Genomic DNA, 57,671 nt, shown 5'->3' on the forward strand with positions numbered 1-57,671 from the left:
CAGCAGCGGCCGGTAGACGGCCACGACGCTGCGCGCCGCCACCGAGAGGGCGAAGCAGACCTGCTGTTCCAGCGCCAGCGGGTCGACGCCGTCCGGTCGTTCGCTCATCGGTTGCCCTCCCCATGCATGATCGCTATCGTACAGATAGTTGGTACGCCAACCATTGGTATACCAACCGTCCGTCCGCGGTGACGGGTGAATGAAGGCGCAGGAGAGGGCGGCAGATGAGCGAGGACGGCGCGGCCACCAGGTCCCCCGGCGAGGGCGGCCGCTTCATGCGCTGGGCGTTCCGGCACCTGGCCGGCCCGCCCGAGGTCGAGGGCGCGGTGCAGGGCGGCTCGGCCGAGGCCCGCGAGCTGTGGAAACGCGACCTGGAAGAGCGCAAGCGCTACACCCGGGAACAGCGCGAACGGAAGCGCGCCGCCCGGGAGGCCGGCCGGCGCAGCTGAGACGCCCGCTCAACCGTAGGTGTCCCGCGGCCCTCGGCCACGAACCCGGCGCGGCCCCTTCTGCCAGGACGGCGCGGCCGGGCCGTGAATGTGCAGCTTGCGCACCACGTTGTGGCCGACCTCGCGAGCGATCTGCTTGAGCAGCGAGCCGGCCAGCAGCCGCAGCTGGGTCGCCCAGGCGGTCGAGCGGGCCTCCACGGTCAGCTCGCCGTTCTCCAGCTTGACCGGCCGGCTGTGCTGGGCGACCTCCGCACCGACCACCCGCTCCCAGGCGCCGAACACCGTGGCCTCGGCCGCCGGCTGCTGCCAGCCACGCGCCTTCACGAGCCGGTTCAACACCGCGCTGAGAGGCTGCGGGTCGCGCGGGTCGGGGCCCGGGCCGGAGTAGCCGCGCAGCCGCCGCCCCGAGTCGCCGTCGCCGCTCCCGCCACCGCCAGGGGTACGCCGCGCGCGGGCCGCCGCCTGCCGTCGGGACAGCGCCGCGTCGAGCACCGCCCGGGCCAGCTCCGGCCCGCTGGCGGCGTCCGCCTGCCCACCGTCCGTGCCGCCCCCGGCCGCCTTCGATCCAGGGGTACGCGCGGCAGCCGCGTCGCCCGGGCTGGCCCGCCGGTCACCCCGGCCGGCGTCGCCTCGGTTGGTGCCCGGCTCATCCGACACGGCGTACCGTCCCCTCGCTGACCTGGTAGCGGGTGCCGCGCAGGGCGGCCGGCACATCATCGTCCACGGCGCAGGTGACCAGCAGCTGGCTCGCCCCGCCGACCAGCTCCGCCAGCCGCTCCCGGCGGCCGGTGTCCAGCTCGGCGAAGACGTCGTCGAGCACCAGCACCGGCTCGATACCGTCGGCGCGCAGCAGGTCGTACCCGGCCAGTCGCAGCGCGAGCGCGAACGACCAGGACTCGCCGTGGCTGGCGTACCCCTTGGCGGGCAGCGGGCCGAGGGTCAGCGCCAACTCGTCGCGGTGCGGGCCGACCAGGGTGGTGCCCCGTTCGATCTCGGCCGAGCGGGACCCGGCGAGGGCCGCGGTCAACGCCTCGGCCAGCGCGGCCCGATCGGTGGTCGGCTCGGCCAGCTCGATCGAGGGCCGGTAGGCGATGGCGGCCGCGCCCCGACCGGCGGCCACCGCGTCGTACGCCTTGGCAACGTGCGGGGTCAGCGCGGCGACCAGTTCCAGCCGACCGGCCAACAGCTCCGCGCCGTGCTGGGCCAGGTGGGTGTCCCAGACCGCGAGGGTGCCGAGGTCACCACCCCGGGACCCGCCGGTCTTACGAGCCAGGTACGCGGTACGCAGCAGGGCGTTGCGCTGCTTGACCACCCGCTCGTAGTCGGCCCGCACGCCGGCGTACCGGGGCTGCCGGTTGACCAGCAGGTCGTCCAGGTAGCGGCGACGCTCAGCCGGGTCGCCCCGGACCAGCTCCAGGTCCTCCGGAGCGAAGAGCACCAGTCGCAGGGCGCCGAGCACGTCGCGGGCCCGCCGAGCCGGCGAGCGGCCCAGCCGGGCCCGGTTGGCCTTGCCGGGCACGATCTCCAGCTCGACCAGGAGCTCCCGGCCGTCGTGCACCACCGCGCAGCGGATCACCGCCGAGCTGGCACCCATCCGGACCAGTGGCGCGTCCGTGGCGACCCGGTGCGAGTCCAGGGTCGCCACGTATCCCAGCGCCTCGACGAGGTTGGTCTTGCCGACGCCGTTGGCGCCGATCAGGACGTTCGCCCCCGGCTGGAGGTCGACGGCGACCCGCTCGTACGAGCGGAAGTCGACCAGTTCCAGCCGGTGGACGTACACAGGGTGTGGATACCGCTCAGCGCTTGTGGACGGCGTGGCCGCCGAACTGCTGGCGCAGCGCGGCGACGGCCTTCATGGCGGGCGAGTCGTCCTGCCGCGAGGCGAAGCGGGCGAACAGCGAGGCGGTGATGACGTTCAGCGGCACAGCCAGCCGGACCGCCTCGTCGACCGTCCACCGGCCCTCGCCGGTGTCCTCGGTGTAGCCGCTCAGCTCGGCCAGCTCCGGGTCCTCGTCGAGCGCCCGGTCCAGCAGGTCGAGCAGCCAGGAGCGCACCACGGTGCCCTCCCGCCAGGACTTGAACACGCCCGGCACGTTGGTCACCAGCTCGGAGGCGGCCATCAGCTCGTAGCCCTCGGCATAGGCGTGCATCAGGCCGTACTCGATGCCGTTGTGCACCATCTTGGAGTAGTGCCCGGCACCGACCGGCCCGGCGTGCACGAAGCCAAACTCGCCCTCCGGCTTGAGGGAGTTGAAGATCGGCATCAGCCGCTCGACGTGCTCCTCGGCCCCGCCGACCATCAGCGCGTAGCCGTTCTGCCGGCCCCAGACGCCGCCGGAGACGCCCACGTCCAGGTAGCCGATGCCGCGCTCGGCGAGCCGCTCGGCCCGCGGGGCGTCGTCGCTGAACCGCGAGTTGCCGCCGTCGATGATGATGTCGCCCTCGCCGAGCACCCCGGCGAGCTCATCGATGGTGGCGTCGGTGACGCCGGCGGGAACCATGACCCACACCGCACGCGGCGACTCGAGCTTCTCCGCCAGGTCCGCGAGGGTCGGCGCGTCGCTCAGCTGCGCGTTGTGGTCGAAGCCGACCACCTCGTGGCCGGCCGCCCGCAACCGCTCGCGCATGTTGCCGCCCATCCGGCCGAGTCCTACCAGGCCGAGCTGCATGTGTTCCTACCTCCGTGGATCTGGGTATCGCTGGGCGCGATCAGCGGGACACGCGGATCGGCATGATGAGGTACCGGTACCCGGGGATGACCTCGCCATCCTCACCGGCGGGCGAAATCACCGCGGGCTTGAAGGCGTCGACGAACGACAGCACGGCCGTCTGCGAGCCCAGGTTCGCCAGGCCGTCGATGAGGTACTGCGGGTTGAACCCGATGGTCAGCGCGTCACCGGTGAAGGTGGCCTCCATCGCCTCGCTGGCCCGCGCCTCCTCGGAACCGCCGGCCTCCACCACCAGGCCGTCGGCGCTGAAGCTGAGCAGCACCGGGGTGGTCCGCTCGGCGACCAGCGCGACCCGCTTGACCACCTCGATGAGGGTGCTGACCGACACCCGGGCGTCGGCGTTGTGGGTGGCTGGGAAGAGCGAGCGCACCGGCGGGTAGTTGGCACCGTCGAGCAGCCGGCTGGTGGTGCGCCGGGTGCCGCCAGCGAGGCCGACCATGCCCTCGCCCGCGGCGCCCTGGGCGAGGGCGAGGGTGACCTCGCCGCCCAGCGGGCCGAGCGCCTTGGCGGTGTCGTTCAGGGTGCGGGCCGGCACCAGGGCGTTGATGCTCACCTCGGGGTCGTCCGGCCGCCACTGGATCTCACGCAGTGCCAGTCGATAGCGGTCGGTGGCGAGCATCGACAGGGTGCTGCCGGCGAGCTCGACGCGGACGCCGGTCATCATCGGCAGCGTCTCGTCGCGGCCGGCGGCGATGGCCACCTGGGCGACCGCGGTGGCGAACGCCGCGGCGTCGACCGTGCCGGCGCTCTGCGGCATCTCGGGCAGCGCGGGATAGTCCTCCACCGGCATGGTGGGCAGGGTGAACCGGGCGCTGCCGCAGACCAGCTCGAGGTGGGCGCCGACCGCGGCGATGTCCACCGGCTTGGCCGGCAGCGCCTTGGTGATCTCGGCGAGCAGGCGGCCGGAGACGAGCGCGGCGCCGTCGGCGTCACCCTGCACCTCGACGGTGACCTGGCTGGAGACCTCGTAGTCGAACCCGGAGACCCGCAGGTTGCCGTCGGTGACGCGGAGCATCACCCCTGCGAGCACCGGTACGGATGGCCGGTTGGGCAGGCTCTTCGCGGTCCAGGCCACGGCCTCAGCGAGCGCGTCGCGCTCTACTCGGAACTTCATCAATGCCTCCGCGTCGACGTCAGCGACAACTCTCTCATGCCGACCGCTGCTTACCGTCCCGCCCAACCGTGCGGGTACCCATCGCACCTTAGGGCGCGGGGGCATCGGCTGTGCGCCCGACCCCGTGGTTGGTGTCGGTGCTGACCGGCTGATCCGGCAGCGCTCGGCCCGATCCACAGAAAGCCCAACGGTGATGATTGGTTTTTGTTCTCTTAGAAGAGATAACTCATCGTCTTCATCGCACCTGTGCAAACTGTGGAGAACTCGGGTCTGCGCAGCTCAGGTGGGTTATCCACCGGTGATTTAGCTGTGGAGAACCGGGGGTACAACCGCCCTCTGCGTCCACAGGCCGGCTGCGGCGCCTGGTTGTCCACCGTTGTCCACCGGTTGTCCACCGGTAATCCACCGACTTTCTCCCCATGCCTGTGGACCACCAAGAAGATCACCATTGCCGTCATCCCCAGAACCTTCAACAGGTCGTGCACAGGGCGACGGCTGCCGGTGGATAACGTCGGCGTTGTCCCCAGCCATCCACAACGTCGTACACAGGGTTTCTCCACAGCCTGTGGGTAACCGGCGGAGGACGGACCGTAGTTATCCACCGACGGTGGACAACGAGCTGTGGACAACGAGTGAGTATCAAGGCGGACACGGCGTCGATCCTGTGGTCTAGACCATGTCGAGGGTCAAGCCAGAGCACCGCCGGAGACAAAAAAGAACGCCCGGCCGGAGATCCGGCCGGGCGTGTCCCGGGGCGCGCGCCGTCGTGTCGGCTGGCGTACCCCTCAGGTGTTCTGTTTGATCCGGTTGGTCAGCTCGGCGATCTGGTTGTAGAGCGAGCGCCGTTCGGCCATCTGCTGGCGGATCTTGCGGTCGGCGTGCATCACCGTGGTGTGGTCCCGGCCCCCGAACGCCTGCCCGATCCGGGGCAGCGACAGCTCGGTCAGCTCGCGACACAGGTACATGGCCACCTGGCGGGCGTTGACCAGTACCCGGGAGCGGGACTGACCGCGCAGGTCCTCCAGGCTCACCCCGAAGTAGTCGGCCGTGGAGACCATGATCTGGTCCGCTGTGATCTCCGGGCCGGCGCCGTCCGGGATGAAGTCCCGCAGCACCTCCTCGGCCAGGGACAGCTCGACGGTCGACCGGGTCAGGCTGGCGAACGCGGTCACCCGGATCAGCGCGCCCTCCAGTTCCCGGATCGAGTTCGACACCCGGGAGGCGATGAACTCCAGCACGTCCGGTGGGGCGTAGAGCCGCTCCTGCGCCGCCTTCTTCTGCAGGATCGCGATCCGGGTCTCCAGATCCGGAGGCTGGATGTCGGCGAGCAGACCCCACTCGAACCTCGTCCGCAGCCGGTCCTCCAGCGTCGCCAACTGCTTGGGCGACCGGTCCGAGGTGATCACGATCTGCTTGTTGGCGTTGTGCAGGGTGTTGAAGGTGTGGAAGAACTCCTCCTGCGTGCGCTCGCGGTTCTCCAGGAACTGGATGTCGTCGATCAGCAGGATGTCGACGTCGCGGTAGCGCCGCTGGAACGCGCTGGTCTTGTCGTCCCGGAGCGAGTTGATGAAGTCGTTGGTGAACTCCTCGGTCGAGACGTACCGCACCGACCGCGCGTTGCCGAGCGTCGTGGCGTAGTGCCCGATGGCGTGCAGCAAGTGCGTCTTACCCAGCCCGGAGCTGCCGTAGATGAACAGCGGGTTGTACGCCTTCGCCGGCGACTCGGCCACCGCCACGCTCGCCGCGTGGGCGAACCGGTTGGACGAACCGATGACGAACGTCTCGAACATGTACTTCGGATTGAGCCGGTTGCCGCCGGTGTCGGTGCCGGGCAGCCGGCGATCGTCGCGGCCACCCGCTCGGTGATCCACCCCACTGCGGCCCGGGCCACTGTCCGTTCCGCTGTCCCGGGGCAGCGAACGGATCACGTGCTGGTCTCGCAGCGACGCCGCGTCTTCCCGGTAGCGGGGCTCGTAGGGCCGCGTGTCCGGGCCGGGCGAGTCCAGGCGGGCGGCCTGCTCGTCGTAGCCGCGCCGGTCCGGGCCCGACCTGGGCGACCGCTGCGGCTCCACGAACGCGGCGCTGAACAGCGCCTCCTGCCCGTCCCGGCTGGCCGGGATCAGCCCCGACCGGTGCCCGTCGAGGCTCGACGCGGGGGGCGGACCGGCCGGCGCCGATGGCGGACCCGGCTCGGACGTACGCGCCGGGCGCTGCTGCTCGGGGATGAGCCCCTCGGGATGCGGCCGTCCGGCAGGATCGTCGTCGAACGGCCCGGCAGGCGGACCCTCGATGTCGACCGGCCCCGGCTCAGGGGCGCTGCGATAGACGGTCCCGGCCGGGCGGCCCGCGGCGTCCTCGGGCACCCGCACGGTGACCGCCACCTGGATCGGCCGGCCGAGCCGGCGGGTGAGCGCCTCGGTGATCGCCGGGCGCAGCCGTGACTCGATCACGTCCCGGGTGAACGCGTCCGGGACGGAGAGCAACGCGGTGTCCTCGACGATCGCCCGCAGCCGGGTCAGTCGGAGGTAGGCACGCTGCTGCGCGGAGATGATCTCGTCGGCGAGCTCGTCGGTCGCCGCTAACCACACCGCGGCAAGGTCGGTCGTACCGGCCACCGTCGTGCCACCCCCTCGCCTCTGCTCCCGGCCGCCGCTGTCTGCCAGCCGGCCGTCCCGGGCCCGCCGCGTGCGCGGGTGGAACATCACCCACCCGGACGGTTGACCAGTGGTCGTCCACAGGTTATCCACAACCTGTGTACCGACCGATAGTGGCCGCCCGCCGGACGCGGGTGGGACCTGCCCCTGCCTGAATGGGCGCTGAAGCGGGTTCACCGTGCCGAACGATTCACTAGCTTGTCCGGTCTTGCCTGCGCGCGACGACCGGAGCATCCGACGCTCACCGCAATCGGGCACGGTAACAGCGTTGTCCCTGCGCCATCAACCGGCGACGCGGCCGGGTCCTTCTCGGCATCAGCGAAAACCGCCCCTTCGGTCCCGGGCGCGTCCCAATGACCACCGGTGCGGGGTGTTTGACGGTCATTGCACCCCTGCGTAGGCTGGAGCGGCCGCAATTTCGCCCTCTGCTAGGGTGATGAGTGCTTGCTGTCCGCGGTCGCATTCCCGCATCGCCGAGGTCCCGCTCCGCCGGGCAGCACCGATCGGGGGCCACCGTCGAGGTGGCCTGGACCACCCCACGACCCCGGCGATTCCGTCGCGCGGGGCGCGTACGAAAACGGAGAGCCTGACGTGAGCAAGCGCACCTACCAGCCGAACAACCGCCGGCGCGCGAAGACCCACGGCTTCCGGCTGCGCATGCGCACCCGTGCCGGCCGTGCCATCCTTTCGAGCCGCCGCGCCAAGGGTCGCACCACCCTGTCGGCCTGAGCCGATCGGGCCGGTCCAGGGGACGTGGGCAGTCGTGCTGGCCGCCGCACAGCGACTGCGGCGCAGTACTGACTTCGCCGCAGCGGTCCGTGGTGGCCGACGCGCCGGACGAGGCGCCGTCGTGGTCCACCTGACCGTGCCGTCGCCCGCTGACCTGACCACACCGACCTCGCCGGAGCCGGCGCGGCATATCGGTACGGAGCAGCCCTCCGTGCCGGCCCGCGCCGGCTTCGTCGTGTCCAAGGCCGTTGGCAACGCGGTGGTCCGCAACCGGGTCCGGCGCCGACTGCGAGCGCTGGTGCGGGAGCGGCTGGCCGCCCTGCCCGCCGGCAGCACCCTGGTCGTCCGAGCGCTACCCGCCGCGGCCGAGGCGTCGTACCCCCGACTCACCGCCGACCTGGACGCCGCCATCGCGGTTGCCCGGTCGCCCCGAGAGCGGCGGTCCCGATGAGCGCCGATCCGACCGCCCCGCGCCCGACGTCAACCGGTGCCAGGGTGCTGATTGCGCCCATCATCGCGTACCGTCGGTGGATAAGTCCGGCACTGCCGGCCCGCTGTCGGTTCTACCCGTCGTGCAGTGCGTACGCCCAGGAGGCGGTAGCCCGGCACGGCGCGCTCCGGGGAGCCATGCTGGCGGTGCGGCGTCTGCTGCGCTGCCACCCCTTTCACCCTGGTGGACATGACCCGGTACCGGAGCCGGGCGGCCGCCGCCGTGCTGATGTGACTGGAGCCCCGAATTGAGTCTCGACTGGATCTACTACGCGATTTCGTGGATCCTGCTGACCTGGCACTCTGCCTGGGACGCCATTGGGGTACCGGTCGGCGCAGTGATCGGCACCAACTTCGCCTGGATCCTGTCCATCGTCTTCCTGGTGGTCACCGTCCGGGTGATCCTGTTCCCCGTCTTCGTCAAGCAGATCAAGTCGCAGCGGGCGATGCAGGCGTTGCAGCCCAAGGTCAAGGAGCTGCAGGAGAAGCACAAGGGTGATCGAGAGACGCTCCAGAAAGAAATGATGGAGCTCTACAAGAAGGAGAAGGCCAACCCGTTGATGGGCTGCCTTCCGATGTTCCTTCAGATCCCGGTCTTCCTCGGCCTCTTCCACGTGCTGCGTCGGCTCGACCCGGCCAAGCAGAGCAAGGACCTCTACGGCTGGACCGTCAACCAGTTCGAGAGCGCCTCGCAGGCGAAGCTCTTCACCGCCCCGATCGCCGGCAAGTTCGGCTCCACCGCCGACGAGCTGGCCCGTCTCGGCGCCAACGGCACCACCGTCAAGGTCATTGCCGGCATCCTGGTCCTGATCATGATCGGCACCACCTACCTGACCAGCCGTCAGATGATCCTCAAGACCGGCTGGGCCGAAGACCCGCAGCAGCGGATGATCCAGCGGCTGATGCTCTACGGCATCCCCCTGTCGCTGCTGATCTCCGGCGCGATCTTCCCCATCGGCGTGATCATCTACTGGGTCACCAACAACCTCTTCACTCTTGGTCAGCAGCAGTGGGTACTGCGCAAGTTCCCGCCGCCGGTGACCGCCAAGAAGACCACCAGCCCCGCTGGCGTCCGCAACCCCGTGCAGCCCGCCAAGTCCGGTGGCCTGTTCGGGCGCGGCAAGTCGGCCCCGCAGGCGCCGGTCAAGGCGACCGCGCCCAAGGTGGCCGCGCCGAAGCCGGGCGCCAAGCCGGTGAACCCGAAGAAGAGCCGCCCCGCCAAGCGGCAGGGCTGACTCGTCCGGGCCGTCGTCGGGCAACCGGCGGCGGCCCGTTCCGCACCGCGCAGCCGCCGTATGGCCGGCGCCGGACGGAACCGACCGCGCGTGACGCGGCCACGGGCGACACTGCCCGTACAGACGTGCCCGTGGGCACCGGCGACCTCCCGCCGGCCCCGGGAAACCAGCGGACCCGACGGTCCGGCCGAGCGAGTACGGAGATGAGACCGTGACCGAGACCAGCATCCCCCACGCCGAGCAGTCCCTGGACGAGGAGGAGACCGCGCCGCTCGCGGTGGACGACGACGCCGAGACCGACGAGCCGGAGGCCGACGACGACACCGAGGCCCCCGCCGGCGGCGGTACGAAGAAGGCGGCAGGCGAGGGCGACCTGTTCCGGCAGAGCGAGATCGCGGCCGACTACGTGGAGGGGCTGCTCGACATCCTCGACTACGACGGCGACATCGACGAGCTGGTCGCCGGCGGCCGCCCCGTGGTCGAGGTGGTCGGCTCCGGGCTGCAGAACCTGGTTGGTCAGCGCGGGGCCACCCTGGAGGCGCTCCAGGAGCTGACCCGGCTTGCTGTCTTCCGGCAGACCGGGACGCCGAGCCGCCTGCTGCTCGACGTCGGCGGCTACCGGGCGAGTCGCCGCAAGGAGCTCGCCGCGGTCGCCAAGAACGCTGTCGAGAAGGTCAAGGAGTACGGCGAGCCGGTCCGGCTGGAGCCGATGTCCGCTTTCGAGCGCAAGTGCGTGCACGACGTGGTCAACGCCATGTCCGGCGTGGAGAGCGAGTCCGAGGGCGTCGAGCCGAGCCGGCGCATCGTCGTACGGCCGGCGGACTGACCGGGTGACCCACGACGACAACACGGCTGACGCCGTGACCGGCCCGGGCGGCACGCCGCCCGGGTCGTCCGCTGTCCGGCCCGAAACCCCGGACACCGACACCGACCCGGCGCGGGACGGCTCGGGCGGCGGCACCCCGTCGCCGGCCGACGCGGCGCTGCCGCCCGACCTGGCTTCGGCCGCCGTGACCCTCTTCGGCGATCGACTCGACGTGGCCGCCGCGTACGCCGAGCTGCTGGCCACCGACGGGGTGCTCCGGGGGCTGATCGGCCCCCGGGAGGCGCCCCGGATCTGGGACCGGCATCTGCTCAACTGCGCCGCGGTCGCCGAGCGGATCCCGACCGATGCGACCGTGCTCGACGTCGGCTCCGGTGCGGGTCTACCCGGTCTGGTCCTGGCCATCGCGCGCCCCGACCTGACGGTCACCCTGATCGAGCCGCTCGCCCGGCGGACGTCGTTCCTGATCGAGGTTGTCGAGCGACTCGGCCTGACCCGGACGGTGCGGGTGTTCCGGGGTCGGGCCGACGAGGCGGCCACCGGATCGAGCGGCCGGGAGCCGATCAGCGGGGACGTGGTGACCTCCCGCGCCGTCGCGCCACTGGACCGGCTGGCGGCGTGGAGCCTGCCACTGGCGGTGCGCGGCGGACGGCTGCTGGCGCTCAAGGGGTCATCCGCCGCAACGGAGATCGAGGAGCACGCCGACGTCGTGGCACGGCTCGGCGGTGGGGAACCGGCCCTGCATCTCTGCGGCGTCGGGGTGATCGACCCACCCACCACCGTGGTGGAGATCGTCCGTGAACGGATGATCGGTCCCCGTCCGGCCACCAACAAGCGATCCCGGGCCGGACGCCCCCGCCGCCGCTGACGCTTCGCGCCATCGGGCGTCCGGCCGGTGGGTTTCCTCGTTGTACCGGTACGGATGGACGAGGGGATGAGAACCCGACGTGGACCGGCCGCGCCCGTCCGCCGTAGGCTGACCGCGCGTCGATAGTGTGGAGCGGGCGGCGGCGTCGAAGGTCTCCGACCGCTCCCGAGGGGTCGTACGCTCCGGAGTGCGAGCGCGGGTGCGGCCAAGTTGACCGGGGCGCGGACCGACCATCCGAAGCGGGCAGGGATGACAGGTGCATGACGACGGCAGGTACGACGATCCACGCGTGACCGGGTCAACCAGCGACCCTGTTTCACGTGAAACCGACTACCCGAGCTGGTCGCCCGGCGCGCCCGGGTCGTCGCCTCGGCCGGCGGACGGCGATCCGCTGGTGTTGCGCGACGACCCCGCTGGGCAGGCGGCCGGACCGGAAACCCCGGATCCGACCGCTGTTCGTCGGGCACCGGACGGGTCGGCCCGTCCGGCCAACGCCGCAGAGGTGCGGTCGACCTCGGGTCGGCGGAACACGGCCGCGGCGGTCCGCTTCGAACCGGCCGTTCCGCAACAACCCACTGCGGCGGGAGCCCGGGACGCCACGCCAGTGGTCGACGACGTGCCGATCGCGTCGGCCGACTCGCTGGCCGCAGTGGCGGCCGACCCCACGTACGTTTCACGTGAAACCCCGACGCGCGAAGAGGATGACCCACCGTTGGCTATGGAGGCGATGCGCGCCGTGCAGATCCTGAATCCCAGTGGCGAGGTGACCATGCCTCGGCCGGACCGGACCCGGGTCATGTGCGTCGCTAACCAGAAGGGCGGCGTGGGCAAGACCACGACCACCGTCAACCTTGCGGTGGCGCTCGCCCTGCACGGCAACCGGGTGCTCGTGGTGGACCTCGACCCACAGGGGAACGCGTCGACTGGGCTCAACGTCCCGCACCACACCGGCATCCCGGACGTCTACGACTGCCTGATCAACAGCATGCCGCTGTCCGAGGTGGCGCAGGCGGTCGAGGGCATCCCCAACCTCTGGTGCGTACCCGCGACGATCGACCTGGCCGGCGCGGAGATCGAACTGGTGTCGGTGGTGGCGCGGGAGTCGCGCCTCGACCGGGCCATCGCCGCCTACCCGGGGCAGTTCGACTACGTCTTCATCGACTGCCCGCCCTCACTCGGCCTGCTCACGGTCAACGCCCTGGTCGCCGCGCAGGAGGTGCTGATCCCGATCCAGTGCGAGTACTACGCGCTGGAGGGGCTCAACCAGCTGATCAACAACATCAACCTGGTGCGGCAACACCTCAACCCCAAGCTCGATGTCTCCACCATCCTGCTGACCATGTACGACCGCCGTACCCGCCTCGCGGACGCGGTCGAGCAGGACGTCCGGAACCACTTCGGCGACAAGGTTCTCCAGGCGGTCATCCCCCGTAACGTCCGGGTGTCCGAGGCACCCAGCTACGGCCAGTCGGTGATGACCTACGATCCCGGTTCGCGGGGCGCCACGAGTTACTTCGAGGCCGCCCAGGAGATCGCCGAGCGGGGCGTCAAGGAGCCGGTGGGCCGGAATGCGTAGTGCGGACGAATCGCTGGGAGGCGTGGCATGAAGAACCGTCCTCGGGGCGGTCTGGGTCGAGGCCTTGGGGCGCTCATCCCGACCGGGCCGCCGCCGGGTGCTGCCGGCACCGTGACGGCCGATCCAGAGAACGGGCATGTGGACGATGTAACGGTCGCTGACGTACCGGTGGCGACGCCCACCGGCACCGTGGCGCAGCCGGAGTCGACGCTCAGCCCGGTGCCGGGAGCCCGGTTCGCCGAGATCCCGGTCGACGCGATCGTGCCGAACCCGAAGCAGCCCCGCCAGGTCTTCGACGAGGACGCGCTGGAGGAGCTGAAGATCTCGATCCAGGAGGTCGGCTTCCTCCAGCCCATCGTCGTCCGGCAGCTCGACGACGAGAAGTACGAGCTGGTGATGGGCGAGCGGCGGTGGCGAGCCGCTCAGGCCGTGGGGCGGGAGAACATCCCGGCGATCGTCCGGGACACCCGGGATGACGCCATGCTCCGCGACGCCCTGCTGGAGAACATCCACCGGGCCAACCTGAACCCGTTGGAAGAGGCCGCCGCGTACCAGCAGCTGCTGGAGGAGTTCGGCGCCACCCACGAGGAGTTGGCCCGCCGGATCGGTCGGAGCCGACCGCAGATCTCCAACACCATTCGGCTGCTGAACCTGCCGGCGCAGGTGCAGCGCCGGGTGGCCGCCGGGATCCTGTCCGCGGGCCACGCCCGCGCCCTGCTGAGCCTCGACGAGGCGGAGGCACAGGAGCAGTTGGCGCTGCGGATCGTGGCCGAGGGCCTTTCGGTCCGGGCGACCGAGGAAATCGTGGCCCTGGCGCTGAACGACGGACCGGCGAAGGGCCAGGCCGCGAAGCGGCGCCAGAAGCCGCACGCGCCCGCCCTGACCGACCTCGCCGATCGGCTGTCGGACCGGTTCGACACCCGGGTGAAGGTGGACATCGGCCGGAGCAAGGGCAAGATCACGATCGAGTTCGCGACGGTGGACGACCTGGAGCGGATCGTCGGGATCATCGGAGTGGAACAGGAAGAGGCCGGGGACTGATCGCCCCTCCTTCTGCGGCCGCGCTTTCCCTCGGGATGCGCGGCCGTTCTGCATCCGGGCCCGTTGGTTTCACGTGAAACGGGTGCGGTCTCGTCGGGCGACTTCGACGTGCTGCCAACCTCCGCCGCTACGCCGTCGCGGCCGTCGGCGGCCCGCCGTCTCCGTGGTCGGCATCGGGGCGTCCCGAGCCTCCGTTTCACGTGAAACCGTCGACTGCGTCTGGGGTCGTCGTGGAAGGCGGCGGAAGGTGCCTTGCGCGCCGCTCAGTGGGCCGCTGCCGCCTTGGACGCCGAGCCTGGTGGTCTTGGTGGGCCGAACCGCCCAGCGAGCCTGATCGTCGCTGTGGCTGTCGACCTGTCATCTGCTGTAGTCGCCGCGGTTCTGTCACCTCCTTCGCGGTCGGCCCCGACGTGCCCCAGCGCCGGGCCAGCTTGCCTCACCCGCTTGCCTCACCCGCGTGCTTCGCGCGCCGGCCCTTCGCGCGCCGGCCCTGCGCGCCTCGTGCCCACGTGCGGCCATTCAGTGGGCCGTGCTGGAACCGGCGGGCCCGTCGGCCGCCTTGCCGCCCATGCGTCGCTTGTCTCCGCGACTCGCCCACGCGCCGCTCGGTCTCTAGGACTCCATCTCTGCGACCAGTTCCGCGCCTCTGACTCGGCGCGTCGGTACCCCGCCGGCTGAGCTCCGCTGCGCCTGTGGGTCACACCGACACGTCCCGCCAGCGCGCGTCGATACGGACCTCGCAGCAGGCTGCTGCCCGATCTCCACGCGTCACGCCGAGCGCTCAGCGCCCGCCCATTCTCCGTTGGGTCGCGCCGATGGCTTGCCGGTTCGCGCCGCCCGCCCGCTCGCGCCTCTTCGAACCTTCCGCCCCGCCCGGTACCTCCGCGTCGTCCGCATGGGCGCCGCCTGAGCCCAAGCCCGCGTGTCCGTCCGAGGCCGTGGCGTTCGGGAAGGGCAGCGCCCATCGATCAGGCAAGTCGAGGTGCGAGACGACCAGAGGCCCGTGACAGGTCCGAGGCTCGTGACGGCCCGAGGCCTGTGACGGTCCGAGGCCCGTGACAGGTCCGAGGCCCGCGACGCCCGAGGCCCGCGACAGCCCGAGGCCCGTGACAGGTCCGATGCCCGCGACGGCCCGAGGACCGCGACCGAGGACCGCGACCGTTCGAGGTCGCAAGACTCGCCCGGCAACGGCACCCCCGTTGTCCTTTCGCGCCCGCTCGTTCGCCCCACGTCCGCCGCGCCAGGCCAAGATCCGCGCAACTTCGGGGATGTTGTGGCCTCCACCTCTCGCGATGCCACAACATCCCCGAAATTGTGGCATGTGCCGACCGGGGAACGGGAGCAGGGCGGTGCAGACCCGAACAAGCGCGAGCGTCACCGGCGAACCCGTTCCCTGTTGGCGAGCGGACACCGGAGCAAGCTCATCACGACCTGGGCCAGAGCCGCCCCGGCGCTGAGCGCGTCCCCACAGCCGGGCGCCAGCGGCCCCGGCACATCCCAGGTCGCCGTAGGCCAATCCTTCTCCGGCACCCCGCCAACGTCGTCGGCCAGGTCTGCTGCCGCGCGGTTCCAACTCGCCATCGACTCTCGGGCATGCGACCCGACGCCGACGTCGGCGAAGTCACTCGCCAGCACCTCCGAGCGGTTTTCGGGCAACGACTGACGGGCCGAAAAGTTATCCACACCGGTTGTCCACAGGCACACCCCGTTTCACGTGAAACACCGCGTGAAAGCGGGTGCCAGCCTGTGGATGACGGCCTGTGTTGAGGATCTCGGCAGCCTGTGGATATCGCCGGATCGTGGCGGCCGTGCCCCGTACGTCGATCGACGATGAACACTGATCCGGGTGGCCCAGACCGATCAAACAGGTGGGGACAGCGGTGCCAGACTCGGTTAGGGTCAGCGTCGTGCACGACACCCCTCCCTCAGTCCCGGACTTCACCCAGTGGCCCTCGTTCCCCTTCGAGGGTGACCTCCGCGTGAAGCAGCTCGACGATCCGGTCCCGGTCGAACCGCCACGCAAGGGCGAGGGCCTCCGGGAATGCACCGCCTGCAACGCGCCCGACGACGCCTACATCTGGGTGGGAGAGCGGTGGCGCGTACGTGCCATGGACCGTCCCACCGGCCTGCCCATGGTGCTCATCCTGGAATCCCGGACCCACCTCGATCTGGGTGACCTGCCGAACCTGCTCGCCGCCGAGCTGGGCGTGATGACCGTACGTCTGGAGCGGGCCATCCGTTCCCTGGACGGCGTGGCGCGGGTGCACGTCAACAGGTGGGGCGATGGCTCAGCCCACCTGCACATGTGGTTCCTCGCCCGGCCGTACGGCCGACTTCAGCTGCGGGGCACGTTCCTGTCTCTGTGGGACTCGATCCTGCCGCCGATCTCCGAGGCGCAGTGGCGGGAAAATCTGGCGCTCGTCGCCGCCTGGCTCGCTGAGTTCGGTGGGCGGCCGCTCGCTGAGCCGCCCCGCATCCAGTGGCAGGCGCCGTCAAGCCTGCTGGCGCAGTCGGCCGCTGCGGACGCCGCCGCAGCCGAGGCGGAGGCCGTTTCGGTCATCGAGGCGGCAGAGGAGATCCCCGAGCCGGTGCCCGAATCCATCCCGCACACTGATCCTGCAGACGGCGGCACGGACGCTGAGACCGGTCCCGCAGCCGCGCCAACCGCCAGCAGCGTCCCGGTACCTGCGGCCACCGCCCCGGCTGCCATGCCGGCCGAGGATTCGGTGCTCGACTCCGGGGAGGGCGCCGCCAAACCGGCCTCGACTGACTCCGGCCCGGCGGACGACACCGCAAACCCGACCGCCCCCGACAGCGGCACCGTTACGGCAGCGGCAGCGGCAGCCGACACCCCGCCCGCCACTCCGGCGGCCAATACCCGTCCCACTGACGGCCGTAGCGCACCAAAGGACGTGCGCACCACCCGCTGATCGTCGGCCTGGCCAGGAGGTTGGCGGCGGTCGCCGGGGGTGTGCTGCCCGCCAACCTCATGACCAGGTCAGTCGGTGTCGCAGCGGGGCAGTTGGGTGCGGCGTCGCCGAGATCAGGTGGTGGTGCGGCGAGTGGCGGCCCGGGTGACGAGGGAGCCGAGAAGTCGACCGAAGTCCAGGCCGGCTGCCTGTACGGCGAGCGGGAGCAGCGACGTCTCCGTCATGCCGGGCGAGACGTTGACCTCCAGCACGTGCGGCTGACCGGCAGCGTCCACGATCACGTCGACCCGGGAGAGGTCCCGCAGGCCGAGCGCGGTGTGCGCGGCGAGGGCCACGTCGGCCACTGTGGCGGCCACCTCCGGGTCCAGCCGGGCCGGGGCGTGCCACGTGGTCCGCCCGGCGGTGTAACGGGCGGCGTAGTCGTACACCCCGTTACGGGGCACGATCTCCACCGGCGGCAGCGCCTGGGGCCCGTCACCGAGGTCGACCACGGAGACCGCCACGTCCATGCCGGGCACGTAGCGCTCCACCAGGGCCGTGGAGTCGTACGCGAAGCACCCGACCATCGCGGCCGGCAGCGACGCGGCGTCCCGGACGACTCCGGCGCCCAACCCTGAGCCGCCCTGCGCCGGCTTGACCATCAGGGGCAGGCCCAGCCGGTCGGCGATCCGGTCCAGGACGGCCACCGCACCCAGCTCGGAGAAGCGGTCGTGCGGCAGGGCCACCCAGTCCGGAGTGGGGATGCCGGCCTCGCGGAGCACGGCCTTGGCCGAGGGCTTGTCCCAGGCGAGCCGGGAGGCTCGGGCGTCGCAGCCGACGTACGGGATGCCGCACAGGTCCAGCACGCCGCGCAGCGAACCGTCCTCGCCGGTGGCGCCGTGCAGTGCGATCACCACCGCGTCCGGCGGGTCGGCGGCCAGCGCCGGCAGCAGCGCCACGTCGGCGTCCCGCAGCTCGGCCTCCACCCCGACGGCGCGCAGCGCGTCGAGCACCCGCCGACCGGAACGCAGCGACACGTCCCGCTCGTAGGAGAGCCCGCCGGCGAGTACCAGCACGTGCAGGTCGGACGCGACGGGGGAATCGGTCACGAGGAAGCGCTCGGCAGCGGTCGTACCCATGCCGGCATCATGCCAAGTCGGGTCCTGGCACGTCGGAACCGGCCCTGCCACGTCGCCCGGCGGCGCCGCCGGGCGACCCGAAGACCCGGCGCATCGCGATCTCCTGCTCCATCACGCCGGCCAGCCGGCGGACGCCCTCACGGATCCGCTCGGGCGGCGGGAAGCTGAAGTTCAGCCGCATGGTGCCGGTGCCGGTGCCATCGGCGTAGAAGCCGGTGCCGGGCACGTAGGCGACCCGGGCGGCGACGGCGCGCGGCATCATGGCCTTCGAGTCGAGACCGTCGGGCAGGGTGGCCCAGACGAAGAGGCCGCCGGCCGGCGTGGTCCAGCTGGTGCCCTCCGGCATCAGGTCGGCCAGCGCGTCGAGCATGGCGTCCCGGCGTTCGCGGTACACCTCGCGGTAGACCTTGAGCTGCTGCCGCCACGGCATGGTGCTCAGGTACGTGGCAACCGCGGCCTGGGCGTAGCCGCTGGGGCAGAGGATCTGCGCCTCGCTGGCGATGACCAGCTTGTCGCGGACCGCGTGCGGCGCCAGGATCCAGCCGACCCGCAGCCCGGGAGCGAAGGTCTTGGAGAAGGTGCTGAGGTAGAAGACCCCGTCCCGGCGGCGGGCGCGCAACGGCGCCGGCGCCTCGCCTTCGAACCCCAGTTGGCCGTACGGGTCGTCCTCGACCACCAGCAGGCCGGCGCGCTCGCAGATGTCGAGGACGCGTTCCCGGCGCTCCTCGCTGAGCGTCACGCCGGTCGGGTTCTGGTAGGTGGGGATGGTGTAGAGGAACTTCACCCGCCGGCCCGCCCGGGCCAGGTCGGCGATGGCCGTCTCCAGCGCCTCCGGGATCAGCCCGTCGGCGTCCATCGGGACGTGTACCACCTGCGCCTGCGCGGCCTGGAAAACCCCGAGCGCGCCGACGTACGTCGGCCCTTCGGCGAGCACCACGTCACCCGGGTCGAGGAAGAGCCGGGCCACCAGGTCCAGCGCCTGCTGCCCGCCCACGGTGACCACCACGTCCTCGGGTGAGGCGCCGCATCCGGCGTCGATCCCGGAGAGCGACATCACCTCGCAGATCCGCTCGCGCAGCTCGAGGGTGCCCTGACCGATGCCGTACTGGAGGGTGGTCACGCCGTGCTCGGAGCCGAGCCGGCCGAGCATCTCGCCGACCGCGTCGAGGGGCAGGGCGGCGATGTACGGCGCCCCACCGGCGAGCGAGACGACCTCCGGCCGGCTGGCCACCGCGAAGAGTGCTCGGATCTCGGAGGCGGTCATCCCGCGTACCCGCCGGGCGTACCGGTCGGTGTAGTCGTCGAGTGTCGTGCCGGTCATGACCTCACCTCGATCGCTGCTCGGGTGGCTCCCGCCCCGGGTACCCCGGACGCTGGCGACCATGGCGGCGGGGACACCGATTGTCGATCCTAGCCCGCCGAAGCCAGGCTGCCGGCCTGCGGAGACGGACCGCCCACATCCCGGACCATCCCCGCTGTCCCCCGGTGCGGTGGGCATCTGCGCGTCCCCTCCCGTACCGTCGATCGGCGGCGTACGATCGCTCGTCGGGGGGCAGGAAGGCGGCGCTGTCGTTCCATGCCGGTCTACCACCGAGCCTATTGTGGGGATGCGCCATATGTCGCGACGTCTGGTCAGCCTGACCCTCGACACGTTGGAAGACCTTCCTCGCCCGTGCCGGCAGTGCGTCTACTGGGAGCTGGATCCGGTCTCCGCCGACCGGGCCTGCGCTGCCGGAGATCCGGGCCTGGAGAAGGAGGCGTGGGTCTCCCAGACGCTGCTGGAGTGGGGCTCCTGCGGCAAGCTCGCGTACGTCGACGGGATGCCGGCGGGCTTCGTGATGTACGCCCCGCCCGCCTACGTGCCCCGCTCGATGGCCTTCCCCACCTCCCCGGTCTCCGCCGACGCGGCGCTGTTGATGACCGCCAACATGGTTGCCGCGTTCGCTGGCGGCGGGTTGGGTCGGATGCTGGTGCAGGGCGTCGCCCGGGACCTGACCAAGCGGGGGATCAAGGCGATCGAAGCGTTCGGCGACGCCAAGTTCGGCGATGCGGACGACCCGGCCGGCGGCTGCGTGGCGCCGGCTGATTTCTTCCTTTCCGTCGGCTTCAAAACCGTACGTCCGCATCCGCGGTTTCCCCGGCTGCGGCTCGAGCTGCGCACCGCGCTGAGCTGGAAGTCCGACGTCGAGTACGCGCTGGAGAAGCTGCTCGGCTCGATGAGCCCGGACACCCTGCTCCGTCCGGTCCGCCCCGCCCCGGCAACCCGCTCCACGGGCGGCTGACCGAGCCCGCCGGCAGCGCCGTGTCGACCGGTCTCAGTCGACCACGGTGCCGGCGGTCACCACCGCGGTCGACCGGTCTCAGTCGACCACGGTGCCGGCGGTCACCACCGCCCGCAGCTCGCTCACGTCGATCGAGCCGGTCGGCACGTCCAGCTCGATCGGGAAGTACATCCGTTGCACCGCAGCCACGATCGCCTCCACCACCCGGTCCCGGAATCGGGGATCGATCAGGCGGGCGCGGTCCGCCGGCGAGGTGAGGTAGCCGACCTCGACCCGTACCGCCGGCATCCGGGTCAGCCGCAGCAGGTCCCACGTCTTGGCGTGGGTACGGCAGTCCCGTAGCCCGGTCCGCGCGACGATCTCCCGTTGCACCAGACCGGCCAGCCGCTCGCCGGTCGCTGAGGTCACGCCGTTGTTGGTGCCGTAGTGGTAGGTCGCCACGCCCTCGGCGTCCGGGTTGGCGTGCCCGTCCAGATGCAGTGAGATGAACACGTCGGCGCCGAGCGAGTTGGCCAGCAGCGCGCGGTCGGTGTCCGGCAGGCAGCTGTCGGGCGCCGGACCCCGGGTGAGCTGCACCCGCACCCCGGACGCGGCGAGCCGCCCCTCCAGCCGGCTGGCCAGGTCGTGCACCAGGTCGGCCTCCGTCCAGCGCAGCGGCCCGTCCGGTACGACCATGCCCGGGTCGGTGCCGCCGTGGCCGGGGTCGATGACGACCGTCTTGCCGACCAGCGCCGGCCCGGACTGCCGGATCGCGTCGGACTCGCGCAGCCACTGCGGGCGGCCACCGACGACTTTGCGGCCGATCCGGCGCAGGGCGTTCATGGTGTGCGGCCCGCACGAGCCGTCCGGGGTGAGCCCGACCTCGCGCTGGAACTGGGCGACCGCCCGTGAGGTCCGGATGCCGTAGATGGCGTCCGCCCGGCCCACGTCGTACCCCATCTCCAGCAGTCGCTCCTGGAGCGACCGGACGTCCTCGCCGGTGAGCGGCTCGGGGACCGCGTGGTAGAGGGTGCGGGCGCCGAGCCGCCAGCGGGCGGCGTCCAGGGCGCACCAGGTCTCCGACCCGACCCGGCCGTCCACGCTGAGCCCGCGGGACTGCTGGAACGCGCGGACCGCACGTTCGGTGTCGAGATCGAACTCGTCGACGGCTGGGTCGGCGGTGGAGGTGAGCAGGTCGAGGCCGGTGAGGATGGTACGGATCTCCGTGACCGCGGGTCCCCGGTCACCGGATCGGATCGGACGCACGCACGACCCCCTCTGCACGATGCTGGCTGGCCGGGCGGCCCAGGCTTGAGGCTATGCGTTCCGGGGCGGCGAGGTGGCTCGGCCTGGAAAAACTCCCGACGGCGTGGGCCCGGAAGACAGCGAACCCCGCACCCGGCGACCGGGTACGGGGTTCGGTGACGTTCCTGCTGGTCAGAGGGCCGATTCGATGAGCCGGACCAGCTCGCCCTTCGGCTTGGCGCCAGCGATCGACTGCACCGGCTGGCCGTTCTTGAACACGGTGAGCGTCGGCACCGACATCACCCGGTAGGCCCGGGCGGTCTCCGGGTTCTCGTCGATGTTGAGCTTGACGATGGTGACCTGGTCACCCATCTCGCCCGCGATCTCCTCGAGCAGCGGCGACACCTTGCGGCACGGCCCACACCACTCGGCCCAGAAGTCCACCAGAACCGGCTTGTCGGCCTGCAGCACGTCAGCGACGAAACTCGCGTCCGTGACCGCCTTGGTATTTCCCACTATGCCCCTCCTCCGGGATGTGTTCGTTGTTTCAGCTGAGCGTCGCGATGAACCGCTCGGCGTCGAGCGCGGCGGCACAACCGGTGCCGGCCGCGGTGATCGCCTGACGGTAGGTGTGGTCGACCACGTCGCCGGCGGCGAAGACACCGGGCACGCTCGTCCGGGTGCTGGGGGCCTGGACCTTGACGTACCCCTCGTCGTCCATCTCGACCTGGTCGCGGAAGAGCTCACTGCGGGGGTCGTGGCCGATGGCCACGAAGACGCCGGTCACGTCCAACACCTTGGTCTCGCCGGTGTGCACGTTGCGGACCCGTACGCCGCTGACCTTGCCGTCGGCGCCCAGGATCTCTTCGACGGTGCTGTTCCACTCAACCTTGATCTTCTCGTTGTTCAGCGCCCGGTCAGCCATGATCTTGCTGGCCCGGAACGAGTCGCGCCGGTGGATGATGGTGACCGACTCGGCGAAGCGGGTGAGGAAGCTGGCCTCCTCCATCGCCGAGTCGCCGCCGCCGACGACCACGATGTGCTGGTTGCGGAAGAAGAACCCGTCACAGGTGGCGCACGAGGAGACGCCGTGGCCGAGGTACTCCTGCTCGCCCGGGACGCCCAGCGGGCGCCAGGCCGAACCGGTGGAGAGGATGACGGCGCGGGCACGGTAGGCGGTCTCGCCGACCCAGACGGTGCTCACCGCGTCGGCGCCGGCGTCGCCGGTGTCCACCAGCTCGACCCGGGTCACATCGTCGGTGAGGAACTCGGCGCCGAACCGCTCGGCCTGCTTGCGCATGTTGTCCATCAGCTCGGGGCCGAGGATGCCGTCGGCGAAGCCGGGGAAGTTTTCCACCTCGGTCGTGGTCATCAGCGCGCCGCCCGACTGCGCGCCCTCGATGATCAGCGGCTTCAGGTTGGCGCGGGCGGCGTAGACGGCCGCCGTGTAACCGGCCGGCCCGGAGCCGATGATGATCAGGTTGCGGACCTCGTCCACTGCCGTCTCCCGAGTTGTGTGTGTTCGGCTTCGGCGCGCACCGATGCCGATCCAAGTCCGACGCCTAGGGTCGCCGGAACTGACTTCCAGAACGTCATCGTACGAACCGGGGATTCCCGAGACGGGCATCCGGTGGGTCAGGTCACGTGGTCGGTCATCCCGCCAGTGACCGCGGATTCACCCTACCCGCGCCGAATACCGCTTGTCCGAGCCGGACCCGGGGACCCCGCACTCCGGGCCGCTCACCCAGGCCCAACGGCCCCCGGCCGCGTCGGTGAACCGGATCACCAGGGCTGGCTCGCCCCGGAACTCCGCGTAGTCGATCACCTCGACCACCAGCGGGGCGGCGCCGTGCTCGGCGGCCACGTCGGCCAGGCAGGTGGTCAGCGCGGCTTCGTCGGTCAACCGGGCCAGTTGGTCCAGGCCGCCCGGCGTGGGTCGACGGCCACCTTCGGCCGCCACCCCGGGCTGCCCGTCCGGAGAACTGCTGGTCCGTTGACCGTCGGACGGCTCGGCATCGGCATCGGCGAGCGTCTGCGGCGTGTAGTCCGTACCGCTGCGCAGTGCAGGCCCGGTGGTGCGTACCGCACCGGCCGCCGCCGCGCCCTCGGGCGCGCTGGCCGGCTGGTTCAGGACGCTGGTGCCGGCAGTGTCCGAGGCGTTCATCGACAGCTGATTGAGCCCCAGTCCCACCGCGAGGACGGCGACGGCCGCGACCGCCACCGCAGGCGCGCCGCGCCGGGCCCAGCGTCGCCGCCGGCGACCGGGACCGGTGGGTGTGCCGCCCCCCGACTGGGTCGGGGAGGGGCCGTTGGGTCGGCGGCCGGAACCGCTGCCGCCCTGTGCCGGAACGACCACCCGAGTGGCGGTGTCCGGATCCGGCTCGACCGTGGGCGTACCGCCGGTGGTGTCCTCGTCGGCCGCTGCGCCGTCGAGCACCGGGTCCGCCGCGGCCAGCGCGGCGGCGAGCCGTTCGGCGAGCGCCGCCGGCAGCTCCGGGGACGGCTCGGCCCACCGGGCGAGGTCGGCGCGAACCTCCGTCACCGCAGAAGCCAGCAGGGTGTACGCCTGGGCCCACGCCGGGTCCGCGTCCACCAGCCGAGCGACCTCCGCCTGCTGCGACGTGCCGTCCAACGCCCCGCCGAGGTAGTCAGCGAGCAGGTCGTCGTCGACCTCCCTGAACCCCTCGGTCGTCACGTGTCCTCCTGATTGGCGTCCCGCCGGAACCGGCCCGACCCCGATCCGACGCCCTCCGCAGGGCGGGGGTTCCCCTTGGTGACGCCGGGCACGTCTGCGACCGTGCCGGTCGGGCCCGGGTGGGCCGATGGCGTCGCCACGCCGGCGGCCGGGCGGAGATGCCCGAGCAGCACCGCCAGGCGGGCCCGGCCCCGGGCACAGCGGCTCTTCACCGTCCCCTCGGCGACACCGAGGATGCGGGCCACCTCGGCGACGGGGTAGCCCTGCACGTCCACCAGCACCAGGGCGGCGCGCTGCTCGAAGGGCAGTGCGGCAAGCGCCTCGCGGACGACCAACGCGGTGTCGTGGTCCTGTGCCGGTGCGGCCGGCTCCACGCCCCCGGTGCGCGACCCGCCCTCGGTCCGGGTGCCGTCGGGCAGCGGCACGGTGGGGTGCGCCTGCCGGCGTCGGATCCGGTCCAGGCAGGCGTTCACCACGATCCGGTGCAGCCAGGTGGTGACGGCCGAGTCACCCCGGAAGCGGCCGGCGGCCCGATGCGCGGACAGCAGGGCGTCCTGGAGTGCGTCGGCGGCCTCCTCGCGGTCGCCGAGCGTCCGCAGGGCCACCGCCCAGAGCCGGTCACGGTGCCGGTGGAACAGCACCGCGAAGGCGTCCCGGTCCCCGTCGACGTGGGCGCGCAGCAACTCCAGGTCCGTTGCGGCGTCGCGCCCGTTCATCACCGCGTCCAGCGGATGCGGTGCCCGGATTGTGCTGCCCGGCTCACGAACCCTGGACCGTAATCTCCTGCACCCCGAGCTTGAAGCCACCCTCGGACGGGGGTAGCTCGGTGATCCAGAACAGCAGGTACTGGTACTTCTGGTCGACGTCGAAGCCGTTGAACGTCATGGTGGTGCCGTCGTGCTCCTCGAACGGCTGCCCGATCGGCGTCTTGTAGCCCGCGACGAGCTGCTTGTCGCCACTGGACGTGGACGGCGGGTTGGCAGTGCCGTAGAGCAGTTGGGCCGATGCACCGGTCCCGGAGAGCACCGCCTGCACCGACTTGACGCTGTGCGGCTCGCCGAGATCGAGCCAGACCCCCATGCCCTTCTTGATGTTGCCGAAGTTGGGGCGGTTGTACGTCTCCGTCTCCCAGCCCTTGTCCTCGTCACCGTCGATGACTTTGTTGGCGCCGTCGACCTCGCTGCGGTTCTTGCTGTCCGGGTCGATGATCCGGACGCCTTTCACGGTCAACTTGCGCACCGTGGCGGCGGCCGGGGTCGTCTCACCGGCCGGGGCGGTGGCGGTGGGTGTGGCCGCCGCGTTGTTCTGTGGCTCCTTGTCATCGCCCAGCGCGCTGATCCCGATCAGCAGACCGACCAGGGCGACCGCCAGCAGGCCGGCGATGCCCACGGCGACCTTGCGACCGCCCGCCGCGGCCAGCGGAGACGGCTCTTCCTCGGTGTCGGCGGCGAACCGCAGCGGCCCGCTGTTGTCGAGGTAGTGCTCCTCCTCGGCCGGCACGTCCAGCCGCGCCAGCTCGGCGGCGAGCACGTCCGACGACGGCGGCGCGATCTCGGCGTCGAGCAGGTCCATGGTCAGGTCGTCCAGGTACGCGGGCACGCCGGCCCGGACCTGGCGGGGTGCCGCGATGCCGCCACTGGCGTCCCGGACCGCGTCCGGGATGGCGGCCCGGCCGTGGCCGGCGGTGGCGCCGCGCAGCGGTGCCTCGGCGTGCGGCCAGTGCCCGGTCAGGGCAAAGTAGAGGATGCCGCCGACCGCCCGGATGTCGTTCTCCTGGCTGTCGGCGCCGTCGGTGCGCGCGTCGGCCAGCACTACCCGGCCCTCGGCGCTGATCATGACCGTGCCGGGGTGGACGTTGCCGTGCACCATTCCGGTGGCGTGCACCGCGGCGAGGGCGCTCGCGACGGCGTTGCCGATCGCGGTGGCCCGGGCCGGGTCCAGCGGACCTTCGGTCGCCAGGTCGCGCAGGGACTGACCGTCCACCCACTCGCGCACCACGTACGCCCGCTCGGCCTCGTCGATCGCGTCGTAGACGCCGACCAGGTTGGGGTGAATGACCCGGCTGGCCGCGACGGCGGCCTGGAGCATTTCGGTGGCGGAGTCGCCACCCGGGTAGCGCAGCACCACCGCGACGGGGCGGCGCAGGATAACGTCGACTCCGCGCCAGACCAGCCGACCCGCGCTGTCGTTGTTGATGTGCTCAACCAACTCGTACCGCTCGGCGAGGATTTCACCGGCCGTGGGAGCACCGAAGGTCATGACCGGCGGAGCGCTCTCGTCCGCCTCCTGACCCTCGCCGACCTGGGTCACCCGTCCTCCCTCGGTGATCGTGCCGATCGATGGACCCGAACTGCTGGGCATGTGGCTTCCCGCTCTGCCGTCGAAGGAACCGGCCGACCGGTGTCGACGCGCAGCGTCGGCGCCTGCCGTACCCGTCGAGAGCGACCTTACCCGGGTTGCCCGTCTCTCCGACATGTCATCTTCCCGCCGTGCCCGGCGGGGTGCCGGGAGTCGGGAGAGTCGTCCGGTTACGACCGTTGTCAGCCACGTTGCTGGCACATGTACTAGCCAATCTACGGCTTCACCGCAAGTGACCGACGCCGGGGCCGAGCCCCGGGGTGGCGCTCCCGCCAACCGCCATGTTCCCACCGAACGGACCGGCACGCTCAGCCGTACGGTTGGTTATCCACAGGCCGATCCGCTTGCTGACCGGCGAATCGCGGAGTTATCCACAAGCGCGTCCCCAGCCCTGATGATCCGCGGTTACGGTCCGTACAACGCCAACTCTTCGTGTGTGGACTGTTGCGCTCAGCGACCGAGTCGGCGGCGGACCATGCCGACCACCTCGGTGATCTCCCCGATCCGCAGCAGCGTGGCCAGCCCCAGGTAGGTCCCGCCGATCACCGCGCCGCCGATCACGAGCTGCACCACGGCCTGCATCCAGTTCGGCGTGTCGCCACCGGGCAACAGGCTCACCACCAACAACCCGACCAGCGCGGAACCCAACGCGGCGACCGCCACCCGGCCGAGGGTGCGCAGGATTGCGCCCATCCCGATCCGCCCGATCCGGGGCCGCAGCAGCCACGCGGAGGCGAATGCCGCAGCCAGATAGGAGACGGCGTTGCCGATCATCATGCCGGCTGCGGCGAAGTGGGCGGCGAAGGCGACGTAGAGCACCACCTGCACGCCGATCCGCAACGCCACCACCGGAATGTTGATCAGCGCTGGCGTGCGGGTGTCCGGCAGGGCGTAGAAGGCGAAGGTGAAGAGCTGGCTGATCGCGAACGGGACCAGCGCCAGCGCCGCGAGCAGCAGCACCAGCGAGGTGTCCGCCGCGTTCTCGTCGCTGAACGCGCCGTAGCGGAACAGCGCCACGGCCAGTGGAGTGGCCAGTACCGCGTAGCAGACCGCGATCGGTGCGAGCACGGCCGAGACGGTGCGGGTGCCCCGGGACAGGTCGGCGGCGACGTCGGAGTACCGGCCGTCGGCGGCGGCCGCGCTCATCCGGGGCATCAGCGCCGTGATGATCGAGACGGCGATGATGCCGTGCGCCATCATCAGCAGCAGGAACACGTTGTTGTAGATGAGTGGGCCGGCGGCGTTCTCCTTGCCCGCCCGGTTGAGCAGGTTGAACAGGACGATCAGGCCGACCTGGCTCACCGCGACGTAACAGAACATCCAGCCGCCGAGACGCCCCAGCTCGCGCAGCCCGAGGGCGCGGAAGTCGAACCGGAACCGCCAGCGGAAGCCGACCTTGCGCAGCGAGGGCAGCAGCCCGGCGGCCTGGATCGCGACACCGAGCAGCGTGCCACCGCCGATCAGCAGGATCCGGCCGGTGGTCATCTGCTCGGGGCGGATGATCTCCGCACCGAAGATCGCGATGTACAACCCCGCGGTGGCGATCACCACGATGTTGTTCAGGATCGGTGCCCACATCGGTGCGGCGAAGTGCCCCCGGGTGTTGAGCACCGCACTGATCAGCGCGCTGAGGCCGGTGAAGAAGATCATCGGCAACATCAGGTACGACAGCGCCGTGACCAGGCTCTGGTACTCGTCCCCGGTGTTGTCGCTGGCGTAGAGCTTGGTCAGCAGCGACGCGGACGCCACCGCCACCACCGCCGCCGCGGCGAGGGTCAGCACCGCGAGGGTCAGCAACCGCTGGGCGTACGCCTGGCCGCCGTCGGCGTCGGCCCGGCGCCGGCGGACCAGCACCGGGATCAGCACACTGGTGAGGATGCCGCCGAGCAGGAACTCGTAGACCATGCCGGGCAGGATCTGCGCGGTGGTGTACGCGTCACCGACCAGTGCGCCGCCGAGCGCTGCGGTCAGAGCCAGCGTGCGCAGGAAGCCGGTGCCCCGGCTGACCAGGCTGCCGATCGCCATCACCGCGCTGTTGGTCGCCGCACTCGCCTCGGCCACCTGCTCCTGCGGCGGCGCGGTCGACTCCATGGCCGGCTGGTTCAGCGGCTCGGCGGAGATGAACGTGGCGCCGTCCCCCGGGCGCCCGCCGGCCCCGGGCCCGCCGTCGTGCGCGGCGTTCGCGCTGCGGTAGAGCCCGCCGCTCATCTCCAGCCTCCAAGGGGTACGTCGAGCCGGGCACCGACCCGCACGTCACAGACCATAGTCAACCGGTACCCGTTACCCGCGCCCGGCGGACGGGATGCGGGCCGTGCCCGATAGGCTGGCGATCCCATGTCCGACGCCTCCGCTTCCCACGCCGCCGACCGCCGCGAACTCACCGCTGCGCAGCGCAACGCCGTCGCCGAACTGCTCCGGGTCTCCCCGGTCGCCGACGAGTTGGGCCGCCGGTTCGTCCGCGCCGGTCACGAGTTGCACCTGGTGGGCGGTTCGGTGCGGGACGCCCTGCTCGGCCGACTCGGGGACGACCTCGATTTCTGCACCGACGCGCACCCGGACGAGACGCTGCGGATCATCAAGGGCTGGGCCGAGTCGATCTGGGAGACCGGCCGGGAATTCGGCACCATCGGGGCTCAGCGCGACGGCCTCCGGCTCGAAATCACCACCTTCCGCGCCGAGTCGTACGACCAGGTCAGCCGCAACCCGGTGGTGGTGTACGGCACCAACCTCACCGAGGACCTGAAGCGCCGCGACTTCACCATCAACGCGATGGCGGTCAGCGTGCCGGAGCACCGGTTCACCGACCCGCACGGCGGGCTGGAGGATCTCTCCGCCAAGGTGATCCGTACCCCCAGCACCCCCGGTGAGTCGTTCGGCGACGACCCGCTGCGGATGCTGCGGGCCGCCCGGTTCGCCGCGCAGTTGGGCTTCGCCGTGCACCCGGACGTGCACTCGGCGATGAGCCGGATGTCCGCCGACCTGGACCGGATCACCGTCGAGCGGATCCGCGACGAGTTCACCAAGCTGCTCTGCGGCGCCGACCCGATCACCGGGCTGCGGCTGCTGGTCGACACCGGGCTGGCCGAGCGGTTCCTGCCGGAGCTGACCGGGCTGAAGCTGGAGATCGACGAGCACGCCCAGCACAAGGACGTCTACGAGCACACGCTGACGGTCGTCGAGAACGCGGTCTCCTTCGAGGAGGACGGCTGCGACTTCATCCTGCGGATGGCCGCCCTCATGCACGACGTGGGTAAGCCGGCGACCAAGGCGGTCGGTTCCGACAGCCGGGTCAGCTTCCACCACCACGAGGTGGTCGGCGCCCGGCTCACCAAGGCCCGGATGAAGGCGCTGCGGTACCCCAAGGAGGTCACGGCGAAGGTGACCGGGCTGGTCGCGTTGCACCTGCGCTTCTACGGGTACGGGCGGGGCGAGTGGACCGACTCGGCGGTGCGCCGCTACGTCGCCGACGCCGGTGACCTGCTGCCCCGGCTGCACAAGCTGACCCGCTCGGACTGCACCACCCGCAACCGGCGCAAGGCAGCCCAACTCGCCGCCGACTACGACGCGCTGGAGGAGCGGATCGCCCGGATCGCGACCGAGGAGGACCTCGCCCGGGTCCGCCCCGACCTCGACGGCAACGCGATCATGGAGCTGCTCGGCGTACCGCCGGGACCGGTGGTGGGGCGGGCGTGGAAGCACCTCAAGGAGCAGCGCCTGGAGCACGGCCCGCTGGACCGCGACGCCGCCGAGGCGGAGCTGCTGCGCTGGGCTCGCGCCGAGGGCCTGATCGACTGACCGGAGCCGACCCGTACGACGGGCGCCGCCCCCGATCGCGGGAGCGGCGCCCGTCGGCGTACGGCGTCAGCGCGTCTCGACGGCCGTCCCGTCCACCGAGGCGGTGCCCTTGCCGGCCGAGGTGCTGTTGCCGACCGGGGTGGACGCCGAGCTGAGCCGGGCCAGCAGGCCCGCCAGGTCGACCCCGGTCAGGTCGCTGCCGAGCTGGAGCCCCTGGGCCACGTTGCCGGCCACCGACCTGGTCAACGACGACGCACCGTCGGCGGAGATGACGGTCATCTTGTCGATCGCCCCGATCGGAGCGCTGGCGGCCTCCACCACCTGCGGCAGCACCTTGACCAGCAGGTCCAGCACCGCCGCCTCCCCGTACGTGGCGAACGCCTCGGCCTTGCGCGCCATCGCGTCCGCCTCGGCCTGGCCCTTCGCCAGGATGGCGGCCGCCTCGGCCTGTCCCTCCCGCTCGACCGCCTCGGCGATCGCGGAGCGCCGACGCTGCTCGGCCTCACCCTCCTTGGCACCCTCGATCGCGTTCGCCTCGGCGAGCGCGGCGCGCCGGGCCCGCTCGCCCTCACCGGTGAGCCGGGCCTGCTCGGCGGAGGCCTGCGCGGCGGCGATGACCGACTGCCGCTGCGCGTCCGCGTGCAGCACCGCCGCGTTGCGGGCCGCCTCGGCCTCCTGCTCCACCTTGTACCGGGCGGCGTCGGCCGGCTTGCGCACCTCGGTGTCCAGTTGGCGCTGCTTGAGTTCGGCGTTGCGCTCGGCCACCTTCTGCTGCTCGGAGAGGATCGCCTGGTCCCGCTCCGCCTGGGCGAGCGGCCCGGCCGCCGCCGACTTCGCCTTGGCCGCGTCGATCTCCGCCTGGATACCGGCCTGCTTGAGGGACAGGTTCCGGTTCGCCTCGGCGATGGCCTCCTCGGCGAGCAGCCGCTCCTGCTCGGCCTGCTGCCGGGCCCGCGCCTCGGCGATCGCCGCGTCCTTGAGCACCCGGGCGGCCTCCGGCCGGCCCAGGTCCTGCAGGTAGGAGCCCTCGGCGAGGATGTCCTGGAGCTGGAAGGTGTCCAGCACCAGGCCCTGGTTGGTCATCGAGTGCTCGGCTTCCTCGGCCACCGCGCTGGCGAACGCCGCCCGGTCCCGGATCACCTCCTCGACGGTGAGCCGGCCGACGATCGAGCGCAGCGCGCCGGCCAGCACCTCCCGGGTGAAGTTGTCGATCTCGTCCTGTTGGTGCAGGAACCGCTGGGCGGCGGCCCGGATCGCGTCCTCGGTCCCGCCGACCTTGACGATCGCCACGCCGTGCAGGTCGGTGCGGATGCCCTGCTTGCTCACCGCGCCCCGGATGCCGACGTCGATCCGCCGGCTGGACAGGTCGAGCGACTGGAGTTTCTGCACCACGGGCAGCACGAACACCGAGGCGCCCAGCACGACCTTCTGACCGGACATGTCGGTCGACCGGCCACCGTCGGCGGTCTGCGTGGTGCGGCCCTTGCGGCCGGTGACGATGAACGCCTCGTTCGGCCCGGCCACCTTGATCCGGGAGAGCACGAAGAACACCAGGATGAGGATGAGGAGGACCGCGCCACCGATGGCGATTAACAGGGGCATATAAGGAGTCCTGTCTGCGAAGAGGAGTCAGTAGGTCTCGACGTGCACGCTGGTCTCGCTGAGCGCCTGCACGACGAAAACCTGGGCGCCGACCGGGATCGGCTGGTCGGCGCGGGCGTTGAGCTTGACCGGCTGGCCTGCGACGCGTACCCGGACCTCGCCGTAGCCGTCGACCGGCACCGGCGTGACGACGAGGCCGAGCGCGCCGACCAGGTCGTCCCGGGTGGGGGTGGGGTCGGTGCGCATGTTCCGGGCCGCCCGGCTCAGCCGGGACGCCAGCCAGCCGGTGGGCACTGCGGCGAGCAGGCCACCGGCCGCCGCGCCCGCGATCATGCCCGGCGTACGCGCACCGACCAATTCGTTGACGATGGCCCCGCCGAACCCGAACGCCCCGGCGAAGCCGGCGACCGTCTCGGTCGAGATCGGCCCGTCGACGTTGGCGTGCCCGAAGTGGAACAGTTCGGTGCCGAGCAGGGCGAGCGCCAGCACCCCGACGCCCGCACCGCCGATGATCAGAAAGATGAGCGTCCCCGTGGCCACGACCAGCACGGTATCGACGTCGCGCAACGTCCAACAGCTCGGCCGGACGCGAAGATGATCTACCGCTCGGCCGGTTCCGCGGCGGCCCGCAGCGACACCGGGCCGGCGTGGACTGGCGTGCGGCGAGACGGTGGTGGTCGGGGTTGGCCATCCACGGCCAGAGTCGGGGACAATAGGTCGATGCGCTGGACCGTGCTCGACTCACCGATCGGCGAGTTCTCCGTGGCCAGCGACGGGGCGAGCGTCTGCGGCGCACACTTCGGCCGGATCGACGCGGCGGCCGACGAGCCCGACCACGAGTTGTCCCGGCAGGCCATCGCCGAGCTGCGGGCGTACTTCGCCGGTGAGCTGACCGGTTTCACCGTCCCGGTGTCGATCCCCCGCGGGTCGGATTTCGAGCGGGCGGTGTGGCGGGAGATGACCCTGATCCCCTACGGCGAGACGCTGACCTACGGCGAGGTGGCGCGCCGGGTCGGCGACCCCGGGGCGGCCCGCGCGGTGGGCGTGGCCTGCAACCGGAACCCGATCCCGGTCATCGTCCCGTGTCACCGCATCGTCGGCGCCGGTGGGCGGCTGGTCGGCTTCGGGGGTGGCCTGCCGCGCAAGGTGCACCTGCTGGAGTTGGAGGCCCGGGTGGCCCTGCAACAGGCATGGTCCTGACCGACCCGCCCGCCGAATCGAACGAGTCATGCTTATCGGCCGATCGGTCGATGTGGACACCCCTCCGCAACCGTCATGATCGGGCGTCATTTCACCGACTTTGCGGGGGACCGATGACCGAAAAGCAGGACAAGACCGTCGACCGCCGCCGGCTGCTGCGCCGCGCTGGCACCGTCGCCGCTGGCGTCGCCGGCACCACCGTGGTGGGCGCCGCCGTCGCCGCGCCGGCTCAGGCCGCACCCGGTGACCCGGTGGTCCAGGGCGCGACCAACGCCGCCGGTGCCACCACCACCACGCTGACCAGCACTGCGGCTGGCCCCACCCTGCAGTTGGGGAACACGAGCACCACCACCGACGTGGATGGCGCGGTGCTGGCCCGGCCGGCGCTGCGGCTGACGCCGAGCGGCGACTACCTGCACCCCGACTCGCTGGGCGGCTCGCTCGGCATGGACGCCTACGGCAACCTTCAGGTGGTCGCCGACTTCCAGGGCGTCAGGTACCTCGATTACGTGCACACCACCGGCAACTCGAACCAGATCGTCCCGATCGCACCGCAGCGGGTCATCGACACCCGCGCGGCATCGTCGCGGACGCGGATCAGGAACGCCTCGTCGACCACCCTGGACAGCTCGGGTCGCCTGCGTGACGGCCAGACCATCCACGTCGACCTGAGCGACTTCGTCCACTTCGGGGACGCCCTCTTCGGCAACCTCACCGTGACCACCGCGGTCGCCTCGGGCTTCGTGCAGATCTTCCCGTACGGCGGCCCGCGTCCGACGAGCTTCTCGTCGATCAACTACCTGACCAACCAGGTGGTCGCGAACTCGTTCATGTCGGGCATCGGCTACGAGCAGGACTGGATCTCCGTCTACGCGGCCCGGACCACCCACATCATCATCGACGTGGTGGCGTTCGTGGTCGGCGTCGGCTCGGTCAACCCGGGCATCCTGCCGATGTCCGCCGGCGCGATGGCGCGCGGCGCCGAGTCGCCCGAGCAGCTCAAGGCGAAGCGGGCAGCCAAGGCCAAGAGCACGGCGCCGAGCTGGAAGTGAGCGGGTCGCCGTACGCGGCGACGAGGCAGTGAACGCGGCGAGGGCCGGGTCCGTACGGACCCGGCCCTCGGCCGTGCTTGGTGCTCAGCGGGTCAGCGCTCGACCTCACCGGCGATGAACTCCTCGACGGCCTGGTGGGCGTCGTGGTCGGCGTACTGCACCGGCGGGGACTTCATGAAGTAGGACGAGGCCGACAGGATCGGGCCGGCGATCTTCCGGTCCAGCGCGATCTTCGCGGCCCGGACCGCGTCGATGATGACGCCGGCCGAGTTCGGAGAGTCCCACACCTCGAGCTTGAGCTCGGCGTTGAGCGGGGTGTCACCGAACGAGCGGCCCTCCAGGCGGATGTACGCCCACTTGCGGTCGTCCAGCCACGGCACGTGGTCCGACGGGCCGATGTGCACGTCGCTCTTGCTCATCTCGTGCGGGATCTGCGAGGTGACCGACTGGGTCTTCGAGATCTTCTTCGAGACCAGCCGCTTGCGCTCCAGCATGTTCATAAAGTCCATGTTGCCGCCGAAGTTGAGCTGGTACGTGCGCAGCAGCTCGACGCCGCGGTCCTCGAAGAGCTTCGCCAGGGCGCGGTGCACGATGGTGGCACCGACCTGGCTCTTGATGTCGTCACCGACGATCGGCAGGCCAGCGTCCTCGAACTTCTTCGCCCACTCCGGGTCGGAGGCGATGAAGACCGGCAGGGCGTTGACGAACGCGCAGCCGGCGTCGATCGCTGCCTGGGCGTAGAACTTGGCGGCCTGCTCGGAGCCGACCGGCAGGTAGCAGACGACGACGTCGACCTGCGCGTCGCGCAGTGCCTGCGTCACGTCGACGGGAGTGGCGTCGGACTCCTCGACGATCTCGCGGTAGTACTGGCCCAGACCGTCGAAGGTCGGACCGCGCTGCACGCTGATGCCGGTCGGCGGCACGTCGCAGAGCTTGATGGTGTTGTTCTCGCTGGCGACGATCGCCTCCGCGAGGTCCATGCCCACCTTCTTGGCGTCCACGTCGAACGCCGCGACAAACTCGACGGCGGAGACGTGGTAGTCGCCGAAGGCGACATGCATGAGACCCGGGACGCGGTCGTTCGGGTCGGCATTCCGGTAGTACTCGACGCCCTGAACCAGGGACGAGGCGCAGTTACCCACACCGACGATGGCGACGCGGACGGAGCCCATAGCGTCTGCCTCCTTCTTTTCTGTCACGGCCGCTCATTCCTGGTCTCTCCAGGCGGAGGCGGGCTGTTGTCTTCTCGTCGGCCGCCGGCCGTCCCGATGTTCGGGACCGTCGGGGCTCGGCCGGAGCGCTCGTTGGCGATGAGCTCCTCCAGCCAGCGGACCTCGCGCTCACAGGCGTCAAGGCCGTGGCGCTGTAGTTCCAGGGTGTACGCATCGAGGCGCTCGGCCGCCCGGCCCAGCACGTCACGAAGCCCTTCGCGACGCTCCTCGATCTTGCGGCGGCGACCCTCCAGAATGCGCAGGCGGGTCGCCTGGTCGGTCCGGGCGAAGAACGCGAAATGCACCCCGAAGCCCGTGTCGTCGTACGTCTCGGGCCCGGCCTGTGCGATCAGCTGGGCGAAGCGTTCCTTGCCTTCCGCGGTGATTTTGTAGACCACCCGACCTCGTCGGCTGGTCAGCGCGGGAACCTCCTCGGCGGTGGCGGGTGTCTCGGCGGCTTCGGTGATCCATCCGGCCGCCTGCAACCTGCGCAGGGTCGGATAGAGCGAGCCGTAGCTGATCGCCGCCCGGATCGCGCCGAGTTTGGCGGTCAGCTCCTTGCGCAGCTCATAGCCGTGCATAGGAGACTCCTGCAGGAGGCCGAGGATGGCGAACTCGAGCACTACGCCATCCTCTCTTTACCCCCGGCGCGGAGTGGTAACCGCCGCGATGTATCGGACCGATACATCGCACGTTAGCGGGTCGCGGGGGTCAGGGCAAACCCTCGTTTCGAGATGCTGCTGTCACGGATCGTGACCGTGGTCGCCTGGTCGAGCCGGACCGCGTACCCTTCTCCGCATGCGTACGCAGCGCCAGGTCGTCGACTACTCGCTTCAGAAGCGAGCGGTGCTGCGTGAGCTCCTGGCCGGCCGGGTCGGCACGTACGACGTCTGCGACGCATCCCCGTACCTGAAGAACGCTGCCCGGTTCCACGGCGAGCCGACCGACCGACGCTGCCCCATCTGTCGCAGCGAGAACCTGACCAACGTCCACTACATTTACGGTGACGAACTCAAGCAGTCCGCCGGCCAAGCTCGGACACTGACCGAGTTGCCCGTGCTGGCGATGACGCTGCGTGAGTTCCAAGTCTTCGTGGTGGAGGTGTGCCTCGGCTGTGACTGGAACCATCTCGTCGAGCAGTACCTGCTCGGTCGGGACGGTCTCAGCAGCGACGGCGACGGCGAGCAGGACGCGGCAGGTGCCGGAGGCACCGGTCGGCGGAGGCGAGAGGCGCAACGGTGATCTCAGCTGGTTGGACTGGCCCCGGGGCCGTAGACATGACCCGGGACGGCCGACCGCTCGTTGGTCTGATTGGCCCGATTGATACTGCAATGACCCCGGTGAACCGGCACCCCCGTGCCGGCGTCCCGGGTGAAGCAACTCACGGCAACCCGGTGGCGGCGCAGTCGCGCCCCACCGCGACCGGCAGGGTGTGAGGAATGAACTCGTACGGCGATCCCAGTTCTGCGCGCGGGCGGGCCCAGTACCCGGGCCCGGACGGCGACCCCGGACGGGGCGTGGACGACGCGTACCGCCGACCAGGCGGTGACTCTCGCGGGAGTGGCTGGTCGGCCTCGGAGGCCCCGGCATCCCCCGGTCGCGCCTCGGTGACACCGCGGGCAGCCGGTGGGCGGGCCTCGGTTGGTGGTTCGGCCTCGGTCCCGCCGCGCGGCACCACCGCCGGGTCCGCCTCAGTCGGTTCGGCCACGCCAGGCCGGGCCGGGCGGGCCTCAGTGCCGGTGTCCCCGGCCCCGGGTGCACCGGCGGGTCGGGCCACGGTCGGCGCGGCGTCCGTCGGCGCCGCCTCGGCGGGCCGGGCCAGCGTCGGCTCCGCCTCGGTGGGCGGCCGGGCCGCGGTCGCGCGGGCGAGCGTCTCACCGGTCTCCGGCGGCCCGGGTGGCCCCGGCGGGCCTGGTGGGCCGAACGGTCCGGGTCGTGGTGGTCGGGGCGGTCGCGGTGCGGGTGACCCGGCTGGGGCGGCCCGAGCGAAGAAGCGCAAGCGGATGAACCTGCTGATCGCCGGTTTCGCGGTCTTCATCATGCTCGCCGGTGTCGGTGTGGTCGGGTTCACCTACTACTCGACCAACGTGGTGCTGCCCGACGAGATCACCCCGCCGCAGGCGACCACCCTGTACGCGTTCGACAACAAGACTCCGATTGCCAAGGTGGGCGATCAGAACCGCACCCTGGTCACCATCGAGCAGATCCCGCAGTGGGTGCAGGACGCGGTGGCTGCCGCCGAGGACCGGAACTTCTACCGGCACTCAGGTGTGGACTACAAGGGCATCGCCCGAGCCGGCTGGAACAACCTCTCCGGCGGCGACAAGCAGGGTGCCTCCACCATCACCCAGCAGTACGCGCGCAACGCCTACGACAACCTGAAGGACGACACCTACGCCCGGAAGGTGAAGGAGGCGATCCTCGCCTCCAAGCTGAACGACGAGTACACCAAGCCGCAGATCATGCAGCACTACCTCAACGTGATCTACTTCGGCCGGGGCGCCTACGGCATCGAGGCGGCGGCGCAGACCTACTTCGGCAAGTCGGTGAGCGCGCTCAAGCCCGACGAGGGCGCGGTGCTCGCCGCCCTGATCAAGCAGCCGGAGCCGAGCTCCAGCCACCAGGGGTACGACCCGGCGATCAACCCGACCGCCGCCCAGGATCGCTGGAACTACGTGATCGATGGCATGGTCAAGGAGGGCTGGCTGGGCGTGGCCGGCAAGCCGGAGCGGCCCGCCGCCTATCCGAAGAACATCAAGGCCCCGAAGAAGGGCGGCATCGGCGTCGACTTCGGCGTGGACACGCCGTACGGCAACGTCATCAACTACGTCCGGGAGGAGATGCGCGACAGGGGCATCTGCGTCGACAAGGAGACGCAGGTGACCGACACCAAGCCGCTCTGCTCCCAGGCGCTGATGGCCGGTGGTTATCGGATCCGCACCACCATCGACACCAAGATGCAGAAGGCGGCGGTCGAGACGGCCCAGCGGAAGACCAAGGGCTCCGAGTTGGCTGGCCAGCCGAGCAACCTCATGGCCGCGGTGGTCGCGATCGACCCAGGTAACGGTCGGGTGGTCGCCTACTACGGCGGTGACAACGGCACGGGCACCGACTACGCCGGCAAGAACACCGACTCCACCGGGGCGATCAGCGGCGGTCACTCGCCCGGCTCGAGCTTCAAGATCTACACCCTGGCGGCTGCGCTCAAGGCCGACAAGGCGCTCGAGTCCCGGTGGAAGGGCAAGGCATTCACCCCGGAGGGCACCAAGTTCAAGGTCAGCAACGCCGGCGTCGACAACCCCTCCTGCGGCAACTCCTGCACGCTCAAGGTGTCCACGCTCAAGTCCCTGAACGTGCCGTTCTACCACGTCACTGAGGAGATCGGCGCGGACAAGGTGGTGGACATGGCCAAGCAGGCCGGCGTCACCACCATGTGGCGCACCGACACCAACCCGGCGAAGGCGTACGACCTGACCAAGGCCGACCCGAAGGCCATCACGCCGGAGCCGTTCTTCAACGTGGTCGGCTACGGCCAGTACCCGATTACGGTGCTGGACCATGCCAACGGTGTGGCCACCTTCGCCAACGGGGGTGTCTACAACAAGGCGCACTTCCTCTACTCGGTGGAGAAGCAGAACCCGAACACCGGCAAGTGGGAGAAGGTGGCTAAGGGCAGCGAGAAGCTCGACTCCCAGCCGCGCATCGACAAGGACGTGGTGGCCGACGTGACGTCGGTGCTGAAGGACTATCCGGCCGCGGTCAACCACCGTCTCGATGACGGCCGCAAGGCCGCCTCCAAGACCGGCACCTGGGAACTCAAGGGCGACAGCTCCGACAACGGCGACGCCTGGATGATCGGCTACACGCCGCAGTTGGCCACGGCGGTCTGGGTGGGCAACGTGAAGGACCGGAAGCCACTCATCCTCAAGGACAAGCGCAAGGTCAGCGGTTCCAACCTCCCGGGTGACATCTGGGAGCGGTTCATGGACGAGGCGCTGAAGGGCAAGGACAAGCTCGACTTCCCGCCTGCGGCGAATATCGGCGACGCGACCTCCGGCAACGGCGAGGCGGCGCCGCCGCCCCCGACCCCGCCGGGAGGTCTGCCGGGTCTGCCCGGCCTGCCGGCCTGTGACCCGCTGACCAACCCGTTCTGCCCGCGCACCGACGGCAACAACGGCGGCGGCAACGGCAGGCCCGGGACAGGTGGCGGCGGTGGTGGACTACTGCCCAGCCTGCCACCGACCAATCGGGACTGACCCGCCCCGCTCCACGACGCCGCCGCCGGCCGGACGACCTGTCCGGCCGGCGGCGGCGTTTCCGTACCCGGATCTGGCGCGCCGGGACGGGACGAGCACCCCGGTCGTACGGCAGGATGCCTCTTCATGAGCACCCAGTCGACGCCCGGCATCGACGACGCCGGAACCACCGACCACCCGTCCCGCTCCGACGGGTTCGTCCGCGGCATCTCCGGCATGATCGGCGGGCCGCTGGGCGACCATGCGACGGCGCTGGACCGGCCGGCCGGCGGGGAGCGGCGGTTCTGGACCGCCGTCCGGATCGTGCTGGCGCTGGCCTGCCTCACCCTCGCCCTGCACTGGGTGCAGAAGTCGCCGTGCCAGGACGGCGCCTGGCAGAACAACGAGCAGTACACCCGGTTCTGCTACACCGACGTGCTCGCCCTCTACTACGCCGAGGGGCTCAACGAGGGCAAGGTGCCCTACCGTGACCACCCGGTCGAGTATCCCGTGCTGACCGGGTACTTCATGGGGGCGCTGGGCCTGCCGGTACACGCCCTCGGCGACGGCGATCCCAGCATCAACCAGGGTCAGTGGTTCTACAACCTCAACGCACTGGTGCTGGGTGCGCTCGCGGTCGCCACCGTGGCGGTGATCCTTGCGCTGCGCCGCCGACGACCCTGGGACGCCGCGCTGTTCGCGCTCGCCCCGGCGCTGCTGCTCACCGCTACCGTCAACTGGGACCTGCTCGCCATCGGGCTGGCCGCGTTCGGCCTGCTGGCCTGGGCTCGGAAACGGCCGGCGTTGGCTGGCGTGCTGCTCGGTCTCGCCGGTGCGGCGAAGCTCTGGCCGCTGTTCATCCTCGGCCCGATCCTGGTGCTGGCATTGCGGGCCGGCCGGCTACGGGCCGCGCTCATCGCGGTCGGCAGCGCCATTGCAGCCCTGGTGCTGGTGAACCTGCCGGCCGCGCTGGCGTACCCGGAGAACTGGGACCGGTTCTTCGAGCTGAACAGCACCCGGCCCATTGACTGGGGAACGCTCTGGTACATCGGGCGCTACCTGGATGGCAAGGTTGGCGGCGACCCCACCCGGCTCGGCCCGTTCGAGTGGCTGAACGTCAACATCCCCACCCTCAACACCATCTCGTACGCCCTCTTCGGGCTGGCCTGCCTCGGCGTGGCTGTCCTGGCGCTGCGCGCGCCACGCCGACCGCGGCTGGCCCAGCTCGCCTTCCTGGTCGTCGCCGCGTTCCTCATCTTCAGCAAGGTCTGGTCCCAGCAGTTCGTGCTGTGGCTGCTGCCGCTGGTGGTGCTGGCCCGGCCGAAGTGGGGCGCCATCCTGGCCTGGCAGTTCGCCGAGATCTGCTACTTCGTCGCCTTCTACGGTGAGCTGCTCGGCGCGGCGACCAGCCGACCGGTGTTCCCGGAGGGTGTGTTCGTGCTGGCATCGACGTTGCGGTTGGCCACCGTGGTGGTGCTCTGCGTGCTGGTCGTCCAGGAGATCCTGCACCCCGAGCGGGACGCGGTACGGGCCACCTATGCCGACGATCCGGACGGCGGCGTGCTCGACGGCGCGCCCGACGAGCCCTGGCTGGATCGATGGCGCCGCCCCTCGAACAAGCCCGCACCCGAACCCGCCACCACCTGATCCGCGCGGGTTCCCCCGCAAACCCGCCCCGTACGCAGCCGCGTCAGAGCCGGTAGACCACCGCGTCGCCGATTTCCTGCCGGGTGATGCCCAGCGACTCGACCGGCGTGTCGATGGTGATCTCCCACGGCGTGCCCGGCACCTGCCCGCGCAGCAGCACCACCGTGCGGACGCCGAGCGTGCGCAGGTAGTCGACGCTGGTCTGGTCGGGGAACGACTGGCTCACCCGGCGAACGTCGTCGAGTTGGCGCGGGGTGAAGCCGCTGCCGCCGTTCACCACGTCCGGGAAGCCGCTGGTCGACCAGAGCATTACATGCTGGTCGAGACTCTGGTTGCTGGGCAGCACCAGCAGCGGCCCCTCCGCCGTGCGGAGCGCGGCTGGCTGGGTCGGCACCACCGGATGCGGGGTGGTGTTCAAACCCTCGATGGTGACCAGCAGCAGCGGCAACAGGGTGGCCAGCCGCAGCCACGGGCCCGGCCAGGACGGGATCCGCTGCGCGGCCAGCTCGCGGACCCGGTCGGTGAGGGCGGTGACCGCACCCGCCGCGAGCAGGGCGAGCAGCAGCGTGGTCCAGAGCATCAACCGCCCGGGGGTACGCAGCGCGCTCCAGCCCGGCGCGTGCTCGAAGAGCGGGATGTAGGTGAAAGTGCCGTCGAAGAAGCGGGTGCCCATCGCGAAGGCCATGGTCACCAGCACCCCGGCGAGCAGGAGCAGCCGGTGCCGTAGTCGCCAGACCGAGAAGAACAGCCCGCCCGCGGCCAACGCGTAGAGCACGAAGCCGGGCAGCAGGGTCATCTCGGGGTGCCACGGCAGCGCCGCCCGGGCGCCCTCGTGCAGCCCGCCCCAGATCCGCGACTCGGCGGGCGCGGTGACGAAGCCGGACGCCGGCGGAGAGAAGATGCTGATGTCGGCGACCGTGCGCTCGGCGTTCGGGTGCAGCTCGGTCACCTTGAAGAACGGGATCGCCATCAGCAGACCCACCCCGGCGAAGAGCACCCCGCCGACCAGGTCGGCGACGAACAGCCGGCGGCCGAACGGCAGGGCCTGGCCGATCCGGAGCCGCCGCGCGTAGAAGAGGACGGCGGCGACCACCACCGCGCCGGCCAGGAAGTATGCGAACGGCAGGCCGATGCCGAAGCCGAGGGTGAGCTGCCAGGCCGCCACCAGCCAGCCGGCGTAGACCCAGCCGTCGTGCCGACGCTCGGGTCGGTAGCCTTGCCGCAGCGACCAGCCGTGCCCGCGCGCCAGCATGGCCAACGCCAGAGGAATGCCGCCGTTGGAGAGCACGTGCAGGTGCCCGGCCTGGGCCAGCAACCACGGCGCGTAGGTGTAGGCGACCCCGGCGACCGCGGCGCCGATCCGGCCCGAACCGAGCTGCCGGGCGAGCGCGTACGCCCCGAGCGTGGCGAGCGCGTGCGCCAGCACGAACATGATGTTGTAGCGCAGCACCGCGTCCTCGGGACCGCTGCCGAGCATCCCGGCGGGGGCATAGCCGAGGAGCGTGTCGGAGAACGCGAAGCTCCACAGCTCGGGGAAGAACGTGTTGGACTGCCACAGGTGCGACGGGTCGGTCAGCAGGATGTGCCCGGACCAGGCCATCTGCCAGGCCTGCAGGCTCGGGTCCCAGTAGTCCTGCGGGAGGGTGTAGCGCGGGTAGCGCAGCGTCGGCCAGGTCATCAGCACGGCCAGCGCCAGCGCGCCCAGGGTGGCCAGGGTCCACTCGTGGATCAGGAACCGGCCGACTGCCCGGGCCGCCCGGCTACGGCGGGTGGCCACCGGCTCCGGCGCGGACGCGAACGCATCCCAACGCTCAGGTCCTACCGGCTTCCCCTCGCCGTCGCCATCTCCCGCCGCCTCGCTCTTCCCGGAGTCGTCCTTTTCGGAGGAATCCTTGGCGGCATCCTCCGTGGCGGTCTCGCTCTTGGCGGTCTTGCCCTTAGCGGTCTCGCCCTTGGCGGGATCGGGCTTGGATGCGCCGTCCGTCGCGGTGGCGGCGTTGGCACTGGTGTCGGGAGCGGCGTCCGCCCGCACGTCGTTGTCCTTGGCCGTGTTGTTCTCGGCCACGGCGTCCGAAGGCGCGCTGGCCATGCTGGAGGCGGCGTCCGCTTTGCCGTCCTTGGCCCCGGCGTCCGTGCCGCCGTCCTTGGCCCCGGCGTCCGTGCCGCCGTCCTTGGACCCGGCGTTGCTGGCGGCGTCCGAGGTGGCTGTGTTGGACGCCGTGCCGGCGGTGCGGACGACCGGGGTGGGGGTGCCGGTGGCGGGCGGGGTGGCTGGTCGGATGTGGGTGTCCCCGGTGGGGGTGGGCCGGGCGCTTCCGGTCCCGGGCTGTCCGGTCGTCATGCTGGCGAGCCCAACTGCTGGCGGAGGAAGTCGATGTCGGCGGCCTGACCGGTCACGCCGCCCGGCGTCTCGACGACCACCGGCGCTCCGGCCGCGCGGATCACCGCCACCACCAACTCCGGGTCGATCGTCCCGCCACCCAGGTTGTCGTGCCGGTCCTGGCCGGAGTTGAACGCGCCCTTGGAGTTGTTGGCGTGCACCAGGTCGATCCGCCCGGTGATCGCCTTGATCCGGTCGACCAGGCCGAGCAACTCCTCACCGCCGGCGTACGCGTGGCAGGTGTCGAGGCAGAAGCCGACCTCGTGGTCACCGATGGCGTCCCACAGTCGGGCCAGCGCGTCCAACCGGCGGGCGCAGGCGTTGTCGCCGCCGGCGGTGTTCTCGATCAGAACCGGGACGCCGAAGCCGCCGGAGTCGGCCGCGTACGCGAATGTCTTGCGCCAGTTGTCGAAGCCGACGGCCAGGTCGTCCCCGGCGTTGACGTGCCCACCGTGGACGATCACGCCCTTGGCGCCGATGGCGGCGGCGGCGTTCGAGTGCCCGAGCAGCAGTTTGCGGCTGGGGATCCGGATGCGGTTGTTGAGGGTGGCCACGTTGATGACGTACGGCGCGTGTACGTAGAGATCGATCTCGGCCGCGCGTAGCTGCTCCGCGTCCTCCCGCGGCTTGGGCGCCTTCCACCCCTGTGGGTCAGAGAGGAAGAACTGCACGGTGTCGGCGGACCGGGCGGCCGCCTCCGCCAGCGGGTCGGTCGAATCGACGTGGGCTCCGATACGCATGCGAGCGAGCCTACGTCGCGACCCCGACGGGTGGGGCGATGGCCGGTGCGGTGTTGGACGCTGGCCGCGTCACCGGACGGACCGACGATCGTTGATGGGATGGAACCGGCAGTCAGCGCCCGGTACCGCCGTCGGCGCGAGCGCCGCGAACGGCAGCCGGGGCCGACGGACCGACAGCGAGGTCACCCCCGCCGCGCGGCCCGGCGCGGCGGGGGGAGATCCCTCGACACAACAGATTCCGACCGATGAAGAATCTCGGGAATTTGTGCTTTTTCCCCCGACAAGGTACGAGAGCTGTTGTATCGTCAGATAACAACACGATAAAGCTCCGCGGGGCGTCATCGGTCCAACCTCATCGGTGTGGTCGTTCCTCCCCAGGTCCCACCCAAGGAATGCGGACGGGACGCCCCGCGGCCTCGTTGACGGGGGTCCACCACCGACCGGTGACGGTCGGAACGGTGGGCCCCCGTCGACACGTCCGGGCGCTGGCCTGACCACCCCGGGCATGATCGTCCGGACCGGGTATCCTGGTCAGGTTGTCCGCGTCCGGCCGGGTTCCCCCGGCGCGTGCGGGCAGCGACGCACGACCTCCTGCCACGGAAGGACCGTGGCCGCTTAGCCCACAGGAGGTGAGCACGTCTTGCGTCACTACGAGATCATGGTGATCCTCGACCCCAGCCTCGAGGAACGCACCGTCGCCCCGTCGCTCGACACGTACCTGAACGTGATCCGGACCGCGGGTGGCTCGGTTGAGAAGACCGACGTGTGGGGCCGCCGGCGCCTCGCGTACGAGATCAACAAAAAGGCCGAGGGCATCTACGCCGTCGTCGACCTGCAGGCCACGCCTGCTGCCGTGGCCGAGCTGGACCGTCAGCTCCGGCTCAACGAGTCCGTGCTGCGCACCAAGGTCATCCGGCCGGAGATGCGCTAAGCATTCAACCCGGTTCGCCCGGATCAGCCTCCGCGGCTCTGTCGTACGGCTCTGGGAGCCTGTACGACGAGACGCTGAGTGCGCGAGGAGATGGTCATGGCAGGAGACACCACCATCACGGTCATCGGCAATCTGACCGATGACCCCGAGTTGCGGTTCACCCCCTCCGGTGCGGCGGTCGCCAAGTTCCGGGTCGCTTCGACGCCCCGTTTCATGGACAAGACCACCAACGAGTGGAAGGACGGCGAGCCGCTCTTCCTGGCTTGCACCGTGTGGCGTCAGGCGGCGGAGCACGTCGCCGAGTCGCTGCAGCGGGGCGCCCGCGTGATCGTCTCGGGTCGGCTGCGTCAGCGGTCGTACGAGACCCGCGAGGGTGAGAAGCGCACGGTCATCGAGCTTGAGGTCGACGAGATCGGCCCGTCGCTGCGCTACGCCACGGCGAAGGTGCAGAAAATGTCCCGCTCCGGCGGCGGTGGCGGCGGCTTCGGTGGCGGTGGCGGTGGTGGCAGCCAGGGTGGCGGCGGAGGCAACTTCGACGACCCCTGGGCTTCGGCCGCACCCTCTCCCGCGCGTGCCGGTTCGGGCGGCAACTTCGACGAGGAGCCTCCGTTCTAATGGCGCCGAGCGCCCGCGATCGCAAACCAGGAGCACGTGCAATGGCCAAGGCTGCGGCACTTCGCAAGCCGAAGAAGAAGGTGAACCCGCTCGACAAGGACGGGATCACCTATATCGATTACAAGGACACCGCGCTGCTGCGCAAGTTCATCTCCGATCGCGGCAAAATCCGCGCTCGGCGGGTGACCGGCGTGACCTCGCAGCAGCAGCGGCAGATCGCCCGTGCGGTCAAGAACGCCCGTGAGATGGCGCTCCTGCCGTACACGGCTACCACCCGCTGAGAGGAGGCACCGATATGAAGATCATCCTGACTCAGGAAGTGTCCGGCCTCGGTGCCCCGGGCGACATCGTCGAGGTCAAGGACGGCTACGGCCGTAACTACCTGCTGCCGCAGGGCTTCGCGATCGCCTGGACCAAGGGCGCGGAAAAGCAGGTCACGGTCATCAAGCGGGCCCGCGGGGCCCGCGAGATCCGGGACCTCGACCACGCCAACGAGGTCAAGGGTCAGCTCGAGGGTCTCAAGGTCAGCCTGAAGGCCCGCGCCGGCGACGGCGGGCGGCTCTTCGGCTCGGTCACTCCGGCCGAGATCGTCGACGCCGTCAAGGCATCCGGCGGCCCGGTCCTCGATCGGCGCCGGCTGGAGGTGCCCGGTCACATCAAGTCGACCGGCAGCTACCCGGTGAAGATCAAGCTGCACCCCGAGGTGACCGCGTCGTTCAACCTGAACGTCGTTCAGGGCTGACGCCAGCGACACCACCACGAAGGCCCGTACCGAGCGATCGGTACGGGCCTTCGTGCATACGCGTCGTGGCACCCGCGCCTGGTCAGCCGATCGGCTGACCGGTCACCGCGCTGATCAGCACCGTGGAGAGACCGCCGCCCACCACCGCGGCGGCGACCGCGATGGTCGCCGAGCGCCACGTGGTGCCGACCCGACGCAGCAGCGCCGCCACCACCAGGCTGCTCACCAGCGCCAACCCGAAGCGCGGCGAGCCGGCGAGCAGTGACTCCAACGCGCGTGACCGGGGCGAGTCGCACCCACCCCCACTGATGTCGGTGACACAGCCGGCCGGCGCCTGGCCGTCCAGAGTCAACAGCCAGACGAAGATCAGCATCGCCGGAACGAGGTAACAGGCGGCGGTGTACAGCATCGGCCGGAAGGGCCCACCCGGATCCGGGTCGAGCAGGTCGTCCTCCAGGCGCCGAGCCCACGCGCCCGAGGCCGCCGACTCGACCCGCCGACGTACCGACGCCGTGCCGACCGGTGGCTGGTCCGCCCGACGCCGTGGACCACCACCACGCGGTACGGGCGCGCTGCGCGGGCGCGGAGCGGTGTACCCGACCACCGGAGACCGGGGTGCCGACGTCGTCGGATCCATCCACCGGGGGTCATCACCAGCCAGTCGGGTGCCGGACCAGAACCCCTCGGCTCGGCTCGGCCAACCCTCCGCCGCCACCGACCGGTCGGAGCGTGGTGGCAGCGTCCGATCCCACTGGTCGTCCTCGACCGCGGACCGCTCCCACTGACCGGTCCGGTCGGACCGCTCCCAACCACCGATGCTCTCCGCCTGCGACCACTGCCCGCTCAGGTCCGTGTCGTCCGCACCGGCCGCCGGCGGCCACGCGTGCACGCCCGAGGCGTCCCACGGGTCCACCGCTGGCGCGTACGACGGCTCGGGCTCGACCGCCCGCTCGGGCCCCCGCTCCCACGGGTCGACCGCCGGCCGGGACCAGGACTCCTCCGCAGCCCGGCGGCTGCGCCGGGTGGGCCGGTCCGCATCCCGTCGGGGCGACGGCTCGGCCGGAGCGCCCTCCAGATCACCGCCGGACCAGATCACCTGGGGACGGCCGGCGGGCGCACGGCGGGGACGGCGGTCCGGGACCGCGCCGGAGACCGGCTCCTCCTCCGCCGCCGAATTGGCGCGCCGACGGCCGGCGTACCCCTGCTCCTGCGGACGGTCGAGCGTCCACTCCTGGGTGTGATCCGAATCGGTTGCCGCACCGATCGCCGGCCGCTCCCGCCAACTCGTCTCGCTGACCCGTCGCCGGCTGCTCGTCGTCTCGGTGGCTCGCCAACCGGCCCCGGAACCCGATCGCTCGGGCTCGACCTCGTCGTCCGGCGCGGCGTGCCGGCCAGCGCCGTCCGCGTGCCGGACCCCCGACTCCAGCGCCCACCGGGGCAGGTAGGCGTCCACCGGCTCATCCTGCCCACGGTCCAACGCGCGCCGCCGACTGGAGGTGCGATAGCGCCCGTCCTCGTCGTACGGGTCGACCGGAAGTGGCGGCGCGGGCTCACCCCACGAGGTGGTCGGCTGGCGCTCGCGCGGGCTGCCCTCCCCGCGCTCCCAGTCCCGGTAACTCACGGCCGGATTGTGACCCTTCTGAACCGAAAGCGGAATCCGCTGTCCAGGTGAAGCCGTTCGCTGGAGATAGTACGGGACGATCGTGTCACAGGCCCGACCGAAATATTCTCCTCCACAGGCTGGGGATCATGTAACCCCAGGTCAACGAGGTGTGGCCGAGAATTCCCCAACAGTTGTCCACAGCCTGTGCACACGCTGCGCACATGCTTGCCCACCAGCATCCACAGGTTGTCCCGAGGCTCGTCCACCGACGTTGTTGAGTCGCTGACCTCGGGGTCCGTATGGTTGGCCCTCGACCGCCGGCGTGATGCCCCCCGATCGACCGGCCTGGTCGGACGGAAATGTCGTACCCCGGCGATAGAGCTGGGATCGGATCCGGCGCAGTGGAGGGGGGACCCGTGTCGGTCACCGACGACATGCGGGCGGAGCCACGCTCCGGCGGCCAGCCGCCTGCGCAGCGAGACGGCCAGTTCGACAAGACCCCGCCGCAGGATGTCGCGGCCGAGCAGTGCGTCCTCGGCGGCATGCTGCTCTCCAAGGACGCCATCGCCGACGTCGTCGAGATCCTCAAGACCAACGACTTCTACCGGCCCGTGCACGCCACCATCTTCGACATCATCCTGGACATCTACGGCCGGGGTGAGCCGGCTGACCCGATCACAGTGGCGGCCGCACTGACCGACTCGGGCGACCTGGCCCGCATCGGTGGCGCGCCCTACCTGCACACCCTCATCGCCAGCGTGCCCACCGCCGCGAACGCCGCGTACTACGCGCGGATCGTCAGCGAGCGGGCGGTGCTGCGCCGGCTGGTCGAGGCCGGCACCAAGATCGTGCAGCTCGGCTACGGGACGGCCAACGGCGGCAGTCGCGACGTCGACGACGTCGTGGACCTCGCCCAGCAGGCCGTCTACGACGTCACCGAACGCCGGGTCAGCGAGGACTTCGCGGTACTGGCCGACATGTTGCAGCCCACGCTGGACGAGATCGAGGCCGTGGGGGCGCAGGGCGGGATGATGACCGGCGTTCCGACCGGTTTCACCGACCTGGACCGGCTGCTCAACGGTCTGCACGCAGGGCAGCTCATCATCGTGGCCGGCAGGCCGGGTTTGGGTAAGGCGCTCGCGCTCGACACCCCACTGCCGACTCCGGACGGCTGGACCACCATGGGCGAGGTCACGGTGGGCGATCAACTACTGGCGGCGGACGGCACTCCGACTGCGGTCACACACGCCTTCGACGTCATGCGCGACCGTCCCTGCTACGAGGTCGAGTTCTCCGACGGCACCGTGGTCGTGGCGGACGCGGAGCACCTGTGGAAGACCACCAGCCGGGCAAGTCGGCGGCAGGGGTCGCCGCGGCAGAGGCGGCACTGGTCCGAGCCGGCGCTGGCCAAGGTGCGTGCGGCGCACAAGCGTCTCAATGCCATGGGAAACCAGCCGATTACTCTCTTCGACACGATCGAGCAGGTCGGGCCGGAGTTCCGGCATGTCCTGCACACCGTTGCCCGTGAGGTCGGATCGATCGGGCGGATCAGCCGTCCCGTCGTCCGTGACGGCAAGCCGCAGAACTGGACCGCGCCCGGCTATCCGGCCGGTCCGCTTCTGACCTCCCTTCTTGAACGGGCCGAGCGGGAGGTCAACGCCGGTAGTCGGGCCGACCACGACGGTGTGGTGACCACTGCTGAGATCGCCGCCACGCTGCGTACTGACACCGCCGAGCGACGGCTCAACCACGCCGTACGGAACTGTGCCCCGCTCCATCTCCCGGGCCGTGAGCTGCTGGTCCCGCCCTACACGCTGGGCGCATGGCTCGGTGACGGGCACACCGGCGCCAGCCGCTTCACAACCGCAGATCCTGAGATGATCATGCAGGTCGAGGCGGACGGCTTCGTCGTCCGGCCCAGCGGGCCAATGGTCTACAGCATCCACCTGCAGCCCAATTCCGTTGCTCGGACGAACGGCGTCTGCCTAGACTGCGGCGCGTCCACCCGGGCATTGCGAGAGAATCCAGCGACCAGGCGGTGTGCTCACTGCCATGACCAGAACGGTTCTTTCCTCGGGCTGCTGCGTCAGGTCGGGGTGGCGGCGGACAAACACATCCCCAGCGTCTACCTGCGCGCCTCCGAAGCCCAACGCCGGGCGCTACTGGCTGGGCTGATGGACACCGACGGCACCGTTGCCCCCGCGGGTAACCTGCAGTACACATCGACCTCGAAGCGGCTGGCGGAAGACGTGCGCGAGCTGATTGTCAGCCTCGGCTACCGCTGCACGGTCAACCTGAAGGCGGTACGCGGTCGCACCCCCGAGTCGTCGACCGCGTACACGTTGAACTTCTCCACCCCGGACGTTGTCTTCCGGCTCAAGCGGAAGCAGGATGCACACACCGGACGCCGTCGCACAGCCTCTGATGTCCGAACGACCTCACGGTTCATCGTCGACGTTCGCCCGGTGCCGAGCGTCCCGGTGCGGTGCGTCACGGTCGACAACCCCGAACATCTTTACCTGGCCAGCCGGGCGATGATTCCTACCCACAACAGCACGGCAAGTATGGACTTTGCCCGACACGCTGCTATCCGCGCCAACCAGGCGGCCGCCATCTTCTCGCTGGAAATGAGCAAGGTCGAGATCGTCATGCGACTGCTCTCCGCCGAGGCACGGGTGCCGCTGCACGTGCTGCGCAGCGGGCAGCTCTCCGACGACGACTGGACCAAGCTGGCCCGGTGCATGGGCGAGATCAGCGAGGCACCGCTCTTCGTCGACGACACGCCGAGCATGAACCTGATGGAGATCCGGGCCAAGGCCCGCCGGCTCAAGCAGCGACACGACCTCAAGATGATCGTGGTCGACTATCTCCAGCTGATGACGTCGCCGAAGCGCACCGAGAGCCGGCAGCAGGAGGTCGCGGACCTCTCCCGTGGCCTGAAGCTGCTGGCCAAGGAGGTCGAGTGCCCGGTCATCGCGGTCAGTCAGCTGAACCGTGGCCCCGAGCAGCGCACCGACAAGCGGCCACAGTTGTCCGATTTGCGTGAATCTGGGTCAATTGAGCAAGATGCCGACGTTGTGATCCTGCTGCACCGCGACGACTACTACGACAAGGAGTCGCCGCGGGCGGGCGAGGCGGATTTCATCATCGCCAAGCACCGGAACGGCCCCACCGACACGGTGACCGTCGCAGCCCAGCTGCACCTGTCCCGCTTCGTCGACATGGCCATCGTCTGAGTCGACATGGCCATCGTCTGACCAGCGCGGCACATCCCGCGGCGATCAGCCGAGCAGCGGAAACCAGCCGGCCGACTCGCCCAGCTCCAGCCGGTCCCGATCGGTGAGCGGGAGCCGGCCGGTGGCCTTCAGCAGGAACTCGTGGTCGTCCCAGCCGGTGGGGCGCACTGTGTCGTCGCTCAGCAGGCCGTCCACGGCGGTCACCGCGACCCGTACCGCCAGTGGGCCGGGCGGCGGCGCGCCGGGCAGTTCCGGCGTCAGGTCCAGGTGGTGCACGACGGCCTCGGTGGTCAGGGTGGCGAGGAAATCCGGTAGGCGCAGCACGTGGCCCTGTGTGGCCACGTACCCCGTCGGGTCGGCCGCCCTGGCGGCCCGGACCGCCGCCGGGGCGGTCTCCGCCCAGAGTTGGACGATCCCGGTCGGCCGGTCGAAGGCGGCGGCCGATCGGCGGACCCACCAGGCGTGCCGGCCGTCGTCACCGCCGCCAGCGGGGAAGCCGCGCCAGTAGCTCACGTCGTCCACGTCGGCGGGGCCGGCGGCGGGACTGGCCAGTGCGACCAGGGCTCGCTGCGCGTCGCCGAGCAGATGGAAGAGCAGGTCCGCGACGAGCCAGCCCCGGCAGCGGGTGGGTCGTTGCAGGTCCGCGTCGTCCCGGCCGTCGACCACGGCGGTGATCCCGTCGTACGCCTGAGCCAGCGCCTCGTCCGGCTGGATCGCGGTCATGCGATGCAGCCTCGCACGGACCCTCCCGCCCGCCAACCGTTGGCGACGGTGGCGGTGGGCGATGCGCCCGGGCCGACCCGTGGATCGGCCCGGGCGGGTTGACGGTCTCGGCTCAGCCGAACATCTCGTCGAGGAAGCCCTTGCGCTTCTTCTGCCGGTAGTGACCGTGGTAGCCCTGGTGCTGCTGACCGTGACCGCCGTACGCCGGGGCCGGCGGGTAGCCGTGAGCGGGCGGGGGCGGCGGCGGGGGAACGGCACCATAGCCGGGCTGGTGCTGCGCCGGGGCGTGCGGCGGCGGGTAGCCGCCCGGCTGCTGAGCGGGCTGCGGCGGGGCGCCGCCGGCCTGCTGGCGGCTCCAGTTGGCCTCCGCCTCGAACAGCTTCTCCAACTCGCCGCGGTCGAGGAAGATGCCTCGGCACTCCCCGCACTGGTCGATGACGACGCCGCTGCGCTCGTACTGACGCATTTCTCCATGACACTTGGGACAGGTGAGACTCATCATCCGAAGGTACCCGGTCGAGTCACGCGGTCGCGGTAAGCGACTCGATCACCTCGTCGTCGGACACCTCGTGGAAGTCCTCGAAGTAGACGCTCACCGCGCCGAAATCCGGCGGGCGCTGGGCGCAGACGACCTGGTCGGCCTCGGCGGCCAGCAGTTCGTACGCCTCCTGCGCGCCGACCGGGACCGCGACCACCACCCGGCGGGCCCCGAGGTGGCGCGCGACCTCCACGGCGGCTCGCGCGGTCGCGCCGGTGGCCAGCCCGTCGTCGACGATCACGGCGGTTCGTCCGGTGAGGTCCAGCGGTGGGCGACTGCCCCGGTAGAGCCGCTCCCGGCGCTCCAACTCGGCCTGTTCCCGCTGACTGACCTCGGCGATGTCCTCGCTGCTGAGCCGGCCGGCCACCGCGTCGTTGAGCACCTGCACGCCGCCCGGGCCGAGCGCACCGAAGGCGACCTCCCGGGCCCACGGCATGCCGAGTTTGCGGACCACCAGCACGTCCAGGGGCGCGCCGAGCCGTTCGGCGACGACCCGGGCCACCGGTACGCCGCCGCGGACCAGACCGAGGACGACGACGTCCGGTTCGCCGATCAGTGCGGTGAGCCGCTCGGCGAGCACCCGGCCCGCCTCGGCCCGGTCGCGGTAGGTGGTCATGCCTTCAGGTCTACGCCCTGCCGCGTCGTTCTGCCCGGCAGTTACGCCGAAGTGGTCCGACCGGACAGTTCACCGGGCATCGGGACGGTCGCCGCATCGGGCTCGCGGTGCAGGGCGGGCGCCCAGGTGAGCAGGGCCAGCGGGTACAGCAGGTAGCCGAACCGGGTCGTGGGCATCAGGGCGATCGCGACGAGCAGTCCGTACCCGCAGATCAGCGCGGTGGCGACGGCGGTGCGGGGCGGACGGCGGGCGAGCCGGACGGCGATGGCCAGGCCGGCCGCGACCAGCAGCGCGGCGGCGATCAGCCGGCCGGCGGGCAGCCCGGTGGCGATCAGGTAACCGGGGAACGGGGACTGCGCGGGGCTGGTGACCAGGCCGTGGCCGAGCGGGAAGCGCAGCACGTTCTCGGTCAGCGCGTCGTGGTCGACCAGGAGGGCGGGGATCAGCGCCGCGACGGGCAGCCCGATCGCGCCGGCGGCGACCCGGGTGCCGGCCCGCCGGGTGAGCCCCCAGACGATCAGGACCAGGGCGACCGGCCAGGCGAACAGCTTCAGCGCGCCGGCCAGGCCGACCGCGAGGCCGGCCCGGCCGGGGCGGTCGGCGGCGGCGAGCGCGAGGGCCAGCAGGCAGAGCGCGAGTACGGGTAGGTCGTCGCCGCCGGTGGCGAGGGTGAGCGCGCAGATCGGCAGGACGGTGGCGGCCTGCACACCTCGCAGCAGCGCGGCATTCCGCCGGTGAGCCGTGTCGGCGGAGGCGGCCGGTTGTGCCCGGCGGGCGGTGGTTGGCGCGGCGCGCAGGGCGGCAACCGCCAGGGCGAGCGCCAGTGCGGTGCCCACCGCGAACCAGACCCGGGCGTCGGTCCACCAGGTGTCGACCAGGGCCCTGGGCAGGCCGAACATCGCCATGCCCGGCTGGTACGGGGTGTAGCCGAGCAGTTGCTCGCCGGGCGGTAGGGCGGCAATCGCGTCGGGTCCGAGGTAGGGGGTGCCGTGCTCCAGCAGGCGGTTGCCAGCCTGCTCCACGACCAGCACCTCCTCCTGCGCCCGGTCAGTGCGTCCGGTGGCCCGCTCGATGCTCTGCCACAGCAGAGGCAGCAGCGCAGCGCTCACCCAGGCGAACCCGGTGACCGCCCAGCGGGCCGGCAGACCCACCAGCCGGGAGGCAGGGGTGCGCCGGCGCAGCAGGAGTTGGACGCCCACCGCCACCGCCGCGACCAGGTAGCCCACAGCGGCGACCCCGCCCCAGGCGCGGTGCGGCAGCAGCGTCGAGGTGGCCGCGGTGATCGCGGCGAAGACGGCCGAGACGGCGTAAAGGCCAAGGTCGAGAGCGAGACCGTCGGCGGCGGAGTCGACCCTGCGCCAGTGACGACGGAGGGCGGTCGGGGCGTCGGCGATCACGCGCGCCAGTCTGGCAGACCACCCTGGCCGGCCGTCGGGTCAGGCGGGGAGGTGCGGAACGCGGTCGGGTCGGCCGCGGCCGTTCTGGCGGCGGGTCTGGCTCAGTCGGATCACCGCGCCGGCGTCGTGCAGGGGCGGTGCGAGGGTGCCCGGGCGTCCACCCGAGCCACGCTGCAATGCGGCGAGCAGGGTGCCGGCCGGCATCGGCCGGGCGAACAGGTGCCCCTGGCCGGCGGCGCAGCCCAGCTCCCAGAGGGCCCGCCGCTGCGGCTCGCTCTCCACCCCCTCGGCCACCACGTCGAGGTCGAGGCTGCGGCCGAGGTCGAGGGTGGAGCGGATGACGGCGGCGGCCTCCGCCGAGCTCTCCATCGTCGTCACGAAGCTTCGATCGATCTTCAGCTCGTGCACCGGGATCCGGGAGAGCAGGGAGAGTGAGGAGTAGCCGGTGCCGAAGTCGTCCAGCGCCAGCCGGACGCCCTCTTCGCGCAGCCGGCTCAGCACCCGGTCGACCACGTCGAGCTGGCTGAGCGTCAACGTCTCGGTCAACTCCAGCACCAGCCGGTCCGGCGGCAGGTCGTGGGCGCGCAGGCGGGCCAGCACCGACCCGGGGAACCGCGCGTCGAGGAGGCTGCGCGGGGACACGTTGACCGCGACCGGCACGTCGAAGCCAGCGTCGCGCCAGCTGGCCGCCGCGATCAGTGCCTGGTCGAGGATCGCCTCGGCGAAGGCCGGTAGCAGACCCGAGCGCTCCACCGCCTCCAGGAAACGCAGCGGATCGATCATGCCGTGGGTGGGGTGGTGCCAGCGGGCCAGCGCCTCAACGCTGGTCACCTCGCCGGTGCCCAGGTCGACGATCGGTTGGAAGTTGACGACGAACTCGTGGTCGGCGACCGCCCGTGGCAGGTCACCGCCGAGGGTGAGGCGGCCCAGGTCGGCCGTGTCCCGGGTGGGGGCGTACGTGGAGATCCGTTGCCCGGCCCGCTTCGCCTGGTACATCGCCACGTCGGCGCGGCGCAGTAGCTCGGCCATGCCGCCGCTGGCCGGGGCGGCGGAGATCCCGCCGCTGGCCTCGACGCTGATCCGCATGCCGTCCAGCTCGAACGGCTCGTGCAACGTGGCGAGCAGCGCCTCGGCCCGGTGCGCGGCCACCGCCGGGGCCGGCAGCCCGCGCAGGAGGACGGCGAACTCGTCGCCGCCGAGGCGGGCCACCAGGTCGCCACCCTGGGCGGCGCCCCGCAGCCGTTCGGCGACCTGCACCAGCACCTGGTCGCCGGCGGCGTGCCCGAGCGTGTCGTTGACCTCCTTGAAGTGGTTGAGGTCGATCAGCACGAGCGCGGTCACACCCTCGGCGTGCCGGGCGCTCAAATGCTCGGTGCCCTGGTCGAGCAGATGCCGCCGGTTGGCCAGGCCGGTCAGCGCGTCGTGCGCGGCCGCGTACGCGTGTTCGTCGGCAACCCGGGCCAGCTCGGCGTACGCCTGGGCGTTGCGAACCGCCGTGCAGAGCGCGGAGGCGAAGGTCCGCAGGGTGTACTGCTCCCGCTCGGAGAGCTGTACCGGGCCACGGAAGCGCAGCCGCAGCACGCCGACGTCGGCTGAGCGGTCGTGCCCCTCCAGCGCCGTGGGGACGATGGTGCCGTCCACGTCGGTGGGAGTGCCGCTCGGGCCGTCGAAGGTGATGCCACCGGTGCCGCCGCGTACGGTGCGGCCGCCGTCGCGCAGCTCGATCTCGACCTCGTCGGCCGAGAACAGCTCGGCGGCCCGGGTGACAGCGGTGGTGAGAACGTTGTCGAGGTCGACCACGTTGAGCGCGTCGGTGGTGCGGGCGAGCCGCTGCCACGCCTGCTGCTCGGTGCGGCCCCGGATGCGCGCGGAGTAGGCCAGATGCAGGCTCAGGACGAGTGGTGGGATGGCAAGCAGCAGTCGGGGATCCATTCGGAGGATGAGCAGCGTGCAGGCCGCGACCACGAACCGCACGGCGAAGCCGGCGAGCCGGAGGTCGAGATTGCTGCGGAACTGCTTCGCGATCCTGGTCTGGGACGCCAGCGCGATGACCGGGATGGCGAGCAGATCGTCCAGGACAGCCGCGACCACGTAGGCCAGCGCCAACGGCACTATCAGGGAGGCGGTCCCCGCAGGCGGCCAGGTCCAGGTCGTCATCGCCAGCGCCGTGCCAGCACCCCAGGCCACGATGACGTTCTTTCCGATACCGAACGCCAGCTTCATCGGCGTGAGGCGGAGCGAAGCAAGAGCAATCCCGACCGCAGTGCAGAGCACCACCACCGAGGTCGGAGCGATGGCTGCACCGACGATGATTGCCGTCTCGTTCCAACTGATCGATTGGGTCGTCGACCGGATCCGCACCCGGGCCTTGACCAGAGTCCCCAGTGCGATCGTGAAGGTGAGCATGACGAGGACCGCCACGTCGTTCACCGTCGCCGGCTTTGCCGAACTCAGTGCGGCCGGAAGTGAGGTGGCGACGATGGTTCCGGCGGCAACGACGACGAGACCGACGAGCAGCAGCAGCCGCCGATCGGTCTCAATCTCTCGTCGCTGAGGAAGGGTCACGCCACTCCCGAAGCTGCCTCCACGTGCTCGCAGCCTACCGCTCGGGGCCCTCAGAAGTCCCCTACCAAGCTTGTCAGTTCCAGTCGGTGCCGCGCATCGTGGTGCCCCTCTCTTCTGCTGTGCCATTCGAAGACCTGTCCCCAAGGAGAGGTCTTCCTACGAAAGGCAGCTTAAGAGGAGTAAGGGCAGCTTAAGAGAAATAAATGTCGGTATGCGCAACATTAGCCAAGCTGGAGTGGATTTATCACGTTCTGTCCACCATCGCTGAACGGAGTGCGGTCGAGGCTCGCCGATGCTTGATCCGAGGTGTGGCCCGCAAGTGCGGACCCTATCCGGTCAGGTTATGGCTGCGTATTCCCTGAGTCTGGCCGATCTCCGGGGTTGCCTCATCCGGAGTTTGGCCAGGCGTAAGGGCGGGTTGGACAAAGTTGGCCCGTCTAAGGTGTCCGACGGGGGTGAAAATGGCGTGCGCCGTCGCTTGAACGATAGCGACGACGCGTGGACATCTGCGTCGCACAGGCAGCGGTGC

At 70.9% G+C, this 57,671-nt stretch carries 49 protein-coding genes (1 of these 49 cut by a window edge); 22 read left to right on the top strand and 27 right to left on the bottom strand.

Annotation, left to right across the window (positions count from 1 at the left end; all coding sequences use genetic code 11):
- On the bottom strand, window positions 1-108 hold the beginning of the coding sequence (locus ABZV00_RS02375; protein ID WP_355601129.1) for a MarR family transcriptional regulator. Its footprint begins 396 nt before the window's first position; the window shows 108 of its 504 coding nt (coding positions 1-108); its start codon is at window positions 106-108; its stop codon lies beyond the left edge, outside the window.
- A gap of 116 nt (window positions 109-224) precedes the next feature.
- Between ABZV00_RS02375 and ABZV00_RS02380 the strand changes: the two genes are divergently transcribed.
- Window positions 225-449 carry a hypothetical protein gene (locus tag ABZV00_RS02380; RefSeq protein ID WP_328422027.1) on the top strand — a complete coding sequence of 75 codons (225 nt, stop codon included), beginning with the start codon at window positions 225-227 and terminating at the stop codon, window positions 447-449.
- A gap of 9 nt (window positions 450-458) precedes the next feature.
- Here the strand turns inward: ABZV00_RS02380 and ABZV00_RS02385 are convergent, their stop codons facing one another.
- The 5 genes from ABZV00_RS02385 to dnaA all read right to left on the bottom strand — a co-directional run bounded on the left by ABZV00_RS02385 (window position 459) and on the right by dnaA (window position 6,907).
- Complete coding sequence (locus tag ABZV00_RS02385; RefSeq protein WP_328422025.1) at window positions 459-1,106, bottom strand: DciA family protein; 648 nt, start codon at window positions 1,104-1,106, stop codon at window positions 459-461.
- Window positions 1,096-2,229 carry a DNA replication/repair protein RecF gene (gene recF / locus ABZV00_RS02390; protein WP_355601132.1) on the bottom strand — a complete coding sequence of 378 codons (1,134 nt, stop codon included), beginning with the start codon at window positions 2,227-2,229 and terminating at the stop codon, window positions 1,096-1,098. Before recF ends, ABZV00_RS02385 begins: the two co-directional genes overlap by 11 nt.
- 16 nt (window positions 2,230-2,245) lie before the next feature.
- Window positions 2,246-3,118, bottom strand: a complete 873-nt coding sequence (gene gnd, locus ABZV00_RS02395; protein WP_355601134.1) for a phosphogluconate dehydrogenase (NAD(+)-dependent, decarboxylating) — start codon at window positions 3,116-3,118, stop codon at window positions 2,246-2,248.
- A 40-nt stretch (window positions 3,119-3,158) separates the two neighbouring features.
- Window positions 3,159-4,292, bottom strand: coding sequence for a DNA polymerase III subunit beta (gene dnaN, locus ABZV00_RS02400; protein WP_328422019.1), 1,134 nt, complete (start codon window positions 4,290-4,292; stop codon window positions 3,159-3,161).
- A gap of 785 nt (window positions 4,293-5,077) precedes the next feature.
- Window positions 5,078-6,907, bottom strand: coding sequence for a chromosomal replication initiator protein DnaA (gene dnaA, locus ABZV00_RS02405; RefSeq protein ID WP_355601136.1), 1,830 nt, complete (start codon window positions 6,905-6,907; stop codon window positions 5,078-5,080).
- A 630-nt stretch (window positions 6,908-7,537) separates the two neighbouring features.
- Between dnaA and rpmH the strand changes: the two genes are divergently transcribed.
- The 9 genes from rpmH (at window position 7,538) to ABZV00_RS02450 (ending at window position 16,637) form a co-directional block, all read left to right on the top strand.
- Complete coding sequence (gene rpmH, locus ABZV00_RS02410) at window positions 7,538-7,675, top strand: 50S ribosomal protein L34 (protein WP_007453904.1); 138 nt, start codon at window positions 7,538-7,540, stop codon at window positions 7,673-7,675.
- 34 nt (window positions 7,676-7,709) lie between these two features.
- Window positions 7,710-8,126, top strand: coding sequence for a ribonuclease P protein component (gene rnpA, locus ABZV00_RS02415; RefSeq protein ID WP_328422015.1), 417 nt, complete (start codon window positions 7,710-7,712; stop codon window positions 8,124-8,126).
- The gene (yidD, locus tag ABZV00_RS02420; RefSeq protein WP_328422013.1) at window positions 8,123-8,416 is read left to right on the top strand and encodes a membrane protein insertion efficiency factor YidD; all 294 of its coding nucleotides are present in this window, start codon (window positions 8,123-8,125) and stop codon (window positions 8,414-8,416) included. The genes rnpA and yidD overlap by 4 nt, the downstream gene beginning before the upstream one ends.
- Window positions 8,413-9,399 (top strand): membrane protein insertase YidC, encoded by a 987-nt coding sequence (gene yidC / locus ABZV00_RS02425; protein ID WP_328422011.1) that lies wholly within the window; start codon window positions 8,413-8,415, stop codon window positions 9,397-9,399. The genes yidD and yidC overlap by 4 nt, the downstream gene beginning before the upstream one ends.
- Window positions 9,400-9,610: 211 nt before the next feature.
- Window positions 9,611-10,225 carry a R3H domain-containing nucleic acid-binding protein gene (locus ABZV00_RS02430; protein ID WP_355601139.1) on the top strand — a complete coding sequence of 205 codons (615 nt, stop codon included), beginning with the start codon at window positions 9,611-9,613 and terminating at the stop codon, window positions 10,223-10,225.
- A 157-nt stretch (window positions 10,226-10,382) separates the two neighbouring features.
- Window positions 10,383-11,090, top strand: coding sequence for a 16S rRNA (guanine(527)-N(7))-methyltransferase RsmG (rsmG, locus tag ABZV00_RS02435; protein ID WP_355601353.1), 708 nt, complete (start codon window positions 10,383-10,385; stop codon window positions 11,088-11,090).
- A gap of 256 nt (window positions 11,091-11,346) precedes the next feature.
- Window positions 11,347-12,666, top strand: a complete 1,320-nt coding sequence (locus ABZV00_RS02440; RefSeq protein ID WP_355601141.1) for an AAA family ATPase — start codon at window positions 11,347-11,349, stop codon at window positions 12,664-12,666.
- Between the two features lie 27 nt (window positions 12,667-12,693).
- Entirely contained in the window at window positions 12,694-13,707 is a 1,014-nt protein-coding gene (locus ABZV00_RS02445; protein WP_355601143.1) for a ParB/RepB/Spo0J family partition protein, read from the top strand.
- Between the two features lie 1,907 nt (window positions 13,708-15,614).
- Entirely contained in the window at window positions 15,615-16,637 is a 1,023-nt protein-coding gene (locus ABZV00_RS02450) for a hypothetical protein (protein WP_355601145.1), read from the top strand.
- A gap of 113 nt (window positions 16,638-16,750) precedes the next feature.
- Here ABZV00_RS02450 and ABZV00_RS02455 read toward each other — a convergent pair whose 3' ends face one another.
- Window positions 16,751-17,755 carry a D-alanine--D-alanine ligase gene (locus ABZV00_RS02455; RefSeq protein WP_355601147.1) on the bottom strand — a complete coding sequence of 335 codons (1,005 nt, stop codon included), beginning with the start codon at window positions 17,753-17,755 and terminating at the stop codon, window positions 16,751-16,753.
- A 7-nt stretch (window positions 17,756-17,762) separates the two neighbouring features.
- Window positions 17,763-19,076: a PLP-dependent aminotransferase family protein gene (locus tag ABZV00_RS02460; protein ID WP_355601149.1), complete on the bottom strand. Its 1,314-nt coding sequence runs from the start codon at window positions 19,074-19,076 to the stop codon at window positions 17,763-17,765.
- Window positions 19,077-19,371: 295 nt separating this feature from the next.
- On the opposite strand from ABZV00_RS02460, the gene ABZV00_RS02465 reads away from it, so the two are divergent.
- Window positions 19,372-20,037, top strand: coding sequence for a GNAT family N-acetyltransferase (locus ABZV00_RS02465; RefSeq protein ID WP_355601151.1), 666 nt, complete (start codon window positions 19,372-19,374; stop codon window positions 20,035-20,037).
- A gap of 78 nt (window positions 20,038-20,115) precedes the next feature.
- Here the strand turns inward: ABZV00_RS02465 and ABZV00_RS02470 are convergent, their stop codons facing one another.
- The 7 genes from ABZV00_RS02470 to murJ form a co-directional block, all read right to left on the bottom strand.
- Window positions 20,116-21,282: an N-acetylmuramoyl-L-alanine amidase gene (locus ABZV00_RS02470; RefSeq protein WP_355601153.1), complete on the bottom strand. Its 1,167-nt coding sequence runs from the start codon at window positions 21,280-21,282 to the stop codon at window positions 20,116-20,118.
- A 171-nt stretch (window positions 21,283-21,453) separates the two neighbouring features.
- Window positions 21,454-21,777, bottom strand: a complete 324-nt coding sequence (gene trxA, locus ABZV00_RS02475) for a thioredoxin (RefSeq protein ID WP_007453873.1) — start codon at window positions 21,775-21,777, stop codon at window positions 21,454-21,456.
- A 31-nt stretch (window positions 21,778-21,808) separates the two neighbouring features.
- Window positions 21,809-22,759 (bottom strand): thioredoxin-disulfide reductase, encoded by a 951-nt coding sequence (gene trxB, locus ABZV00_RS02480; protein ID WP_355601156.1) that lies wholly within the window; start codon window positions 22,757-22,759, stop codon window positions 21,809-21,811.
- 177 nt (window positions 22,760-22,936) lie between these two features.
- Window positions 22,937-23,956 carry a hypothetical protein gene (locus ABZV00_RS02485; protein ID WP_355601158.1) on the bottom strand — a complete coding sequence of 340 codons (1,020 nt, stop codon included), beginning with the start codon at window positions 23,954-23,956 and terminating at the stop codon, window positions 22,937-22,939.
- Window positions 23,953-24,672, bottom strand: a complete 720-nt coding sequence (gene sigM, locus ABZV00_RS02490) for an RNA polymerase sigma factor SigM (protein ID WP_355601160.1) — start codon at window positions 24,670-24,672, stop codon at window positions 23,953-23,955. The genes ABZV00_RS02485 and sigM overlap by 4 nt, the downstream gene beginning before the upstream one ends.
- Before the next feature lie 43 nt (window positions 24,673-24,715).
- Complete coding sequence (locus ABZV00_RS02495; RefSeq protein ID WP_355601162.1) at window positions 24,716-26,317, bottom strand: protein kinase family protein; 1,602 nt, start codon at window positions 26,315-26,317, stop codon at window positions 24,716-24,718.
- 447 nt (window positions 26,318-26,764) lie between these two features.
- Window positions 26,765-28,522, bottom strand: a complete 1,758-nt coding sequence (gene murJ, locus ABZV00_RS02500) for a murein biosynthesis integral membrane protein MurJ (protein ID WP_355601164.1) — start codon at window positions 28,520-28,522, stop codon at window positions 26,765-26,767.
- A 126-nt stretch (window positions 28,523-28,648) separates the two neighbouring features.
- Here murJ and ABZV00_RS02505 point away from each other — a divergent pair, with 126 nt between their 5' ends.
- Complete coding sequence (locus ABZV00_RS02505) at window positions 28,649-30,109, top strand: CCA tRNA nucleotidyltransferase (protein WP_355601166.1); 1,461 nt, start codon at window positions 28,649-28,651, stop codon at window positions 30,107-30,109.
- A gap of 66 nt (window positions 30,110-30,175) precedes the next feature.
- Here the strand turns inward: ABZV00_RS02505 and ABZV00_RS02510 are convergent, their stop codons facing one another.
- Complete coding sequence (locus tag ABZV00_RS02510) at window positions 30,176-31,711, bottom strand: SPFH domain-containing protein (RefSeq protein ID WP_355601168.1); 1,536 nt, start codon at window positions 31,709-31,711, stop codon at window positions 30,176-30,178.
- 27 nt (window positions 31,712-31,738) lie between these two features.
- Window positions 31,739-32,260: a hypothetical protein gene (locus tag ABZV00_RS02515; RefSeq protein ID WP_328426191.1), complete on the bottom strand. Its 522-nt coding sequence runs from the start codon at window positions 32,258-32,260 to the stop codon at window positions 31,739-31,741.
- Between the two features lie 171 nt (window positions 32,261-32,431).
- Here ABZV00_RS02515 and ABZV00_RS02520 point away from each other — a divergent pair, with 171 nt between their 5' ends.
- Window positions 32,432-32,911, top strand: a complete 480-nt coding sequence (locus ABZV00_RS02520; protein WP_355601170.1) for a methylated-DNA--[protein]-cysteine S-methyltransferase — start codon at window positions 32,432-32,434, stop codon at window positions 32,909-32,911.
- Between the two features lie 113 nt (window positions 32,912-33,024).
- Window positions 33,025-33,963: a hypothetical protein gene (locus ABZV00_RS02525; RefSeq protein ID WP_355601172.1), complete on the top strand. Its 939-nt coding sequence runs from the start codon at window positions 33,025-33,027 to the stop codon at window positions 33,961-33,963.
- Between the two features lie 92 nt (window positions 33,964-34,055).
- On the opposite strand, the gene ABZV00_RS02530 is transcribed toward ABZV00_RS02525, so the two are convergent.
- Together ABZV00_RS02530 and ABZV00_RS02535 are read right to left on the bottom strand one after the other, a co-directional pair.
- Window positions 34,056-35,135: an inositol-3-phosphate synthase gene (locus tag ABZV00_RS02530; protein WP_328421975.1), complete on the bottom strand. Its 1,080-nt coding sequence runs from the start codon at window positions 35,133-35,135 to the stop codon at window positions 34,056-34,058.
- A 23-nt stretch (window positions 35,136-35,158) separates the two neighbouring features.
- Window positions 35,159-35,797: a PadR family transcriptional regulator gene (locus ABZV00_RS02535; RefSeq protein WP_030331823.1), complete on the bottom strand. Its 639-nt coding sequence runs from the start codon at window positions 35,795-35,797 to the stop codon at window positions 35,159-35,161.
- Between the two features lie 175 nt (window positions 35,798-35,972).
- On the opposite strand from ABZV00_RS02535, the gene ABZV00_RS02540 reads away from it, so the two are divergent.
- The 3 genes from ABZV00_RS02540 (at window position 35,973) to ABZV00_RS02550 (ending at window position 41,056) form a co-directional block, all read left to right on the top strand.
- Entirely contained in the window at window positions 35,973-36,416 is a 444-nt protein-coding gene (locus ABZV00_RS02540; RefSeq protein WP_328421972.1) for a DUF5318 domain-containing protein, read from the top strand.
- Window positions 36,417-36,613: 197 nt separating this feature from the next.
- On the top strand, window positions 36,614-39,430 hold the full coding sequence (locus ABZV00_RS02545; RefSeq protein WP_355601174.1) for a transglycosylase domain-containing protein: 2,817 nt from the start codon (window positions 36,614-36,616) through the stop codon (window positions 39,428-39,430).
- A gap of 126 nt (window positions 39,431-39,556) precedes the next feature.
- Entirely contained in the window at window positions 39,557-41,056 is a 1,500-nt protein-coding gene (locus ABZV00_RS02550; RefSeq protein ID WP_355601176.1) for a glycosyltransferase 87 family protein, read from the top strand.
- Between the two features lie 43 nt (window positions 41,057-41,099).
- Here ABZV00_RS02550 and ABZV00_RS02555 read toward each other — a convergent pair whose 3' ends face one another.
- On the bottom strand, window positions 41,100-43,397 hold the full coding sequence (locus tag ABZV00_RS02555) for a hypothetical protein (protein WP_355601178.1): 2,298 nt from the start codon (window positions 43,395-43,397) through the stop codon (window positions 41,100-41,102).
- Window positions 43,394-44,176: a deoxyribonuclease IV gene (locus ABZV00_RS02560; protein ID WP_355601180.1), complete on the bottom strand. Its 783-nt coding sequence runs from the start codon at window positions 44,174-44,176 to the stop codon at window positions 43,394-43,396. The genes ABZV00_RS02555 and ABZV00_RS02560 overlap by 4 nt, the downstream gene beginning before the upstream one ends.
- Before the next feature lie 640 nt (window positions 44,177-44,816).
- On the opposite strand from ABZV00_RS02560, the gene rpsF reads away from it, so the two are divergent.
- The 4 genes from rpsF to rplI all read left to right on the top strand — a co-directional run bounded on the left by rpsF (window position 44,817) and on the right by rplI (window position 46,464).
- Window positions 44,817-45,107, top strand: coding sequence for a 30S ribosomal protein S6 (gene rpsF / locus ABZV00_RS02565; protein ID WP_007073791.1), 291 nt, complete (start codon window positions 44,817-44,819; stop codon window positions 45,105-45,107).
- 78 nt (window positions 45,108-45,185) lie between these two features.
- Window positions 45,186-45,722, top strand: coding sequence for a single-stranded DNA-binding protein (locus tag ABZV00_RS02570; protein WP_201749186.1), 537 nt, complete (start codon window positions 45,186-45,188; stop codon window positions 45,720-45,722).
- A 41-nt stretch (window positions 45,723-45,763) separates the two neighbouring features.
- A complete protein-coding gene (rpsR, locus tag ABZV00_RS02575; protein WP_013289355.1) occupies window positions 45,764-46,003 on the top strand; it encodes a 30S ribosomal protein S18 in 240 nt (79 codons plus the stop codon).
- Window positions 46,004-46,017: 14 nt separating this feature from the next.
- Window positions 46,018-46,464, top strand: a complete 447-nt coding sequence (gene rplI, locus ABZV00_RS02580) for a 50S ribosomal protein L9 (protein ID WP_328421961.1) — start codon at window positions 46,018-46,020, stop codon at window positions 46,462-46,464.
- 82 nt (window positions 46,465-46,546) lie between these two features.
- Here the strand turns inward: rplI and ABZV00_RS02585 are convergent, their stop codons facing one another.
- Window positions 46,547-48,085, bottom strand: coding sequence for a hypothetical protein (locus ABZV00_RS02585; RefSeq protein WP_355601183.1), 1,539 nt, complete (start codon window positions 48,083-48,085; stop codon window positions 46,547-46,549).
- 383 nt (window positions 48,086-48,468) lie between these two features.
- Here ABZV00_RS02585 and dnaB point away from each other — a divergent pair, with 383 nt between their 5' ends.
- The gene (gene dnaB / locus ABZV00_RS02590) at window positions 48,469-51,303 is read left to right on the top strand and encodes a replicative DNA helicase (protein ID WP_355601185.1); all 2,835 of its coding nucleotides are present in this window, start codon (window positions 48,469-48,471) and stop codon (window positions 51,301-51,303) included.
- A 45-nt stretch (window positions 51,304-51,348) separates the two neighbouring features.
- Here the strand turns inward: dnaB and ABZV00_RS02595 are convergent, their stop codons facing one another.
- The 5 genes from ABZV00_RS02595 to ABZV00_RS02615 form a co-directional block, all read right to left on the bottom strand.
- On the bottom strand, window positions 51,349-52,026 hold the full coding sequence (locus ABZV00_RS02595) for a maleylpyruvate isomerase N-terminal domain-containing protein (protein ID WP_355601187.1): 678 nt from the start codon (window positions 52,024-52,026) through the stop codon (window positions 51,349-51,351).
- A gap of 112 nt (window positions 52,027-52,138) precedes the next feature.
- A complete protein-coding gene (locus tag ABZV00_RS02600; protein WP_355601189.1) occupies window positions 52,139-52,528 on the bottom strand; it encodes a zf-TFIIB domain-containing protein in 390 nt (129 codons plus the stop codon).
- 19 nt (window positions 52,529-52,547) lie between these two features.
- Window positions 52,548-53,180: a phosphoribosyltransferase family protein gene (locus tag ABZV00_RS02605; RefSeq protein WP_355601191.1), complete on the bottom strand. Its 633-nt coding sequence runs from the start codon at window positions 53,178-53,180 to the stop codon at window positions 52,548-52,550.
- A 41-nt stretch (window positions 53,181-53,221) separates the two neighbouring features.
- Window positions 53,222-54,574: a glycosyltransferase 87 family protein gene (locus tag ABZV00_RS02610; RefSeq protein WP_355601356.1), complete on the bottom strand. Its 1,353-nt coding sequence runs from the start codon at window positions 54,572-54,574 to the stop codon at window positions 53,222-53,224.
- A gap of 42 nt (window positions 54,575-54,616) precedes the next feature.
- Window positions 54,617-57,142 carry a bifunctional diguanylate cyclase/phosphodiesterase gene (locus ABZV00_RS02615; protein WP_355601193.1) on the bottom strand — a complete coding sequence of 842 codons (2,526 nt, stop codon included), beginning with the start codon at window positions 57,140-57,142 and terminating at the stop codon, window positions 54,617-54,619.
- Between the last annotated feature and the right edge of the window lie 529 nt (window positions 57,143-57,671).

It is taken from the genome of Micromonospora sp. NPDC005173 (genome assembly GCF_040608515.1).
Taxonomy (GTDB): Bacteria; Actinomycetota; Actinomycetes; order Mycobacteriales; family Micromonosporaceae; genus Micromonospora.

Excerpts from the sequence above, each read along its gene's own strand:
- ABZV00_RS02560 (WP_355601180.1), bottom strand. The coding sequence starts at position 44,176 with ATGCGTATCGGAGCCCACGTCGATTCGACCGACCCGCTGGCGGAGGCG.
- rplI (WP_328421961.1), top strand. The coding sequence starts at position 46,018 with ATGAAGATCATCCTGACTCAGGAAGTGTCCGGCCTCGGTGCCCCGGGC.
- rpsR (WP_013289355.1), top strand. The coding sequence starts at position 45,764 with ATGGCCAAGGCTGCGGCACTTCGCAAGCCGAAGAAGAAGGTGAACCCG.
- murJ (WP_355601164.1), bottom strand. The coding sequence starts at position 28,522 with ATGAGCGGCGGGCTCTACCGCAGCGCGAACGCCGCGCACGACGGCGGG.
- ABZV00_RS02545 (WP_355601174.1), top strand. The coding sequence starts at position 36,614 with ATGAACTCGTACGGCGATCCCAGTTCTGCGCGCGGGCGGGCCCAGTAC.
- ABZV00_RS02530 (WP_328421975.1), bottom strand. The coding sequence starts at position 35,135 with ATGGGCTCCGTCCGCGTCGCCATCGTCGGTGTGGGTAACTGCGCCTCG.
- gnd (WP_355601134.1), bottom strand. The coding sequence starts at position 3,118 with ATGCAGCTCGGCCTGGTAGGACTCGGCCGGATGGGCGGCAACATGCGC.
- ABZV00_RS02595 (WP_355601187.1), bottom strand. The coding sequence starts at position 52,026 with ATGACCGCGATCCAGCCGGACGAGGCGCTGGCTCAGGCGTACGACGGG.
- ABZV00_RS02455 (WP_355601147.1), bottom strand. The coding sequence starts at position 17,755 with ATGGGTACGACCGCTGCCGAGCGCTTCCTCGTGACCGATTCCCCCGTC.
- ABZV00_RS02600 (WP_355601189.1), bottom strand. The coding sequence starts at position 52,528 with ATGATGAGTCTCACCTGTCCCAAGTGTCATGGAGAAATGCGTCAGTAC.
- ABZV00_RS02380 (WP_328422027.1), top strand. The coding sequence starts at position 225 with ATGAGCGAGGACGGCGCGGCCACCAGGTCCCCCGGCGAGGGCGGCCGC.
- sigM (WP_355601160.1), bottom strand. The coding sequence starts at position 24,672 with ATGAACGGGCGCGACGCCGCAACGGACCTGGAGTTGCTGCGCGCCCAC.
- ABZV00_RS02460 (WP_355601149.1), bottom strand. The coding sequence starts at position 19,076 with ATGACCGGCACGACACTCGACGACTACACCGACCGGTACGCCCGGCGG.
- yidD (WP_328422013.1), top strand. The coding sequence starts at position 8,123 with ATGAGCGCCGATCCGACCGCCCCGCGCCCGACGTCAACCGGTGCCAGG.
- ABZV00_RS02605 (WP_355601191.1), bottom strand. The coding sequence starts at position 53,180 with ATGACCACCTACCGCGACCGGGCCGAGGCGGGCCGGGTGCTCGCCGAG.
- ABZV00_RS02510 (WP_355601168.1), bottom strand. The coding sequence starts at position 31,711 with ATGCCCCTGTTAATCGCCATCGGTGGCGCGGTCCTCCTCATCCTCATC.
- ABZV00_RS02495 (WP_355601162.1), bottom strand. The coding sequence starts at position 26,317 with ATGCCCAGCAGTTCGGGTCCATCGATCGGCACGATCACCGAGGGAGGA.
- ABZV00_RS02525 (WP_355601172.1), top strand. The coding sequence starts at position 33,025 with ATGACCGAAAAGCAGGACAAGACCGTCGACCGCCGCCGGCTGCTGCGC.
- ABZV00_RS02465 (WP_355601151.1), top strand. The coding sequence starts at position 19,372 with ATGTCGCGACGTCTGGTCAGCCTGACCCTCGACACGTTGGAAGACCTT.
- ABZV00_RS02445 (WP_355601143.1), top strand. The coding sequence starts at position 12,694 with ATGAAGAACCGTCCTCGGGGCGGTCTGGGTCGAGGCCTTGGGGCGCTC.
- ABZV00_RS02520 (WP_355601170.1), top strand. The coding sequence starts at position 32,432 with ATGCGCTGGACCGTGCTCGACTCACCGATCGGCGAGTTCTCCGTGGCC.
- ABZV00_RS02555 (WP_355601178.1), bottom strand. The coding sequence starts at position 43,397 with ATGACGACCGGACAGCCCGGGACCGGAAGCGCCCGGCCCACCCCCACC.
- dnaN (WP_328422019.1), bottom strand. The coding sequence starts at position 4,292 with ATGAAGTTCCGAGTAGAGCGCGACGCGCTCGCTGAGGCCGTGGCCTGG.
- ABZV00_RS02505 (WP_355601166.1), top strand. The coding sequence starts at position 28,649 with ATGTCCGACGCCTCCGCTTCCCACGCCGCCGACCGCCGCGAACTCACC.
- ABZV00_RS02540 (WP_328421972.1), top strand. The coding sequence starts at position 35,973 with ATGCGTACGCAGCGCCAGGTCGTCGACTACTCGCTTCAGAAGCGAGCG.
- ABZV00_RS02550 (WP_355601176.1), top strand. The coding sequence starts at position 39,557 with ATGAGCACCCAGTCGACGCCCGGCATCGACGACGCCGGAACCACCGAC.